Below are 51,903 nucleotides of genomic sequence, written 5' to 3'. Positions count from 1 at the left end.
TTTGAGACACATATGCAGATCATGTTTCACCGAGAGTATTTTTCTCTCTGATTAAAGAACGAATCCAACCCTTTCTGGGTAATTATGACACAGTCTCTCTTGGGAGGGGATTTAGGGGTGGATTCATTCCCCTGGAGAGACGCAACATCTTGCGTCTCTCCTTTGTGTACATGGTAAAGATTGATCAATACACGGGAGAGTATTTGGTTTACAAAACAATTCCAGGGTTGCCATCCCGTGCGCATGTATTCAGGCGGGGAGGCAAGGCTAAAGCCTTGCCCTACGCCATGCTGTTTTCTTATGAGCTGCTGCCCAGGGCAGTCTGGTTTATGGGTAAGGATAAGTTCCTAAAGGGAGACTTCTTTCTTTTCCCCCTTTTTTAAAACATTCACCATTTCCCCTTTTTTTAAAGGGGGATCAAGGGGGATTATGGGCATATGTGTCACCTTAATAAGTAAAATAAATCTTACCTTGTGACTATAACCGCATCTCTCAGGTTGAACACGGACAAACCATCCCTGTTCAAGATATACAGGGACAGGGTTTGTCCGTGCCTGTTTGAATACACACAGGGATAGGGAAGAGAAAACACTGACAAACAGAATTTGTCAGCGCCACCCAAAACGGACTGAGCAATTCTCGTTGTTCTTATAGGGTAAATACTGTATTATATTTTGTTTAGTTTAATCTTATTGATTGAACTACAAATTTCAGCTAGAATACGCCACGAGAGAAACCAGAAGCTCATGTTTTTGACTTTTAAAGAAAGGTACGAAGTCTCATGAGGACTTTGATGACCTTCAGATCACAAAGGTAGGAACCGTCTTCCTATGGCGACTGGCAATGTACAATGCTTTACTTTCATAATGTGTAGTGGCAAGGTACGCCTTGTTACTCCGGAATTGCTTTGAAATCTTTTCGTATTAAACCAGGCTGCCTTTAGCAGTAGAGATGTAAAAACTTACGGTCTCTCCTCATAAAAAACGGTGTCTGCGACGTAGGGCAAGGCTTTAGCCTTGCTTCCCTGCCAAAATACATGCGCCGGGATAGCAACTCTGAAGGGTTGCCCTGCAGAATTGAAATTCTTATCTCCCTGATAATTTCTTACAGTAAAAAAGGACTTATGAATCATATGTTACCTGATTTTCCAAGAATATTAATCGCCGGAACACACAGCGGGGTAGGAAAAACAACTATCACCCTTGGCCTGATGTCTGCACTCATGGAGAAGGGATATAAGGTGCAAGGTTTTAAGGCAGGACCTGACTATATTGATCCCTTACATCATATGGCTGTTACCGGACGTCCCTCCCGCAACCTTGATACATGGCTTATGAGCAGGGATGTTTGTTTGGAATTGTTCGGGCATGCTTTCATGGACTCGGATATAGCTGTGATCGAGGGGGTGATGGGTCTCTACGATGGCTGCCTGGATGGAACGGAGTTCGGAAGCACAGCGCATCTTGCCAGGATATTGAATATGCCCGTAATACTGGTAATGGACGCAAAAGGGATGTCAAGAAGCGCGGGCGCTGTTATCCTGGGATATAAACATTTTGACAGAGAGGTGAAAATCCAGGGTGTGATTTTAAATCGGGTGAGAAGTGAACGTCATTACACTTCTCTCAGGAAATCTATCGAAGAAAATTGCAATATTCCTGTGCTGGGATACCTGCCGTTTGATGAGGAGATAGCATTACCGGAACGTCACCTGGGTCTGGTGCCATCAGTAGAGCAGGAATTCTCAAAGTCAACGTACCGAAAAATTGGAAATATACTGTCGGCTACGGTTGATATTGATGTATTACTCAGTATTGCATCTGCGCCAAACAGCCTCCCTGCATTTGAGAGGACGGTATTCAGGGAAATAGATAAGAGGTTTCATTTCAGGATTGCTGTTGCCTCGGATGAGGCGTTTAATTTTTATTATCAGGATAATCTTGATCTCCTGGAATTGTACGGTGCGGAGCTTACGTACTTCAGTCCCTTGTATGATAAATATATACCCGCTGATATCAAAGGCTTATATATTGGCGGTGGATTTCCGGAACTTCATGCCGCATTGCTTGCTTCGAATACAACAATGAAGGAATCGATACGGAAGGCCCATAAGAAAGGCGCGATCATATATGGAGAATGCGGGGGGATGATGTATCTGCTTGAGCATTTGGTAGATTTTAAAGGGAAAACGCATGAGATGTGCGGGATACTGAAAGGCGCAACGAGGATGGAGAATAAGCGGCAGGGATTAGGCTACAGTAATGTTCAGGCAATGCATGATAATCTTTTGTGTCAAAAGGGCGATGTGTTCAGAGCGCATGAATTTCACTGGTCATCGCTGCATGTGCCCGAAGGTACATCATATGCATACAATGTTTCTAAATATGGTGATAAGACATCACATCCGGATGGCCTCTTTACTGACCGTGTGTTGGCCGCCTACACCCATGTCCACTTTGCAACCAATCCAAATTTAGCACGACATTTTTTGCAAACCATAGAAAGAGCTTAATTCAGGAGAACCAATACTAAAGAGTTGCCCTACAAAACTTAAGATATGCTATAGTTATGAGTAGGGTAGATTAAGGCGTTGGTTTTTACGCCGAATGCACCAGCACTATACTCAAGATGCTCATAAAATATGAATTTTTCCTTAATAACAGGGTGGCACGGACAAACTTTGTTTGTCCGTGTTGAACTAGCACAGCATTGGTTACGAATTGTCTATTTTGAATAGATAATACAAGTCTAATCATTACAAGTGAAAAAGCATGAAACGGTATACAAAAACACGGACAAGCATAGCTTGTCCGTGCCATCCCGTAAGATTATGGTTACCAGGTATCAAGTTTATAAATCACAAATTGTGAACCTCTTGAGTATATCTCTACCCTACCTCTTGCATCATATTCTGTTCTGTTTCATCTCCTGGATGCTATAATTCTTCAGCATCTTTTTCTGTATCAAACCCTGCAGGATTTTTTCGCAAAATTCAGTAAGGGTATAGTCTCTTGCTCCCATGACAAGGATACAATCACCCTCATGGGTCTGTCCTTCAATTATTGGTATAATATCGTCTCTTTTTTCAATAAAAAAGGCTTTTTTACCGGCTTTGCTTACCTGCTGAATAATATCAGCAGAAGAGATATTTTTGCTGGCAGTGCCGCCAGCATAATATATCTCCGGCATAAAGAGAATATCCTGAGAGGAGAGGGCGGTAACAAAGGCTTCTACGAGTTCTTCCTTCATAAAATTGGCAGGGCCGTAACCGTGAGGTTGAAAGATAGCGATAATACGCTTATAGTGTAATTTTACTGCCTGTATTGCTGCCTTAACTTTTTCCGGATTGTGGGCATAATCGTCTATCACCCTTATTCCATGAACCTCTCCGATACTATCCATCCTGCGCTGTATACCCCTGAATTGTTTGAGCGCTACAGATGTTTTACTATCGGGGATATTCAGACTTCTGGCAACGGCAATAGCTGCAAGTGCGTTTGATACGTTATAAGAACCGGGAAGATGTATCTCAAAAGACTGACCATTTACATCAAACAAGGTTTGGAATGGTTTATAAGTTATATTTTTTGCGCTTAGAGCAGCGCCATTATGTAACCCATAGGTAACGATGTTTTTATGCTTAAAATGTATCGTTCTCAAATGAGGACAATCGGCATTGAGAATGAGCAGTTTCCTGGTATTTTCCGAAAGGGTTACAAACATCTTCGATATCTCTTCGATAGTATTGTGGTCTTTAGACACATTCGTAATGACGGATGTTTGTGGTGTATAAGAGACGATACTGCCATCACTCTCATCGGCCTCTATGGCAATGATGTCTGATGTGCCCGTTTTTGCATTACCTAAATGGACTTTATCAACATAGTTTTTGATACATCCACCTATAATAATAGTAGGGGACAGGTTGGCATAATCAAGGATATAGCTGACCATAGAACTTACGGTAGTCTTTCCATTTGTTCCTCCGATAGCAATTCCATATTTATGGTTAAATATCTCAGCCAGGAGGTTAGCGCGTTTTATAATCTTTTTGTTAAGCAGCCGGGCTTTTTTAATATCCGGATTCTCTTCTTCGATGGCGGAAGAGATAACGATAAAATGTGTGTTTTCGTTAACACCCGAACCGTCCTGAGGGTGGAGTGAAATGCCTTGAGACAGGAGTTTGGAAAATACATAAGGGGTAATGTGTTTGTCATAATTTCTATCGGAACCACTAACCGTGTGGCCTTGTTCCTTCAGTACCTGAGCGATGGCGCTCATGCCAATGCCACCCACGCCAACAAAGTGATATGAGAATAACGCTAAATTCCTCCCCAAATCCTCACCATCTCCCTTTACTAATTCTCCTGGACACCCCTTTATTAATCCTTCAGTTCTCCCCTTTCTTAATCTCTCCATCTCTCCCTTTACAAACTCCTCCGTCCTCTCTTTTGCAAGCCTCTCCGTCTCTTCCTTTACAAATCTCTCGGTCTCCTTCTTTGCCAATCTCTCTATTCTCCCATTGTCTCATTACTTCATTGGTGTCAATGAAAACTTCTCTCTATTCTCCCCTTTGCTAATCTCTCTATTCCCCCCTTTGCTAAAGGGGGGTAGGGGGGATTAATAAGGGTGTGGATTCAGAAGTGACTGAAGGGTATTTTGACTGGCAGTATTCTTCATAATTTTTTAGCACTATACAGGATGAAATTTGAATTGTCAAAATATTTCTGCTCTGGATTCATTCTTGACAAGTCTAACAATTCATTCTAGAATCAAACCGTTTTTCCATCGGTACATTTTGATTTTGTGCAGCTTAATACGAGGAGAGAAGTAGTGGATACGTTGGGCAGACATATCGTTCTGGAGATGTGGGGATGTTGTAAGGATGTTATTGATGATGCCGATGGTATACAGGAGATCCTTACCAAAGCTACGGAGTCTATGAAGGCAACTCTGGTGAATGTGGTATGTCACCGGTTTAGTCCCTATGGTGTAACCGGTGTCGCCATACTTGCTGAATCGCATATCTCTATTCATACGTGGCCTGAATATGGATATGCCGCTGCCGACATCTTTATTTGCGGTAATACAATCGACCCGCAAAATGCTGCTTCTCATATAATACAGGCATTCCAGGCAAAAGAGATTTCAATCCTGGAACTAAAAAGGGGAAATTTTTTGACTAAAAAGATACAAGCGAATATATCAACGGAAACGAATCAGGAGCTTTAAAGCACAGGTAGGGCAAACCTTTCGGTTTGCATTTTTGCAAGGCTAAAGCCTTACCCTGCATGTCAGGAAAATATAAGATTATGGTGAATACAACTCTTTTTATACCCTACATGAAAGGGCTCTATGGAAAAAATATCAGGAAGCTGGATAGAAGATTATTTTAATGGTTACGAACTGCATAAGCATGCCTTCAAGGATGTTGTGTATCAGGTTCAATCCGGGATTCAAAAAATTATTATCGTAGATACGTATAATTATGGAAGATGTCTCATCCTGGAAAATGAACTTCAATCAGCAGAGGCGGATGAGTTTATCTATCATGAGGCGCTCGTGCATCCATCCCTTATTTTACATCCATGTCCGGAACGTGTGCTTATTTTAGGGGGGGGTGAAGGTGCAACTCTCAGAGAAACACTTCGTTACAGGGCGATAAAAAAAGCCGTGATGGTCGATATCGACAGGGAAATGATTGTATGCGCCAGGAAGCATCTTCCTTCATTCCATGCGGGCGCATTCGACGATAGCCGTACAGAGCTTATAATTGAAGACGGCAGAAAATATTTGGAACGGACACAGGAACGATTTGATGTCGTTATTATAGACGTGAATGATCCGTTGGAGGAAGGTCCTTCTTTTATGCTTTTTACCCTGGAATTTTATCAAATTATTGCTGAAAGACTTAATAAGGGTGGCATACTCCTTGTGCAGTCTGGAGCAGCCTCTCTTACCGAGAATGACGTGTTTACCAGTATCTGTAATACCCTTAATAAGGTATTTCCTCACGTATATCCCTATGTTACCTACATTCCTTCTTACGCATTGCAATGGGGGTTTACTATGGCAACGCATAATCCGGGCAACCTGGATATTACAGGTGATGAGATTGATACCAGGATTTCATCAAGGCTCACCACTACACTGCGTTTCTACGATAGTATTACCCATCACGCCCTCTTTAATCTGCCGAAGTATTTACGGGAAGACATCCGGAAACAAGACCGGATAATACGGGACAAAGAGCCACTGACAGACCACTATCCCGGCATTTCAATGGAGAGGTCTTAGCCTAACGAGTATTTGAGAAATAAAAAGATAAGAGAAAAGGACGAACGGTAGCGCCAAGAATTTTTAGACTCTCCTTATGTCCTTGTTTCTCAAATACTTAGTATTTTCAATTGTTAAAGATCATTTAAAATTAATCTTTCCCTATTGTTTCCTTTTCTACAGCCATTTGGATAAGTTTATTTAAGGTTATACCTAATGTCCTGGCTCTTTCCACTGCCTTCTTATGAAGCTCTGGAGATATGCGGACATTAAAACTACCCTTATACGATCTTAAAGGTTCTTTGCTTTGCTCCTTGCATAGTTTAATATAGTCGTCTACTTCTTCATGAAATGCTTTTATAAGTTCTTCTACGGTAGAGCCTTCAAACGTTACAAGGTCATCAATACCTTTTACCTTTCCATGAAAGACCTTATCCTCAGCGCTGAAATGGACGGACCCAATAAACCCCTTATATGTTAAAACATCTTTCATTTTTCATTCTATCACCCCTTTGTCTCGCAGTGTTTCCTCTATATAATCTAACTGGTATCGTTTAAGTTCAGGTCTTGGATGCGGCTTATGAAGTTTAATAATGTGTTTAGTTTCAGGATTCATAAAGGTCACTCTTGACCCAGCCGTCTTGCCTGTACTAATGTTTTCATATCCAAGCTTTATTGTAGTATTCAAAACAAAAGAATGCAACTAAATCATGGTTGCGTATTCTTTTCTAAAGATAGAATATCTAAGGTGGGAAATAGATTCTAGGATGCTCTTATAATACTTTTTCTATGGGTAAAGTTAAGAATATTTTTGTATGCATGGTAAAGCATATATATGCGATTTGGTGACGGCTTGGTAACGATTTTTTAGGGGGGGAAGTCATAATACGCTAATAAATAAAGGTTTAATGGCGGGAGCGTGTGGGAATCGAACCCACCTATCCCGCTAAAAGCGGGACAGACCGGATTTGAAGTCCGTCGCCGACACCAGCCGACATGCACTCCCGTGAAAAGAATTCATTTAACCTTTATTCTGAGTATCCGCTTTTCTAAATGCCGATGTTATGTCAGGAGGTGTCAGGACACCTCCTGAGAAGAGCGCTTTGAACGCCTCTTCTACGCTAAGGTTGGTATCGGTAACTAAGTCTTCCGTGGTATATATCAAAAATCCTGTTGTCGGATTTGGAGTCGTTGGAATAAACACGTTTATAAGTTTTTTCCCGTGGTTATATTCTGTAACACCGGTAACAAATCCGATTGATTTTGTACCTTCTTTCGGAAAATCTATAAGGACTACGCGTTTAAAGGCTTGTTTGCCAGGCAAGCTTATTGAGTGAATTATCTGTTTTACTGATGAATATATATTTCGAACGACAGGAGTTCTTGTTAACAGATTCTCAAAATAATTGATAATGGCTTTACCGACAAAATTAGCTGCAAAGATGCCGATAAAGTATAATGATATAAACGTAAGGATAAGCCCAAGAAATGTAATAATAAATTCATCGACAGAGCTTCTTGGCAAGGCAACACCGTAAAATTGTAATATTTTTTTTATGATCGGAGCAAGGGTGCCTCCTACAAAGCTGAAAAGAAATTTTACAACAAAGAAGGTAACATACACAGGCAGGATTAACAGTAATCCTGTTAACATCCTTTTCCTGACATCTTTCTTAAATTGAGCGAATATCCCTTGTGTTTTTTCTTCCATAATCTATTGATATGTTAAAGATAATTGGATTTCCATAGAAAAGCAATAATACCAGCTAAGATAAAGTTGAAATCTGCAATAGTCTCAAGGAGTAACCCTTCGAAAACAATACGTTTATAAAATAGATATTGATATCCGTAAGCGTAAGCAATACAGGGTAGTAAGTAATATCCCAGGCTGGTTGTCCATCCAAGAAGCGGGCTTGCGGATAACAAAATCGCTATTAATGCAGTAATGATGATGAGAATCGTCTTTGTTCGTTCCTTTCCGATTGCAATGGGAATCGTCTCTTTCCCCAGGATACGGTCACCCTGGATATCCCGTATATCAAGGACAACTGCTCTGATAAATGCGATGCTGAAGGTAAATGCGATAGCGATGGAAAGTGACGGCACAAAACTTTTTCTCGTCCCGAGAAACGGTATCAGGGCTGTGCTGACACCCCAGGCAATCCCGTAAAAAATCTCTTTTGAGCCAGGTATTTGTTCAAGACTTCTGTACCTGATAATACGGGATAGTTTCTTTGGTATTATTTCCAACCGGTAGAAAATGCCAAAGAGGCTGGCAAGGAAAATACAAAAAAAAATGGGTTTGCTGATGATGAATCCTAAAACAAAAGATGCCACTGCTCCGGCGATGCCAAGACCGATGAAAAGATTCTGCTTTTTTTCGTATAATTTCGCCCTTACCGGCTCATTCAGCGCCACGGCTTCTTTATTGGAGAAGTGATTGAGGACTTGCATGGAGAATATAAATAACGCTGCAATCAGACAAAAATGTAATCTGGGTTCAATTCCCAGTAAAGCAGCGCTTGCGTAACTGAGACTTGCAGCTCCAAGCCCTACAAAGATACAACTTCCAACAAAAAAACTGGCAATACTTTTTATGCCAAATAAGAATCTCTCATATCGGTTGACTTTATATGAATGCACCTTTTCAACGACTCTTTTGATCATCCAGTTAGGGGTTGAAGCGCCTGCCGTTACACCGACGGTATCATAATCTTTCAGCTTATCGAGGTCCAGCTCTGCATCAGTTTCCACATGAATTGTCGGAGTCCCCTGAGACTCGCATATTTTAACAAGCCGTGTGGTATTGGCGCTTCCTCTTCCGCCAACAACAATCATGGCATCCACAGATTTGGTAAGGTTGATAACCTCGTCTTGCCGTTTATACGTGGAACTGCAAATAGTCTCAAATGACTCACAATGAGAATAACGTTTCTTGAGCCTGTCTATCGCCTCTTTAAACATCCGTCTGTCCTGAGTTGTCTGGGCTACAATGCACACCTTGTCCATAGGCGGAAGATATTCAATTTCTTCTAATTCCTGTATAACGTATCCTTTCCCTTCTGCATACCCCAGTAAACCGATAACCTCTGCATGCCCCTTATCCCCTACGATTACCGTTGAATATCCCTGTGCAGCATATTTTTTAATGATTGATTGGACTCTCATTACATGAGGACACGTAGCATCACAGACCTTTGCGCCCGTCTGTTCGATCTCTTTTCTGCGGCCGGGTGTAATACCATGCGCCCTTATAATAACCGTACTCTTCGAGAGATCCGTCTGCCCATTAACAATTTGAATCCCTCTTTTTTCTAAATATTCGAGTACCTGCGGATTGTGGATGAGGGGTCCATCTGTGTAAACCTTACCATCACCGTTTTTTTCATTTGCAGCGTCTAAAAGGGTGTCCATCGCCCTCCGGACGCCCATACAAAACCCAGCAGTTTTAGCGACTTTTACTCTCAATTTTTTACCTCGGATAATTTGATTTTGGGAAAAGCATTAATTCTCTACCATAAACCGGGCCAACATATGTATGGAATAACCAGATTATTATGTATCGGGAGAAGGTATTTTTCACTCGTTAAAAATCCGGTTTTGGCTTGCACTGCTATCTATGAAAGGTGTGCCTCTCTATTAACTCCTCTTTGTAAAAGGAGAGGATAAATCCTCGTCATAATCGAGCGTAATTTTATCAGGTAAGGTTAGGGATGTCAATCTTTTAATATTACCAGAAGTATTATTCTCTGAGGGGGTTTTTCCTTGCTATACCATTGACTGTTCTTCTATAATAAAGTTGCAAAATACTTAAGATTTGCAGGAAAGAGAGAAGGGTTATTTAGAGAATATTCTATATGAAAAAGGGCGGCTATGTCGGCGAGAATCATTGATGGTGAATTTGTTGCTGAAAAGATTCGGGAACCGTTGATTGAAGAGATCAGCATGTTAAGGAAAAAAGGTATCTTTCCCCGGGTAAAAGCTGTTCAGGTGGGTGAAAATGCAGCATCACACCTGTATATCCAAAATCAGAAAAAACAGTGTGAAGCGATGGGCATTACCTACACCGTGGATGAACTGGCAGCCGATACGGGAGAAGATGCCCTCGTTGAACATATAAAAAAATTAAATAACGACCCTCATGTGACAGGAATTATCCTGCAAATACCAATGCCTGATGGCTTGGATGTAAAAAAGGTACTCAGGGTAATTGCCCCTCACAAAGACGTGGAGGGAGTAAATCCTGCCAATATAGGCGAACTTGTTTATGGCAATAAAAAAAGGATTGTACCGTGCACAGCTATGGCAGCCGTAGAACTTATTAAATCGATAGGCGTAGAGATCAGGGGAAAGGAAGCGACAATTGTCGGCCGTAGCGCCATGGTGGGAAAACCGGTTAGTCTACTCTTGTTGGATCTGTCCGCGACACCTACCATATGCCACTCAGGCACGAAAGATCTTTCTGTACAAACGAAAAAGGCTGATATTTTAGTTGCAGCCGTTGGAAAGGCAGAACTTATTAAAGGGGATATGATAAAACCAGGGGCAATTGTGATAGATGTTGGGATTAACCATGTAAAAGAGTTTGATGTACAGGGAAACTCTGTTATGAGTAAAAATGATAAACCGAAGATGAAGATTACCGGCGATGTTGAGTTCAAAACAGCGAAGGAAGTTGCCTCATATATAACACCTGTCCCAGGCGGAGTCGAACCAGTAACCATGGTTATATTATTAAGGAATACTGTGGAAGCATCGAAAATGAGTGTGAGTTATTAATGCATAGTACCTCTGGAATATTTATGCAGGCAAGCCCTTTCAGTTTAACTTTTGTGAACAAACGGTGAACCATTTATGGATGAAAACAGAGTCCTTGTAGCCATACCTGTCTTTAATGAAATTGATGTGTACGACATCATTCAAAAAATCAAGAACCTTTCTCTTGATATTGTAGTGATAGATGACGGTTCGTCTGATGAGTTCCGAGAAAACTTAATGCATATCGAAGATATACATATGATTATCCATGCAAGAAATCTCGGATATGGCAAGACGATCATAGATGCATTTACCTTTGCAATAAACAAGGGATATGATTATGTAGTAACGATTGACGGCGATGGACAACATGAACCAGAGCAGATACCACTATTTTTAAAGGAAATTCCCTTTTACGACTATGATATTTTATCCGGATCCCGATATTTTATCCCTGCAAAAATAGGAAAAGAGGTTCCCAAAGACCGATATCTCATTAACAAGGAGATTACAAAGATTTTAAATTGTATAACCCGTTTTCATATAACAGATGCATTCTGTGGTTTTAAAGCTTACAAAGTTAAAAAGTTGAAGGCATTGCATGTAACGGAGTATGGATACGGTATGCCATTACAGTTATGGATTCAGGCATGGAAGCTGGGCTTGCGGGTAAAAGAGATACCTGTTAAACTTATTTACAAAGATCCCAAAAGAAATTTTAAAGGTATTTTGGAAGACCCCAATACAAGGTTACGCTATTATAAAGATATTATAAAGAAAGAACTCGCCTGTCTTCAGCAACATAATGCAGCAACGCGGAGAGGAAGACAGAGGGTTCGCTTTTAATGCGCTTCTCGTTTTACATGATACGATGACATCTAAAAAACATATTCTTCCCACCGCCCTTTATATACATATCCCATTTTGCGCAAAAAAGTGTAACTACTGTGATTTTAATTCAATGGTATCGGAATCGCGCGTAGTTGACCGCTACCTTCACGCCCTTAGCAAGGAATTAGATACCTTAGCATCCCAATATACATTTACTACTATCTATATAGGGGGGGGGACACCAAGCCTCTTATCTGAAATCCAATTGGAAAGACTCCTTCGCAGCGTCATCCGTTATAATGCAACATCTCAAACACAGGAGTATACTGTTGAAGCTAACCCGGGTACACTGACGGCAAATAAGGTAAGATTGTTAAAGGAGTATACAGTGAACCGTATAAGTCTGGGTATACAGTCATTTCAGGATAGACAGTTACAATTCCTCGGCCGTATCCATTCAGGCGATGATGCCAGAAACGTCTTTACCTTGTTAAGAAGTGCAGGTTTTAAAAATATTAATATCGATTTAATATTTGGATGTCCGGAACAGACCCCTGATGACTGGAAGAAAGATTTAGAAATTGCAATTGCATTGAACCCCGAACATATATCGACGTATGCCCTTACCTATGAGGGGGAAACGCCACTTACCAGGGATTTAAAGAATGAGGTTATTCGTAAACTGGATGAATACACAGAGCTAGAGATGTACAAAACGGCCATAGAGTATTTAACCCTGAATGGTTATAACCACTATGAGATCTCAAACTTTGCAAAGAGCGGATATGAATGCTCTCACAATCATGTGTATTGGAGGAATACAAGCTATGTGGGTGTGGGGGCAGGGGCGCACTCTTTTATCGATGGCATGAGGATGTCGAACGAAAAAGATGTGTTTCGTTATATTCATGGAATGCATGAGAATAAAGAGGTAAAATCCTTTCGTGAATGTTTACCGCAAGATCATTTTGTATCTGAAACCGTTATTATGGCCTTACGATTACGGCAAGGCATAACAAATACAGATTTTTATGAGCGGTTTGGCTCTACGATACAGGATCAATTTGGAGATACTATAAGCATATTACGAAAGGCTGGATTGGTAAGTTATGATGATGAGAGATTAAAGCTTACAGAAAAAGGATTATTTGTCGCAGATACCGTAATGGCGGAATTTATATACATTTAGTTTATTCATTTTATTGAGGAGTTATTACATTGGTAAGCGCTACAGAAATTAAAAGGGGCACCGTGATTAAAATGGACGGTGAATTATACCTCGTAGTTGACTATCAGCACGTGACCCCTGGAAACTGGCGGGGTATGGTACAGGCCAAATTAAAGAGTCTAAAGCAGGGGAGTGTGGTTCAGAAGAGGTTTCGGTCTACCGATAAACTGGAAGATGTATTCCTGGAGCATCGCACGATGGAATATCTTTATAAAGATGGTGAAAATTATTGCTTTATGGATACAGAAAATTATGAGCAAATATTATTACCGAAAGAAGCAGTAGAAGATGCCATTCCTTATATGACCTTAAACAGCCAGGCAAAGATAGCTTTTTATGAGGGTAAAGCTATTTCCGTAGAATTGCCAACATCAGTTGTTTTAAAAATTACCGAAACAGATCCTGGTAAAAAAGGGGACACGGTAGTGAATGTCTATAAGCCTGCAAAGTTAGAGACGGGACTTGTCGTAAAGGTCCCGTTATTTATCAACAGTGGTGAGAGAATTAAAGTAGATACAAGGACGGGTGAATTTCTCGGACGGGAATAGGAATAGTATCTTTACTCTGTTGTTTAAACCGCTTAAATCGTTTCAACCGTTTAAGCGGTTTATTTTGTATCGTAGTTTTCTCAAATTTACTTCTGCAGTCTTGTCTTATTCTTAATCTTTTTATAGGCTTATGTGCTTTGGAAAAGGATCAGAGATGCCGATCGATGAATCAATTAAAACCTATGGTGCGAAAATAGACCAATTATTACAGGAGTTAATACCCCCTCATAAAAAAAATTATTTAAGCGAGCCTATATGGCATCACCTGTACACAGGAGGGAAAAGGGTGAGACCTGCCATATGCTTAATTACCTGTGAGGCATTGGGGGGAAATACAAAAGATGCAATACCCTTTGCTCTTGCCGTCGAGGCTATGCATAATATGTTTCTTATGCACGATGATATTGAAGACGGGGATACGATACGGCGCGATCAGCCTACCGTGTGGATGAAATACGGTATAGCTCATGCGATAAACGCAGGAGATTATCTTCTCGCCTGCGCGTATAAAAGCATCCTGGCGAGTTCCGTATCGTTGGAAAAAAAGATAAAATTATTACAGGTGCTCACGTTGACTTATGGGAAAACGGTCGAGGGCCAGGCAATAGATATTGGCGCAAGGGCATCGGAGGATTTTTCGGTCGATAACTACATGCAAATGGTCGAGCTTAAGACGGGGTATTATCTTGCTTGTGGTATGGTCGGCGGGGCTATAGTATCGGGTGCTTCAGAAGAGGTTGTTGAAAAGATATGGATGTTGGGGAAGACAATGGGACCAGCGTTTCAAATCCGTGATGATCTCATTGATATGACTCATGGAAAGGGACGGGGAGGGGTGATCGGCTCCGATGTGAAAGAAGGCAAGGCAAGCTTTTTATATTCCTATACATTGCAAGTTGCTTGTACGGATGATAAAAAATGCTTGCGCGATATTATGTTAAAACCCAGAGATGAAACAACCGATAACGATATAAAATGGGTGCTGGATATATACAAAAAATATCATGCTATACAATATGCTCAGGATTATGCGGAAGATCTCGTAAAACAGGCTTATAAGACTATTGATGAGATTCCTGTTGAAAACAAAACAGTATTTAAAGAAATTGCATCTTTCATGGCGCAGCGAATGTCCTAGTAATGTGTTTTCAAGGCCATTTTACTTATGGCTCAACAAGTAATTATTGTTTGGAGAATAAAATACGATGGGGATGATTGAAAGAAATTTACCTATAATAACAATTGCCGGTATAGTGTTCTGTATATCCATAACCGGATGTAGTAAAAAAGAGGCATCTGAAGGTATTAATGCAAATGAAGATGTCGTATCAGAAGGATCTTCAGATACTCAGGAAGTAAAAAAAGAGGTTAAGCTTCCGGAAAAAATGACGGCGGCAGAGTATTATAATTACGGATTAGAGCATATCAAAAAAGGCAGCTTTGACGCAGCGATTGCTGCATGGGAGAAAGCAATCGAGCTTGATCCGGCCATGGTTAATGCCTATGAAAAACTTGGAAAGGCATACTACACCTTAGGAAAATTTGATAAAGCCGGAGAGGTGTATAGAAAAGAACTGAAGTTAAAACCCGAAGATCCGATGATATACTTTAGCTTAGGTGTTGTTTATCGCATGAACGAGCAGTTTGAGGATGCAGTAAATATGCAGATGCGGGCTTTGGAATTACATCCTAAACTTGCCTCAGCCTATAATGAGCTTGGTTTAACATACTGTAAGCAAAAAAGACTGGATGAGGCTATTGCTGCTCATAAAAAAGCCCTTGAGCTGGATCCGAAACTGGGAACGGCGCATAACTATTTAGGTGTTGTTTACCTGTTAAAAGGGATGAGTGACGAGGCTGAAGAGGCATTCAACGAATTCAAAAAATACGAGGCAAGTAAAAGTATGTCTCCATCACACGGAGCTCATTCTTCACATTAAAAAGTTAAAAGGGCATTCAGATAAAAACATCATCTGTTTAAGGAATGTCAATATTCTTTTGTGCAGGGGCGAACCTTGTGTTCGCCCTTGCCCTCCCAATTCAAAACATTTCTGTTTGTCTCCCGTTTGGCGAACACAAGGTTCTTCCCTACCCCCGCAAGGATTGCTATTAAAAGTCTCCAAAGGCCTGGTTTAATGTATATGTATAGGAATTTCAATTGTAGGGTAAACCCTTCAGGGTTGCTCTTACCCAGGGTACATTCCAGCAGAGAAGCAAGGCTGAAGCCTTGCCCCCTACATTGCTCTGTTTTTTCAAATGTATACAATTGCCTACAGAGAGTATCTTTAAACAATCATATAAAGATGAATGTATATGCTTGTGTTGCAATCGTTTAAAACAAATGTTCGATACCTGCGTATGTATATACATACAGAAAAATAAGAGTAGTTCCTTCAAGGATAAAATTGGCCTTGATAAAATTTCTCTAGTATTTAGTTTAAATATCTATTCTTAAAAGAGTTACATAATAATTATATTTTTACAATAAATTCCCATAATAAAATTTCTATGGCAGATATATTGCGATATATCGCATTGCCTGTTAAACAGTAATATTCATTTTGTCTATAAGGTTTCCCCGTTGCAAATGCCCCTAATCTAATCTTGGTCCATGATATTTCTTGTAATAATCTGATCACCAGGAATAGTTACAGCGTTAGGTTATTCTTACGTAAATTTGTCCTTTATCCGGTTTGTTTACAATGAATATGTATCCTTAAACAGAATGAGTAAACAGTAATTTCGTTAATACTTTTACATGGGAAAATAGCTATGGAAATACATGAGATTAAAAAAATAGTTGATAATGTTGATGGTTGGTTAACAGATAAAGAGGGAGAATTGCTTTATACTTTAGCTAAAAATTGTACGAGTGAAAATGTGATTGTAGAAATTGGTTCATGGAAAGGAAAATCAACAATATGGTTAGGCATGGGCTCAAAACGGGGAAATAAATTGAAGATCTATGCAATCGATCCTCACAAAGGACATAAACACAGATCCGATAAGATTGAAACTTTTGAGGAGTTTCAAAGGAATATTAAGAATGCAAAAATTGATGATATAATAACTCCTATTGTGAAAACTTCAGAAGAAGCAGCTAAAAATTTTGATGAGCCTATTAAACTCATTTTCATAGACGGAAACCATGAATATGATCATGTAAAATTAGATGTTGAGCTATGGTTTCCAAAAGTAACAGAAGGCGGTATTTTAGCCTTTCATGATACGGCAAGCGGAAATAGATGGACGGGACCTAAAAGGGTTGTTAAAGAACTTGTCTATAAGTCAAAAAAGCTCAGGAATGTCAGATTTGTGAATTCTATTACCATCGTTGAAAAGGTGAAACGAACCTCTTTGAAAGACAGAATTATGAATAGATACACCTTTCTGTTAAAAGATCTTTATGAATATACAAATAAGCTGAATTTACCTAAGCCACTTCGGGTAATAGGAAAGATGCTTATAAGACAATAAGCAGATTCGTAATAATTATTTAGCGGCAATTATCTGGGTTCGTTCAGCTTACCAACGGCAGACCTATCAAAAATTACAAAACCAATCCTTTACAACAAATCAAAATAAATAAAAAAAATTTAATTTTTTTATTGCCATTTCAAATTAGCTATGTTATAAATATGAAACTTTAATTTGCTTTTTGAAAAGAAAAGTTTACCTCACTTTGCTATTTCCGGGAATAATGAGGTAATTTGTTTACAACTTGCTGTGTATTGGATTTTGAGTGTTAAAAGAAACGACTCAACTTCTTCACATATAAATATGATGATATTTATAAATCTCCTGGCAGGGGATGATAGAGGTGCAACGTATTTGTATAAAGGGTGAAGAAAACTTTAACACTTAAAACTGCGACATCGTTTGTGAAACCAGGAGGAATATGAGAACGGCAGCGATCTCTACATCACCGAAAGGGTAATGGTATATACTCCCGCCTTATATATCAATCATACAATAATCCCTCATCCTACCTTTAAGCACCCAAGGTGACGTATAGCCTGTAAGAGCAGAAATTCAATATCTTCAGATTTTAGATCTTGTATGTGCATTCGCAGAGACATAATGGAAATTTACCCTGTTTTTCGCCTCTTCGTATGCTCATCAATAATTACAAGGAATCACCATCTAAACCTTCCTGAAGATCTAAACATAGCAAGGAGAAAACTGGGCTTCAAAGTTGTTATTTACCATTTCAGTAATGCTCTTGAATTCCCAAAATCCCCTATATAGTCCAGAATCTCGTCCAGGAACGATCTGTGTGTTAATGTGCAGATCAGCGTTTATTCAAGTTTTTGACCATAGTTCTTTTGTTTCAAAAAAGTAGTTATACCTAAAATAACTGCCCTCAAAAATTCATTATCATAAAGCGTATATGTAGTGAAGATACAGGGCAAATGGAAGGGGAGGATAACCTACTAAGAACAAAATAGAGTTATGAATTTTTGGCCAAAAATTCTTTCGAATGAAAAAATACTCATAGAAAAACCATAGATGTAACCTCTATGTAACGTGGTTTGTCTGATCATTGTTTATTAAACAATAAACAGAGACAGAGACTCATTATTTTTATTGGAATTCGCATTTTTGCCAATACCATAACGATTCTCTGGTCTTTTGCAACTAGTTTACTTTAGTCTTTTAGTTTAATGCAGGGGTGAGACTTTAGCCTTGCCTCGCCGTCTGAATACGTGATCATAGGTAGCACCCCGGAAGGGTTGCCCTACGGAATTGAAATTCCTTGATACACGTTAAACTGTAACAAATATTATGCCATAAATACCGAAAGGTGCTAAATAATTTGCTCTTGTAGTAAAATCAAGGCATTTGGGGCGTATAAAAAGTATATGAGTTTTACCTGAGAACGAATAGACGTGTGACATGGCACAGAGATGTGTCGCTGTAAAATGTGACATGTCGCTTTTCCATGAAAATTTTTACAGAAAGGAGGCACCTTTACCAGTTGCAGGTTTATTTTGTAAAGTTTTGGTGCAACGATTTAAAAACTTTTGTTAGGAGACGGTTTGAATGAAATTTACTATTAGTCTTTTAGGATTTGCATTTTTGCTTTTTAGCCAAATATTTTCCTTAAGCGAAAATGCCTATGCAAATGCAGATATAAAAGGTTACAAGAATTTTTATGGCATTGCCTGGTGTGGTAAACCGGAAGAGGATATCAAATATGCAAAGCAAATGGGTTATGATTATATTGCCATACATCCATCTTCTGCTCTTAAAGACTATCAAAATAACCCTGATTGTTCAGGGCTCAAATTTTATCTCATTGACCCTTGCTGGTATCCGCAAGTCTTATCCGGATACAGTAGATACATAGATACCACGAAACCTATTTCCGAAAAGGCAAGGGATTTTTATAATCAACGCATGGTTTGGAAGAGTAATGATCCATTCCCTTCCAATTTAGCGACAGGGTATCACCCTTCCGGGGCCTCAACAAAGTTTTCCGTACTATGGGATTTTCAACAACAAGCTGTTATTGATGAGGTTGTCGAAGAAATTATCCGGACAGCGAAGATGTATGAGGACCCTAATTTACCGTTTACCTTTGGCGGGTATATTATTGATGAGCCAAAACTTGCTGGCGGATTTTACCGGCTCAATGAAAAGGGCGATAACGAGCCAGTTCCTTTATCCTATTGGACAGGTATGGATTCCGGTTTAGTGCATGGTGCCATCACTCATGATTATGCAACATATACCGAAGGAGTTGCCGCATTTTATAAGAAACTAAGAACGCGAATGGCGGAGGAATTTAAGAATTCCAAATGGATTGTTCGGCCAACCTGGCTCTATAATGAGGTGGATAACAATGAATGGATATACCAGATAAAGGACCGTGCAGATAAAGACGCATTAATCCCGGATATGTTAACCCAGGGAAGTCAGCAAAATGCGAATTTTGTGGACGATGGTAATAACTTTAATTCGGGGATACCTATTACGCACGATAAGGTTGGTAATTCCCAAATTGGTGATTTTAGCGAAGATAAAAATCGTCTTTTTGCTGCTAAAGCAGCTATCAATGGTGCATGGTATAACTGGTTTGGACAGTTTAGCAGTACGAAAGATACATCGGATCTTCAGAGTATCACCGAAGTGTCTCCAAAATTAAAACTTATCCGGTGTTTACCAAATTGGGACAATCTTAATAATGTTCCTCTTACCGACCGTTCATGGAATGGCGCTATGTACCAAAGCACGAAAAGCTACGCAAGTAGTGATGTTATATACTCCCGCCATCCAAAGACAGGAAACCTTTTTGCGGTATTTTTAACCACGAACGGGGCGATAAAGCTTGGTACCGATGAAAAGGTAACCTCTGTGTACCGCACCGATGATTTCTTTATTGAATCAGAAGATGGTACTGCAGACGTTAGTATTACCGGGAGTGAGATACGATTAAAGAACCGGAATACTGTCAACAAAGGCTACATTTTTACCGTAATATCAAATACTGATGAACCTGTGGCTGCGATTGGGCAGGGAACTGATGTTGTGGCAAATGGAACACCAACTACCCATGAGTTATCCAGCGCTGCAGAGTATAATACTACCGTTCGTGAATCATTGGATAACGGTGAATCAGTAGGAGAAAATACGGAAGACCCTTACTATGCCAATCTTTCTGCTGAGCAGCTAAAGCTTTCCCCTACGGAGTGGCAACAAGTGCCGATAAGAACTGCCGCACAGAAGGCAGCAGGGCTTATGGGTGGTGAGGGAACGCAGTTGATTTATACCATTGCTTATGCGCAATCTAATCCTAATATGGTATACCTGACGTCTGATACCTCACAAATATGGAAAAGTGAAGATGGTGGTACTACCTGGAAGATGAAGAAAAAGGGATTCCCGGCAAAAGGAGGTATTTCCCTGGTGGTAAGTCCCACAAACGATAAGGTCGTATTTGTGGCAGGCTCTGTTCACACGGTTAACCGCTCAACGAAATCGCCGTGCAGTGGTATTTACAGGACTATAGACGGAGGCGAGACCTGGAAACAAGTGAAACAAACACATTATCATAAACCATCAGCGGATGAGAAAGGCGGATCTCATTTTGCCTTTGGCGCCTCAAGTAGTATCGTTTATGCAGGTACCCACGACCAGGGTTTATTAAAATCAAAAGACGGAGGAAGTACATGGAGCTCCATGAATGTATTTAAATCTCAGGAGATCCTTGATGTCAAGGCGCATCCGACGAATCCTTCCACCTTGTATGTTTCGGCTAAATCAAGCTCTTCCAAGGGTCTCTACAGGGTGACGGATAATGGCAGTGTTACCGTGCAGAAAATCGGTTCCGGCCTGCCCACGTATCCACATACGGTTGTAATTAACCCGAAACAACCTCTTGTCATATACGCAGCGCTCAGGCAGTATGGAGTCTATATGTCGGTTGATGGCGGGAATAATTTTAGTCCCAGAAACAGCGGGATATCGGTGCTTGGCAATGGAAAGAAGGCGAGCTATCTGTCTATAAGTCAGGCAGATCCGAATTGCCTTTATGTGAGTTTTTATGCATCACAAAGTGTTTATTATACCCATAATGGAGGTTCTAAGTGGTATTCACCAAATAGTATGGATGAAAAAAATGCTTACGGATATGTCAGTGGTTCCATGGTGGATCCTGCTAGTCCCAGTTACATAGGTTTTCTTGCTGCGCCAACAGCTTTTCATCCGAACAATAAGAATGTAGCCCTTATTGCGGGAAATTCTTATCACATTAAGAGAACAACTGATGGTGGAGTTAACTGGAGATTTGTCTCATCAGGTTATACAGGAGCTGCGGTGGCTAAAGGTTCCAATTCTATGAGTTGGGATCCCCATAACCCTAACAGGTTTGCATTCTTTTTGACAGATTACGGCCCTTATCTTACCGAAGATGGTGGCTCGACATTCAGGACCTTAGACGTCCCGAAATATGGTGATAAATCAACCCCTGTAGGTGCGCTTGATCCTGCCAGGGATTCCAAGGTTATTGTAACTGCGGCAGGGGAATGGTATAGCCAGGTTATTGTCATTAGCCGTGATAATGGGAAAACATGGACGCAAATAAAGAAAGATTCCAATGGGAACAGCACCGAAAGTAGTTACCGTTTCATTGCTTTTCATCCGCAAAATACCAAGATAATCTATGCGGGTCAGTTCAAAAGCACTGATAAGGGCTACACATGGAAAAAACTTTCAAAAAAAATAGTCGCTATGTACCAGAAGGACGGTAATATTGTCTATTCAGCTTCGAACAACAACGGAACAAACGTTGTCTACAGGTCAACTGACGGCGGAAATACCTGGAGTGCTCCTTATGGAACATTTAAAGGTTCTAACGGCGCAGGGATTTACGAGCTTGCAGTTGATCCAACCAATCCGAACCGATTGTATGCGGCGGTTGATGCTAGTGGCCTGTTTGTCTGGAATGGTTCTAAATGGATAGAAAAAACATCGGCTGACGGTCTGAAGAATGATTGGTTTGGCAGAAAGCCGACGCAAACCGTAGCCGTTGATCCGAAGAGTCCGAATGTAGTTTATATAGGAAGAGCTGCACCCTCCTATGGACAGTCAAATGGTGTTTTCAGATCGACTGATTATGGAGCAACATGGCAAAGCGTTAGTCATAATATAGGTCCCGATATTAACATTAGCTCTCTGAGTGTTAACCCCAATAATGGTTATGTGTACGCCGGTTCTTACCATGGGACATTTAAACTGGCGCCGCCTTACTCGAGCGCTAAAGATGTTACTCCACCAGTTGCATCCATTACTGTGCCGACTTCAACGGATACGCATACTACTGATCAAAACACGATAAGTCTCAGTGGTACTGCATCTGACAATATATCCGTTACGAGTATAACCTGGGTTAACAACAGAGGCGGTAGTGGAACGGCTGAGGGTACAACAAACTGGTCGATACCTAAAATAGCCTTATTCAATGGTGAGAATATTATTACCATAACGGCTAAAGATCAGGCAGATAACAAAGGGGTAGATGCAGTTAAAGTAAACTTTGTAGCGCCAAATACAACGTTTGCGCACAAGGCCTTGAGTAGTCCAACCATAGACGGGAATCTTAAAGAATCTCTATGGAATATTACCACAAATGTAAACAAGGTCTTAACAGGTACCCCGGATAATGAGGTAAATTTTGGAGTATCGTGGGATAATAAAAATCTTTATGTAGGGGTGAAGGTTCTGGATACTACCTTACGTAATGATTCAGGAGATCCATGGCAAGATGATTCGATAGAGATCTATATTGATGCAAACCATAATCAGAAGACAACGTACGATACCTACGACAGGCAATATATTAAAGGCTATAACGATTCAGCCCTATTCTCCAGGCAGAACAAAACAGGAGTTTTGCATGCCTGGACGCCTGTATCAGGTGGATACAGCGTGGAAATGGCCATTCCGTGGAGTAATCTTGGTATTACTCCATCGGATGGGATGAGAATAGGCTTTGATATACAAAACAACGATGACGATAACGGTAACACAAGAGAGCATGTGCTCATGTGGAATGGGAAAAATGACAATTACCGCGATACATCGGCATTCGGTGATTTGATATTGTCTTCTGAGGTATCAGAACCTATTATCTAGAAGTATTTTTTATTCCCTGTGGGCTTACCGCCCGCAGGGAATTACATAAGCTCCGCTCCTGACTTCCTGTAAAATTAAAGGCAACAAAATTTGTTTCCCATTTTACAGGAAGTCTAATAATTTGGAAGAGATTTCCTGCCGGCGAAGCTATATCCAATTCCCTATTCTGCAATGATGCTCTTCATCAACATATCTTCATTTTTCATGTTCTATTCAATCTTAGGTAATTATTCAAAATGAGGCACAATATTGTCTGTAGATTCGAAGAAAGACACATATTTCTCTGTTGACATCGTTTGTATACCCTATTGAAAAACCAGCCTTTGTTTACCTGTTTATGCAGGAATATGCATACAACAGACATGTGTTTTTCTGCATCCAACCGGAGTTTTTAGATAATAAACCCTTATATTGTATGTTTTTCGATACAAGAATGTGACATGTCACGCTTTTGTATTGACACAGTTTTGTGACATGCCACACTTTTGTGCCGGTATATCTTTTTTTATTTACCCCATATCTTCCTCTTTTTGTTTCATAATTTGTTCCGATTTTTTCTCATGAGAATGTCATATTTTAACCTCTTCGCTGCAATTAAATTCTTTTTTCTCCTTCGATGGTATATTTTTTGATACCTGATACGTATAGAGCAGGGAAGAAACTTATATGCATCAAGATAATTTACCATAAGAGGTTCTGGAGTATTTGTCATTGCGAGGGGTTTTTTTCCCGAAGCAATCTTTTCTCAACTATGCAAGAGATTGCTTCGGACAATAGACAATACCCTCGCAATGACAAGGTAAACCCTACACGGACAAACCATGTCCCTGTAGGGATCGTTTGTCCGTGCCACCCTGAAAACCGCTTACATACAATGAAAATTCCTCTGCAATCAAGCTATGGATAGAAGTGAAAACATCAGGACTTTTCCTCGAGGAAGAAGCCCAGATTTAACGAGAGTAATTTGATATTTAACGATATGAAGGGAATCAGATAAATTTCAATGATAACAAATACAGAAAACAGATGCCGTTTTTGTAAATCTCATTTGAATCATACCTTTGTGGATTTAGGGATGTCGCCCCTGGCAAATTCTTATTTAAAAACTGAACAACTTCAACACATGGAACCCTTTTATCCACTGCATGTATACGTATGCAAAGCGTGTCTTTTAGTTCAGTTACCATTGTTTGAATCTCCCGATAATATCTTCAGTGATTATGCCTATTTCTCATCATACTCTGATTCCTGGCTGAAACATGCACGGGATTATACGAAACTCATGGTTGAACGTTTTGGATTTGATCTCCGGAGTATTGTAGTTGAGATTGCGAGCAATGATGGTTATCTTCTTCAATATTTTAAAGAAAGAGGGATACCGGTATTGGGTATTGAGCCTGCAAAAAATGTGGCAAAAGCAGCAGAGAAAGCAGGGATTCCAACCATCGTTACATTTTTTGGAACTCAGACAGCCCTGAAGTTGCTCAATGAGGGTAAACAGGCCGATCTTTTGATAGGAAACAACGTTCTGGCCCATGTGCCAGACGTAAATGATTTTGTGAAAGGAATGAAGATATTTTTAAAACCAAAAGGTGTTATTACCATGGTTCGACACTATCTATCATGAACATTTTTCATATTTTTCCTTTATCACGGTAGAGAAAATTTTTGCGCATCATGGTTTAACTATTTTTGATGTGGATGAGCTGCCTACCCATGGTGGCTCTTTAAGGATTTACGCCAGGCATGCAGAAGATGCTTCTCAACCGGTAAGCCAAAGGGTAACGGATTTAAGAACCAGGGAAGAGGCTGCTGGCTTTGGGGGGCTGGAACATCATCTTTCATTTACCGAAAAGGTAAAGAAGACAAAAAGAAATATCTTAACCTTCCTGATTGAAACAAAGCAAAAAGGTAAATCTATCGTTGGATATGGCGCTCCGGCGAAAGGGAATACCCTTCTTAATTACTGCAGTATTCGCTCAGATTTTATTGATTACACGGTAGATCGCAGCCCCCATAAACAAGGCCATTACTTGCCGGGAACTCATATACCTATTCATAGTCCCGACACAATCAGAGAGACAAAGCCTGATTACCTCTTAATCCTCCCGTGGAATATCAGAGAAGAGGTCATGGAGCAAATGTCTTATATACGGGAATGGGGTGGTCAGTTCATTGTATTCATTCCTGAGGTTAAGATATATCCATGATATTTACCGAGACCAAACTCAAGGACGCCTATTGTATAGGACTTGAGAAATTAGAAGATGACCGGGGGTTTTTTGCCCGAACATGGTGTCGTCGTGAGTTCAGGGAAAAAGGGATTTCCTTCAACCTGGTACAAGGGAATGTTTCTTTCAACAAAAAAAGAGGCACCCTTCGGGGTATGCATTATCAGGCCGCTCCTTATGAGGAGGCGAAACTGGTTTGGTGTATCAGGGGAGCAATGTACGATGTCATTATCGATCTGCGGCCATATTCAGAAACCTTTAAACAATGGATATCCGTAGATTTAACTGCCGAAAATAAGAAATTGCTCTATATTCCGGAGGGCTTTGCTCATGGGTTCTTAACCCTTACGGACAATACGGAAGTTTTTTATTTAATGTCGGAGTTCTATGTGCCTGGATCAGCACGGGGTGTCCGGTGGAATGATCCTTCGTTTCAAATACATTGGCCGGCAGAGGTAACAGTGATCTCAGAAAAAGACAGGCAATATCCGGATTTTTAACATTTTTCATACTTCAGGTATATGGTACTTCAGACTTTGCATAAGGGAAACGACACAGAGTAAACCAATGAATACTCTAACGAAAACCGGCCTTGATATGTTCAATCTCATATCTGAACTTTACCCGATATGCCGCAGCATAACCGGCAACGGAGTTCGCGATACTCTTACGATACTCCAAAAACATATTCCCCTCATAACCCATGAAGTCCCAACGGGAACGAAGGTATTTGATTGGACTGTGCCAAAGGAATGGAATATACAGGACGCATATGTCAAAAATTCAAAAGGTGAAAAAATAATCGATTTCAGGAAAAATACACTCCATGTTCTCAACTATAGTGTGCCAGTAAGGAAAAGTGTTTCCCTGGATGAATTAAAAGCGCATCTTTTTACGGTACCTGAATACCCTGAGTGGATACCTTACAGAACATCATATTACCAGGAAAATTGGGGATTTTGTATCAGTTATCATCAATTGATAAATCTGGGAGAGGACGAATATGAGGTAGTTATTGATTCATCGCTCGAAGATGGTTATTTAACATACGGCGAATATTACATCAAAGGGAAAAGGGCAGAAGAGATATTAATTTCATGTCATACGTGTCATCCTTCCCTGTGTAATGATAATCTTTCGGGAATCGTTCTCGCAGTCTTTCTTGCAAAACATCTTACCAGTATGTCTCTTGATTACTCGTACCGGTTTCTCTTCGTTCCGGGAACGATTGGCTCGATAACCTGGCTTTGTCTGAATGAACCGTATGTTTCAAGGATCAAACATGGCCTCGTTGCTGCATGCTTAGGCGATTCCGGAAGGTTTACCTATAAGAGAAGCCGCCGGGGAAACGCAGAAATAGACAGGGTGGTTATGAACGTCTTAAAAAATTCAGGAAATGCTTATGAAACAATCGATTTCATTCCTTACGGGTATGATGAGCGACAGTACTGTTCTCCCGAATTTAATCTTCCTGTTGGATGCCTCATGAGAACGCCGTACGGCCATTATCCTCAATACCACACATCGGCAGACAATTTGGAATTTGTTCAACCTAAATCTCTCACTGATTCGCTTTCTCTCTATCTGTCCATTTTCAATGTTCTTGAGAATAATAAGACGTATTCAAACAGGAATCCAAAATGTGAACCGCAGCTTGGAAGGAGAGGGTTATACCAAATGACAGGCGGTCAGAAAGATAAAAAATTAAAGGAGCTTGCCATGTTGTGGGTTTTGAATTTATCTGACGGAAGTAATACCTTATTAGATATATCCGATAGATCAGGGCTTGAATTCACCTTAATTCATGAAGCAGCAGATATGTTGCTGAAACACGATTTATTACAAGAATGTCCGCATTAAGTGATCAAATTGCAGTGGTAACAGGGGCAAGTAGTGGTATCGGCAAGGCCGTTGCTTTGAGTCTTGCAGCACAAGGCGCTACCGTTTGCCTTGTAGGAAGAAATATATCTTCCCTTGAGGCTATGATGAAAGACACCCGGGGAACGCCATCCTGCATCAGGGGTTATCAGACTGATTTAACCGTAGACGATGATATTCAGAAGTTAAAGACATCTCTGCAACAGGATTTTGGACATATTGACATGCTCATTCACAGCGCCGGTATTTTTTCAATGGGTATGCTTGAGTCTGCTCCGGTTAAAGACCTTGATAAACAATATCAGACCAATGTTCGTGCTCCTTACCTGCTTACTCAAGTACTCTTACCTATGATTATTTCCCGATGCGGACAGATCGTATTTGTAAATTCCAGCTCCGGATTGAATATAAAGCAAAATTTGAGTCAGTACGCAGCAACAAAACATGCACTCAAGGCTATTGCAGATACGTTAAGAACCGAAGTGAATGCGTATGGTATTCGTGTTTTAAGCATTTATCCAGGGCGAACCGCCACTCCTATGCAGGAGGTTGTTCATAAGATGGAAGGAAAAACATACTATCCGGAACGGTTTATGCAAACGAAAGATATTGCATCGGTAATTATCCATGCACTCACCTTACCCCGAAGCGCTGAAGTTACTGATATTAATATAAGACCTTTTATTAAGTTTGATTAGAGGGAACTACTACCTATGAACACACAGAATAAACCTACTCGTCGTGAATTTATGAAGTGGACAGCACTCATTGGCGGAGCAATAAGCACGGTGGCGATTTTTGGTTTTACCGGAAAAACTCTCCTGGATAAACAGAAACGCGCAAAAAGGTTGATGAAAAGCACAAAAGAACGCCCACATGACAAGAATCAATGGTTTACTCAAAAAGAGAATGCTTTGATTGGCGCACTTGCAGCCCTTATTATACCCTCTGATGAGACAGGGCCAGGGGCGTTAGATGCCCATGTCGCTACTACCCTTGATGGTATAGTGTTACAATCGCGCGCAAAACAGCTTCTCTATAAAAAAGGTTTGGATGCATTTGATGAGATAGCTCAACGTGAATATGGCCCTCTGTTTTCTGAATTAGCTCATGATCAACAGATCGATATACTGCGCCTGGTAGATATACCATCGGGAAAGTCTTATGCCCCTGATCGTTCCTTATTTGACAAGATACGTCGTAAGGTTACCTGGAAGACTAAATATCTTTACTATAAACACTGTAAAATGGGAGGGCTTGGAGCAGCCGTAGACCTGTTTCCGGTACTTACAAAAGATGTAATGCAAGCCTTCTATACAAGCCCTGCCGCATGGAACTGGCTTGGCTATGATGGCCCGCCCCAGCCTCAGGGGTATCTTGGACGATTATCTCCCTGTAGTACGAGTATACTATTTAATACCGCACATAATGTAAAGTAGGTTGGGTTTTTAAAAGGCAAAATCCAAGACTTTTTACCCACCCTTCAATTCCCTCCCGGGAAGGGACATTTATACTCCCTTCCTGGGAGGGGTTAGGGGTATGTACATCAAGCTGATTTACCATAAGAGGCTCTAGAGTATTTGTCATTGCGAGGGGTTTTTCCCGAAGCAATCTTTTCTCAACTATTCAAGAGATTGCTTCGGACACTACCCTAGCAATGACACGTTAAACACAACACGGACAAACTCCGTTTGTCCGTGTTACCGTATGTATTGTAGGGGCGAAGCATTTGCCGTTATTGGCCTAAAATACTATGTATACGCTGAACGGCAAATGCTTCGCCCCTACGGCCTGACCGCAAAACAAAAGTCGCCGAAGGCCTAATGTAATTGTAGAGGAATTTTCATTTTATGTAAGCGGCTTCCAGGGTGGCACGGACAAACCATGTCCCTGCATGTCTTAAGCAGGGATCGTTTGTCCATGCTTGCTTCAAATGCCAACGTGGATAGGGAATATAACACACTGACAAACAGAGTTTGTCAGTGCCACCCTTGACTAAACGATAGCTTGATGCATATAGGGGTTAGGGGCAGGTTCATTCCCCTAGAGAGACGCAACATCTTGCGTCTCTCTGTAGCTCATGAAAAAACGGCGCCGATTTTGTAGGGCAAGGCTTCAGCCTTGCCTCTCCGCCTGAATATGCGCACGGTGGATGGCAACCCTGAAGGGTTGCCCTACGGAATTGAATATACATTACATAAATAGTTCACGAAAAAAGGAGCAATACTGTGTCTATGCCTAATTTACAACCAAAGAAACAAACCACAGATATAGTAGTTATAGGCTGCGGTAGCGGTGGAGGGGTTATCGCTAAGGAATTGTCTGAGGCAGGCCTGTCGGTTGTTGTTTTGGAGTCCGGCAAACGATTTAATCCTCTTCTTCACTATAAGACATATGAGCAGAATTTTGAGGTTACAGCCTCTGAGATATTTCAGCCAGATAACCCGCAGAGAGACCTCTATACCTGTGAAGGTAAATGGTTTGGTTATAATCGTGTCAAAGGAGTTGGTGGCTCAACATTACGATACATAGGAGTTGTGCCGCGTTTTCACGAATCAGACTTTCGTGTCCGTAGTGAAGACGGGGTATCGGATGACTGGCCAATCAGTTACGCTGAACTTGAACCCTACTACACGAAAGTCGAATATGAATTGGGTGTTTCCGGACTTGACGATACACTGGCTAACCCATTTGATCCTCCGCGGAGTAAACCTTACCCCACACCTCCCCATGAATTTAATTGTGCGAGTAAGGCGGTGAAGAGGGGGGCTGATAAACTTGGGCTGCATCTTACACCCGCGCCCCTTGCTTCTCCCACAAGACCATGGAATGGAAGACCCTCATGTATAGAATGCGGCGGTTGTATGTTCGGATGCTTCGTTACTGCCAAATCCAGTATTGATGTAACGTATGTTCGTAAGGCTGAAGCTACCGGGCTTGTGGATATTCGGACGCAATCTATGGCACGTGAAATTACGGTCAGACCAGACGGTAAAGCACACAGTGTGATTTATTTCGATGCCGGAGGTAATGAACAGGAAATATGCGCATCTGCAATTGTTGTGGCTGGTAACGCAGTAGAGACACCCCGCTTGCTCTTACTCAGTAAATCAGGACTATTCCCGGAAGGTCTGGCCAATTCAAGCGGCCTTGTCGGCAAGTATTTTACCGAGCACCTGGCCCTCTTTTGTGATGGATTGTTTTCTGAGCGTTTAGACACATGGCGGGGTAACCCTGCAGGCGGAATAATACAAGATTTCTATGAGACAAATAAACGTAACAATTTTGTGCGTGGCTGGACAATTGAGGTAAATAACGGCGGGAAATGGCCATTATCAGTAGCATCAAAGGTTAACGGTTGGGGCAAAGAACACAAAGTGCGTATGAAAGAGGTTTTTGGCTACCTTGTTGGCCTTGCTTCCATCGGTGAACAGTTGCCTGATATCCGTAACCAGGTGACATTGGACCATGATGTGAAAGATCATGTGGGGATACCCGTACCGAAATTGACCAATGAGCCGCGTGAAAACGATCGTAAAATGATGAAAGCAATCCTTCGGAGTTTTAAAGCTGTCTTTGAAGCATCAGGTGCCAGAGAGATGTGGGAACCCAAGATGGGAGCTTCGGCACATTATCTGGGTACTTGCCGGATGGGTAAAAATCCCGATACATCCGTTGTCGACCCCTGGTGCCGTACACACGATGTCCCTAATCTTTTTATTGCAGATAGCAGCGTCTTTGTAACGGGCGCCGCAGTCAATCCTGCACTTACTATTATGGCGTTGGCTACACGTACAGCCAAGGGTATTATAGCCGGATTTAAACAAGGAGTATTATGATACTATCGGTAAAATACAAATTGGTTACCTTTATTATTCTCATGATCATGGTGGGGGTATATCATGCCGGATGCTCATCTGGTAGTAGTAATGATGCTCCAGTGACTGTAAAGGCTGAGAAAAATAAAAAAAAGACCAGGAAAAAGTATGTATCCGGAACCAATCGCCTGATCAACGGTTCCCTCAAGGTACATCCCTCTAATCCCCGTTATTTTACTGATGAAAGCGGAAAGGTGATTTATCTGACAGGATCACATACGTGGAACAATTTTAAAGACATAGGAACAACGAATCCCCCGCAGCCCTTTGACTATGAGGCCTACCTGGATTTCCTTCAACAACATAACCATAATTTCATACGGCTTTGGACCTGGGAATTGGCGAAACATAAGTATAAAAGTGAAGGAATACGGAAACGGTCGGCTCCTTTCCCCTGGTTGCGGATAAGACCGGAAATGGCGTTAGACGGTATGCCGAAATTTAATTTGGATACCTTTAACAAGGCATATTTTGACCGGTTACGCTCGCGGGTCATTGCCGCAAGAGATCGTGGAATCTACGTCTCGATTATGTTATTCGAGGGGCATTCCATACAGTTTTCGCTGCCACCCTGGCGCTGGGATGGGCACCCTTTTCATAAAGATAACAATGTGAATGGAATTAATGGAGATCCCAATGGGGATGGGTATGGTCTGGAATCTCATACCCTTAAGATACCCGCAATTACTGCCCTGCAGGAGGCATATGTCCGGAGGGTTATTGATACGGTGAATGATCTTGATAACGTGTTGTATGAAATATCCAATGAAGATCATGCGGATTCAGTTGATTGGCAATATCATATGATCAATTTTATCCATAATTATGAGAAGACAAAATGGAAGCAGCATCCGGTAGGAATGACTACACACAGGAAACTTGGGAATCAGGTTCTTTTTGAGAGCAAAGCCGATTGGATATCACCGTCAAAATTCAGACGGGAAAATGACCCTTACGAGGTTAATCCGCCGGTAGCCCATGGAGATCATGTTTCGATTCTCGATTCAGATCACATACCTATATTGAGAAACGATCATGCCAGAGATCAGAGAAGTTGGGTATGGAAAAGTTTTACAAGGGGACATAACGTTCTTTTTATGGACCCGTATCTTGAATATATGAAGGACCGCAATTATCCAAAAGGCTCAAAGCCAGACTCCTTTTATAATCCGATTCGCCGGAATATGGGGTATACCATGAGGTATGCAAACCGAATGAATCTGGCAGCTATGATACCCCATAATGAGTTATCTTCCATGAAATACTGTTTGGCTAATCCAGGCTCTGAATACCTGATTTATGCGCCATCTGGCGGTACGGTGGATGTAGATCTTTCATCAACTTTTGAGATATTTCATGTGGAATGGTTCAATCCAAGAACCGATAAGACTATTCCACAACAGAAAACGGCCGGCGGTGACATACGGTCTTTCACTGCCCCGTTCCGGGGTGATGCAGTTCTTTATCTCTACAGGTAAGAGAGATTAAGAGAAGGAGAGGTCTGCAGGGCAACCCTTTAGGGTTGCTATTCCCGTGCGCATATTCAGGCGGGGAGGCAAGGCTGAAGCCTTGCCCTACATGCGATAAGAGAGAAAAATAGCCAAAGACATAATTGAACGTTTAGGGAATTCCAATGTTCTGTTGTAGGGGCAGGTTTAAAACCTGCCCCTACCTGTGTTCACTTTTGTCTTGTAGATTCAAAAATGTTTGTATGTATTTTCCGTTTGGTCGAACACAAGGTTCACCCCTACGCCGGTGTTATAAAAAATTCGCCGAACGGACTATTTTACCATTTGGAAATTTCGAACTAACAATAACACTAATTACTGATACTCAAAAGTCGCCGAAGTCCTCGTTGAAGGGTGAACCATTACGATACTATTCAAACTCTTTAAACAGTATTGGGTTCGTTTTTGGATGCGCTATGCCGGATTGAGCACCATGGGCCGGATTGCCACTATTCTTGCTGCCTGGTTTTCCCCTCCGTATAAAGGCCGCCGCTATCTTGCTAAGTTTAATAAAAATGGATACATCTCACCAAGTGCGTCAGTCTATTGTGACAATCTGAAACTGGGTAATAATATTTTTATCGGTGACCGGGTTATCATATATAAAAATAAAAGTGGGGGGGGTGTAACTATTGGTAAGAACGTTAGTATTTATAACGATAGTATTATTGAAGTTGGCGGCGGCGGTAGTTTTATCATAGGCGATAATACCCATATTCAACCTCATTGCCAGTTTTCTGCATACAAGGGTACGATAGAGATCGGGTGTAATGTACAGATAGCTCCAAAATGTGCCTTTTATCCCTATAATCATGGAGTTACTCCTGGTGAGCTTATCATGAAACAACCCATAGAGACGAAAGGCGGTATCGTTATTGCGGATAATGTCTGGCTGGGTTTTGGTGTAATCGTGTTGGATGGTGTACGAATTGGGAATGGCGCTGTTATTGGGGCAGGCGCAGTAGTCAATCACGATATCCCGGATAATGCTATTGCTGTTGGAGTGCCTGCCCGGATTATTAAAATGAGAGATGGTATCGATATGAATATTCAATTATTGAAATTACCAATATTCAACAAGCGAGAAATTTCATGAGGAAAGGTTTTTACTCACTCTTGGGGAGTTAATGTATGAATTTAACTTCACAGCCTTTAGTCAGTATCGTGACACCTGTGTATAATGGTGAAAGATATTTGGCGGAATGTATAGAAAGTGTATTGGCACAAACGTACCGGAACTGGAAATATAGTATTGTAAACAATTGTAGTACCGACCGTACCGGAGAAATTGCAAAAGCGTATGCAAAGAAGGATACACGGATCAGTATCCATACGAATGACCGTTTTTTACCTGTCATTCAGAATCATAATCGTGCGTTTCGCCTGGTATCTCAGGAAAGCAGATATTGTAAGGTAGTGCATGCTGATGATTGGTTGTATCCGGAATGTCTGACAAAGATGGTAGAAGTGGCTGAAAAGTACCCGTCTGTTGGTATTGTAGGGTCTTACCGCCTCGACGGCGTCAAGGTAAACAGTGATGGATTTCCCTATACCGGTACGGTTATACCAGGCCGTGAGGCCTGCCGCTCTGTTATGCTTGGCGGAAAATATATTTTCGGTTCACCAACGACTCTCTTATTACGGTCTGATTGTATCAGAAGTCATCAGTCTTTTTACAATGAAAGAAATTTTCATGCTGATAAAGAAGCCTGCTTCGATGTTCTCCGGAATTCCGATTTTGGTTTTGTATATCAAGTCCTTTCCTTTACAAGAAGGCACAATAAAACAGGGACAACATTTGCCAGGAAACTGAACACATTTTTCCTCGGAGAACTCATTATACTAAAAAAATACGGTCCTCTTTATTTAGACGAACAAGAATATAAAAAAGTCCTCAGGGAGTGGACAAAAAGATATTATAGGTTTTTTATAAAAAACATCTTTCTTCGGAGAGGGAAGAGAAAAGAATTCTGGGATTATTATAAAACCGGCCTCCAGGAGCTTGGCTTTCCAATCAGTTCTGCAGAATTATTAAAGGCATTAGTAGTCTGCCAGTTCACGAAAAACTAGTGCACTATCAACTTAATTTATCATAATAGACTCTCTCGTATTTGTCATTGCGAGGGGTTTTTTCCCGAAGCAATCTTTTCCAAACTATTCAAGAGATTGCTTCGGACAATAACCCTCGCAATGACAAGTTAAACACAACACGAGCAAACCAGTTTGTCAGTGCTACCCTTGACTAAACGACAACTTGATGCACATGGGGCATTGCACTGGGTTTGCCTCAACTATCAGCTTCCAACCCTATTTTTTACCTGATGTTTTTTCATAAAATATCCTGTATCACGTACTGCGACATGTCACAGGTGTGTGCCTGCACAGTCGTGTGACATGTCACATCTGTACTGTTGGTGCTTCGATAATCTATCTCGCTTTTTCCCCCTGTACAGTATTTTGTTTCTTGTCAAAACGCTTTAAACTATTTTTTTTCTTTTCATGGTATATTTTTTGATGTTGATCTTATATCAATGATACAGACCAAAGGTAGAATACTTTTTAAAGATGTTATGATTAAGAATACGCCTCAGGTGAGTATTGGAATGCCCGTGTATAACGGTGATAAATTTCTCGAAGAGACATTGGATTCCATTTTAGCCCAGACCTTTCAGGATTTTGAATTAATAATATCTGATAATGCATCTACTGACCGCACAGAACAAATTTGCCAGGCTTACATGGCTAAGGATCATCGTATACGCTATTACAGAAATGAGAAGAACCTGGGCGCTGCCTGGAATTATAACCGTGTTTTTGAATTATCCGTTGGTAAATACTTTAAATGGGCTGCTGCCGACGATCTCTGTGCGCCAAAATTTCTTCATTTATGTGTTGATATATTAGACCGGTATCCTCAGGTAGTTGTTTGCTATTCCAAGACCAAAATTATCAATGAATACGGGGCCATTATAAAAGATTACCATGATGGTCTGAATTTACAGGATGAAAAGCCAAGGGAACGTTTTATTAAGCTTATTCATTCAATCAGGATGTGCAATGCGGTTTTTGGATTGATGAGATCCAGCGTTTTGGAAAAAACTCCTCTTATAGGGAATTATATTTCATCTGATAGTTGCTTAATGGCAGAACTGTGCCTGTATGGAAAGTTTTTTGAGATTCCGGAGAAGATATTCTTTAGAAGATCGCATCCCGGCGCCTCGAGTTACGACAGGAGTACCGACCGGCAACTGGAATTCTTCGATCCTAAAATGAAAGGTAAGATTGTTCTTCCGTGGTGCAGACGCAGGTTTGAAAATTTTCTCTCTGTTAAGCGGGCGCAGATAAGGATGCGGGAAAAAATATTTTTATTCGGATTTCTTATGATAAAAACACTTCATTGGTACAAGCTCTATGCAAGTGAATTAATGGCAGCAACGAAACAACTTCTCTGTCGATACCGGATTTTTTAGTATTCGATCTTCTGAAAAGTTTATTCTCAAATGCATTAAGTTAGGCATTCGGCGACTTTTTCCCCTCCCTTGATGGGAGGGGTCAGGGGAGGGTGGTTGTCCTTTTCCTTCACCCCCACCTAACCTCCCCCATCAAGGGGGAGGAACTCTTTATTTGAATTTCCTAAGCATCAAGCTAAGAATAGAAGAACAGTGTTCCATAAAAAAGGAGGTATCCCCTTAGTACACTGTCAACTTAATTTATCATAATAGACTCTCTCGTATGTGTCATTGCAAGGGGTATTTTCCCGAAGCAATCTCTTTTGGAATGTCCAGGGGATTGCTTCGGACAATACCCTCGCAATGACACAGCCCCATGCAGTTGAACCGATGCAAATCGTATTATCATGAATTCTATTGACCGTGTACGGGAAAAAGAGCAAGGTGTGTCCATGTTCCCCCTAACCCACCTTTAAAAAGGGGGAAAGAAGGATAAGTTTAGAAAAGAGGGAACAAGGGATTTCCCCCTTTTGCAGGGGCGGGTTTCAAACCCGCCCCTACGGAGGAGTAAGGGGGGATTACGGGTGGTTTGTTATTCTCCACCGTTTCCACATGTTAGCTTGATGCATATGGGCTTTAGCCTTGCCCTGCAGAATTAAAATTTTTACCTGTTTCATTACGTATATGGATTTCCCGATATTTGTAGGAAAGGAGGAATATGAAAGTAGCAATCCTTGCAGGAGGGGTAGGCACCCGTCTTGTTGAAGAAACAGAAATAAAGCCAAAGCCGATGGTAGAGATCGGTGGCCGTCCGATTCTCTGGCATATTATGATGCACTATTCATGGTATGGATTCAACCATTTTGTGGTTGCCCTTGGATATAAGGGCGAGGTAATTAAAAAGTATATTGTGGATTATTGTTCATTGAACAGCAATCTGACCGTCAATTTAAAAGATGGCAATGTAAGAATCCATAATAATGTTAAAACAGAATGGATAGTCGATTTAGTGGATACCGGGGTTACGACACTTACCGGAGGACGCATTAAGCGCCTTGCTCCGTTTTTAGGAAATGAGACATTTATGATGACATGGGGGGATGGTGTTTCTGATGTAAATTTACATGAATTATTACAATTCCATCGTTCTCATGGTAAATATGCCACATTAACTGCCGTTCGGCCTGCCGCGCGTTTTGGGCACCTTTCCCTGCAGGGTGACGAGGTAGTTGAGTTTTCTGAAAAACCCCAAACGAGCGAGGGGTGGATTAACGGGGCGTTTTTCGTTCTCGAACCGGAAATATTTAATTACATCGACGGCGATGATAGCCAGTGGGAGAGAAAACCGATGGAGACACTGGCAAAAGATGGTCAATTGATAGCATACCGCCATACATCTTTCTGGCAATGTATGGATACCCTGCGTGACAAGAGATTATTGGAAAGTCTCTGGCAGGGTGGTAATGCGCCATGGAAAATTTGGGAGGAATAATATGCGCATATTAGTCACAGGGCATAAGGGTTATATAGGCGTTATCGTGGTGCCTATGTTACAGGCAGAAGGTCATGAGGTAGTGGGATTGGATAGCGATCTCTACGAGGAATGCACGTTTGGAGATGGAATTCACGAGATATCGGAAATAAAAAAGGATATACGGGATGTTGAGCTATCAGATCTTGAAGGGTTTGATGCTGTATTTCATCTTGCCGGTCTTTCTAATGATCCGCTGGGGGATTTAAATCCGACGTTAACGTACGAGATTAATCATCTCGCCTCGGTGCATATAGCCAAATTAGCAAAAGAAGCAGGAATTACCCGATTTCTCTTCTCATCATCGTGCAGTACCTATGGTGTTGCAGGTGAAAAAATGGTGAAAGAGGATGCAGATTTTAATCCCGTCACCCCCTACGGTTTTTCAAAAGTACTGGTTGAACAAGAAGTGGCAAAGCTGGCCGATACAAATTTTAGTCCGACGTTTCTCCGCAATGCAACAGCCTACGGGTTATCACCCCGCCTGCGTTTTGATCTTGTGCTCAACAACCTGGTAGCATGGGCTTTTACTACCGGCCGTGTCCATATAAAAAGTGACGGTACTCCCTGGCGTCCTATTGTCCATATAGAAGATATATCACGCGCATTTATAGCGATACTTAATGCGCCACGGGATATTGTACATAATCAGGCGTTCAACGTTGGTGTTACAGAAGAGAATTATCAGATTCGCGACCTGGCTAAGATCGTTGAAGATATTGTACCGGGATGTCACATTGATTTTGCCGAGGATGCAGGACCAGATAAACGGTGCTATCGGGTTGATTTCAGTAAGCTGATGCAAACGCTGCCTGCATTTAAACCGAAATGGAATGCCCGTCTGGGCGCAGAACAACTCTATACCGCTTATAAAAGAATAGGATTAACCCTGGAAGATTTTGAGGGGCCAAGATATAAACGCATTGCTCACATTAAAAAATTGTTAGGCAACGGCCGGTTGGATGAAACCCTGCGCTGGAGAAATGCCAAACGGGCAGAAACGAAAACAGAAATGGAGATTAATTACGCACTATGAATGACTTAGCATTAACATGCCGATCTTGTGGACATATTGATCTTCAATCAATTTTATCTCTCGGCCAAACACCGATGGCAGATGCGTTGTTAACCGGAGAACAACTGGGGCAAGAGGAGCTTACCGCTTCTCTTGATCTGGTCTTTTGCCCGAATTGTACGCTCGTGCAGATTACAAAGTCGATATCTCCGGAGATCCTTTTTGGTAAAGATTATCCTTATTTTTCCTCTATATCGGGATCGCTGCTTCAACACTTTCGGGAAAGCGCCCTGGCGCTCATCCAATCAAGAAATTTAAACCCGAACAGCCTTGTTGTTGAAGCTGCAAGTAATGATGGCTATATGCTGAAAAATTTTGCAGAAAAGGGGATTCCCGTTATGGGAATAGACCCGGCGAAAGGACCGTCTGAGGCAGCAAAAGAAGCAGGTATTCAAACGCTGTGTACTTTTTTTAACCTGGATCTTGCCCGTCAGCTTCGGGAAGAGGAAGGGTTAGTGGCCGACGTCTTTCTCGCTAATAACGTCTTAGCTCATGTGCCTGATCTGAATGGCTTTGTGGAAGGTATCCGGGTTCTCCTGGCAGATACTGGTATAGCGGTTATCGAAGTGCCTTATGTCGTTGATTTGATAGACCATTGTGAATTCGACACGATTTATCATCAGCATCTCTGCTACTTTTCAGTGACGGCATTATACAATGTGTTTAAAAGACATGCTCTTTATCTGAATGAGATACAACATGTTTCTCTCCATGGCGGGTCATTGCGGCTCTTTATTGAACCGAATGAATCTCCTGGTGAATCGCTTTATTCATTCCTGAAAGAAGAGGAAAAAAGAGGGGTTGATCGCCTGTCGTATTATATCCATTTTGCCGACCGGGTAATGGAAATAAAAAATTCCTTATTTGGTCTGTTAGGGGAGTTGAGACAAAAAAGGAAGAGGATTGCCGCCTACGGAGCTGCAGCTAAGGCAACAACCTTAATGAGCTATTGTGGCATTGATAAAAACGTTGTAGATTACGTGGTGGACATGAACACCTTTAAACACGGCCGTTATATGGGCGGCAATCATTTGCCTATTTTTTCACCATCGAAGCTTCTGGAAGAAATGCCGGATTATGTCTTGCTCCTTGCATGGAATTTTTCAGAAGAGATTTTAAAACAACAAGATGAATACCGGCGCCGGGGTGGAAAATTTATCATTCCAATACCTTATCCCACTATTGTATAAGGGGGCAGATCTCTCATGGGGTATTGGTTCAGAAGTAAAAACTTGTCCGTAGCTTTCACGAGAAAAATTAAACACGTTATTTAGTATCTACATGGAATACGAAAGGAGAAACACAAATGAAGGTGGTCTTATTTTGTGGCGGTTTAGGAACGAGACTGAGAGATTATTCGGAAACTATTCCCAAGCCTCTCGTGAATGTTGGATACCGGCCCATAATATGGCATGTAATGAAGTATTATGCTTACTACGGGCATAAAGATTTTATCCTGTGTCTCGGTTATAAGGCAGATGTGATAAAGAATTACTTCCTGAACTATAATGAATGTGTCTCTAATGATTTTGTCTTATCAGAAGGCGGTAAAAAACTACAATTATTAAACAACGATGATATTAAAGACTGGAGAATTACTTTTGCAGATACCGGATTAGAATCAAATGTTGGCCAGCGACTAAAGGCGGTAGAGAAATACCTGGCAGGAGAAGAGGTATTTTTAGCTAACTATAGTGACGGTTTAACGGATTTGGAACTTCCTAAGTTGATAGATAATTTTTTTCGCCACAAAACAATAGGGAGCCTTCTCTGTATAAAACCCACGCAAAGCTTCCATGTTATCTCAATGAGAAACGACAGCATGGTGAGTGAAATACAGGAAATCGCCCGATCTGGTATTTGGATTAACGGAGGATATTTCATTTTTAGAAGGGAAATTTTCAACTATATAAAAGAAGGTGAAGATTTAAACCATAAGCCTTTCCATAGATTAATACAAGAAGAAGAGCTTCTTGCCTATAAATATGAGGGGTTTTGGGCTTGTATGGATACCTTTAAAGATAAACAACGGCTTGATGATATTTATGCGCGTGGTGAGGCTCCCTGGGAAGTGTGGAAATCGCAAATAACAAGAAAAGCCTTTTTTTTACCCATTGAAGAGCCAGTCGGCACAGCAGCTTTTGGGTAATCCCGTTTCTTCAAAGATGATGGTGAATGTTTTAGAAAAAGTGAAAAAAAGGAAGTCTTCCTTTAGAAAATGAGGAAATCCATCGTTCCCCTCTTTTCTAAATCACTTACCCATTTCCCCCTTTTTTAAAGGGGGGTCAGGGGGGATTAACGGAATTGAAATTCCTGTACGGAAATATTTAACGAGGTAACTATTCGCTAATAAACTTAGCGTACAATACTAGCAATTGATAACTATCAGGTAATGAAAAATCACATAAAACGATTAGGTAAGGACTCTATTATTTATGGAGTGGGAGATGCCTTAAAACGTATGGTAGTTTTTTTGTTATTACCCGTTTATACGAGGTATCTTACTCCTACAGATTATGGTCGGCTTGAATTATTAATGGTTACTCTCAATATCTTATTTATCATAGGCTCTCAGGGAATGGGGACGGCTTTTTCCCGGTTTTATGGAGCTTCAAGGACTGAAATACAAAATTCAGAATTGAAAAGATCTGAGTTAATAAGAACGTCTCAATATTACCTGATATTTTCAAGTATGATCATATGCGGCCTTCTCCATATATTCTCAGAGCAATTTAGTAAGCTTTTATTTGACCAGAGTGACCCGCATCTGACGTCTTTTATAAAGATAATCGCATTCACCAGCTTATTTCAAATAATGTCGGTAATTCCTTTTATGTTGTATAGAGTCAGAATGCAGCCGATGAAGTTCATTACGGTATCGTTAATAGGTTTTTTCTTACAGGCTGCGCTGAATGTATACTTTGTTGTAGTAGTAAAAACAGGAGTCAAAGGAATTTTACTGGGAAATGCTATAAGCGCCCTTGTTGTAGTTATCATAAATCTTGTTTCAACGAAAAATGTTCTCTTTCACACCTTTTCATTTTTAAAATTGAAACATTTATTAAAATTCGGTCTTCCCTTAATTCCTGTAGGAATTTTCTCATGGATAATGCATTTTTCAGATAAATTCTTACTTCAGAAGTTTGCTACAACACATGAACTTGGACTCTATTCAATCGGAAGCAGGTTTTCCAATATCGTAACGTTATTAATTATTGGCCCCTTTATGATGTCGTGGGGTGCATATTGTTTTCAGATTGCAACTACGGAGCATGCGAAACAAACTTTCAAAATAATTACAACATATTTCCTGTTTATTTTATGTTCGATAAGCATGGGGCTGGTTGTTTTAACTCCTCTTGTCATTAAATTAATGGCCGGCAAGCAATTTTGGGGCGCCTATATCGTCGTGTTACCTTTGGTATGCGCAAATATTACGTATGGTATGTTCTATATGTTTTCTTTAGGGATAAATATAACAAAAAAAACCCATTATTTTTTGTATATCATGTCTTTCGGAGCAACTTTAAACATTATCTTGAATGTTATCTTTATCCCGAAATTCGGAATGATAGGGGCAGGTTTTGTATCGTTTACCTCTAATTTAGTAATTACCATTGCAACGTACTCTATAAGCCAGAGGTTGTATTACATTCCGTTTGAGAAGGCAAGGTTTTTAAAAATATGTTCTGTTTTTATCGTAATTACAGGATGTTCCTGGGCGTTTCAAATGTCAAATATGCTCTTTGATGTACTTTTCAGGATTCTATTAATCGTGGTATTTTTTTTGAGTCTCTATTTAGTAAAGTTCCTTCAAAACAATGAAATAAATTACATAAAGAGGGCTTATAACAATCTGCTGCAACAGAAGGGTATTTATAATAAAATCAAATTTGGTTATGGGCTTATAAGAGTGCAATAAATAACTAGTATACCTTCACACAATTCCATAAGTGGTATTCTTATGGAGAATACAGGAGACTCAGTATGAAACCGAATTTCCTTGTTATTGGTGCTATGAAAAGTGCAACTACCAGTCTTTGTGAGTTATTAGGAGATCATCCGGAGGTCTTTATTTGTAAACCGAAAGAACCGGAATTTTTTTGTAAAGATACTGTCTACAAGCGGGGTTGGAAATGGTATGAATCGTTGTTTTCTTCTGCTCTTCATAAGATTGCCATCGGAGAGGGTACTGCGTCATACACCAAGCGGCTTGTTTTCCCGCAGACCGCTATTCGTATAGCCCATGATATACCGGATGCAAAACTTATTTATATAGTCCGTCATCCCCTGGAACGGATTGAATCTCATTGGACCCATACAATCCTTTCCGGAGTTAATCCTAATCTACGGTTTTGTGATGCGCTCCGGCAATTTCCCTACTATATTGATACGAGTCTCTATTCTCACCAGATCAGCGCCTACCGCGAATATTTCTCAGACGACCGCATCCTCGTCTTATTCTTTGAGGATTTCAAAGCTAGTCCAAATAAGGTGCTCGAACAGTGTTTCCGGTTTCTTGGTGTTGACCCAACCTTTCAATCATCGAACGCTGAGAAGCCGCGTAATGTATCCGGCAATCTCGCTGATACACAAATGATTCGCACCATGAAACAACTTCCTCAACTGCGATCGGCAGTAAAATTGCTGCCCAAAAGTATGAAGCACCCGATGAAGCGAATCTTTCAACGGCAGATAAATAAACGCCCGGCATGGGATAAAGACACCCTGCAGTGGGTAATTGATATGGTAGCTCCGGATGCAATTGCATTTCTCAAGCACTATGGTAAACCTGAAGATTATTGGAAATTGGGAAATTATCGGGAATCGGAATACCCTACACCTCCGGTTAAGCTTGCAAGCTGATGGTGAAAAGATCCAGGGTATTTCAGGGATGTTCGTATAAAAATAAGGAGGAAACAAAGGAGAAAAGATGAAAATTGCCTTTGTCAGTCAACCGTGGAATCAATGTCCACCTGTTAAAGGTGGCTCTATATCAATTTGGATTACCGAAGTCGCACGCCGTTTGAGTAAGGCGTGTGATGTCGTCGTCTATGCGAACAGCAGTAAATTACAGAAAAAAAAAGAACTCGAAGGGGGGGTATACTATCGGCGCATTTCAACATCTTTTGAAAATAGGTTTCTCAGGTATTTAAAACGTTTTTCACAATTCTATACGGTTAAACGTCCTCTTTTTGCCTCCCGCGCCTATTATTTAGGGTATATTATAAAAGTGGCAAGGGATATCAGAAAACAGAAATGTGATATTGTCCACGTCCATAATTTTTCCCAATTTATTCCTGTTATACGGGCTTACAATCCAGGAGTAAAAATTATCCTGCATATGCATTGTGATTGGCTTGTGGAGCTTGACCGTTCAATGATCAAACAGAGGCTTGACCTGGCAGATCTGATTGTAGGATGCAGTGAATATATCACAGAAAAGATACGCAGACATTTTCCTGAATACGCCCACCGTTGTCAGACTATTTATAACGGAGTAGATATTGAACACTTTGCCCCGGAGAAGGACTCAGGGAAGAAAAATAACGATGCGAAACACTTGCTGTTTGTTGGAAGAATAACACCGGAAAAAGGATTACATACTTTATTAGAGGCGTTTCAAATACTTGTAACACAGTGCCCTCAGGTGCGGATGGAGATTGTCGGCCCCCATGATCAGACCCCCCGGTCGTTTATTGTTGATTTGCACAATAACAATAAGGTGGCCAATTTAAAATGGTTTTATGACAAAAATTATCTCTCACAATTGAAGGCCATGCTTTGTTCAGATACAGCAAGCAAGGTAACCTTTTCCGGCCATATCCAGCAGGCGTATTTACATAACAATTATCGTAATGCAGATGTGCTCGTCAATCCTTCGTTTAGTGAGAGCTTTGGAATGAGTCTTGTTGAGGCTATGGCTACAGAGGTGCCGGTAGTTGCAACACGGGTTGGTGGTATGACAGAAGTTATAGAAGAAGATAAAACAGGTATATTAGTTGAGCCTGGAGACGCGCCTGCATTAGCCGCAGCCATTCTCCGCCTCCTGGCAAATGAAGAGGTGAGAAAATCAATGGGAAGCGCTGCGCGTAAACGGGCGGTTGAACTCTTCTCCTGGGACCGTATTTCTGAAAAATTATTGTGCCAATATAAGAATATCGATAAACATGCATAAAACATCCTCAAAATCACTGATACACGGTTTATACAGACATGTTATGAACAGCGTTATAACTGAACAGGATGAACATGAGCTGAAACGCCCCGCCGTTGTCTTCTCACCGCATCCTGACGATGAAACGTTGGGCTGCGGTGGTACTATTATCAGGAAAAAGAAGGCAGGGGCAGATGTGCATATTGTTTTCATGACTAATGGATCTCAATCGCATCGGCAGTTTATTTCAGAGAGCGCATTGAAGTCTATACGGAGAAGAGAAGCGATTGAGGCAACCCGTATGCTGGGAGTAGGGCAGGATAATATTACCTTTCTTGAATTCGATGATAAAAAGTTATGGGAAAACCGGACGATAGCGATTAACAAAGTGATAGACATCCTCCTTCACCATAAACCCGATAAGGTCTTCATTCCTTATTACCGGGAAACCCCTCCGGATCATTGGGCAACGAATAAAATTGTGGCAGCAGCGCTTCAAAAGATCAGGAAGGAGACTATGATATATGAATATCCCATCTGGTTCTGGAATCATTGGCCATGGGTCACCGTACCGATGAGTTTTCGTCTTAAAACCATCAGGACGTTAAGAAGTATTCCTTTTGCAAATGTGCGTTTACTCTTAGACTTCAGGTCTTCTGTTGATATAGAAGACATTTTAGAGGTAAAGCGGGCTGCGTTACATGAATATAAATCACAGATGACAAGGCTCATTCCCGATAAGAAATGGCCTACGCTTAATGATGTATCACAGGGAAAATTTCTGAATTGTTTTTTTCAACCGCGGGAAATTTTTTACCGGTACTGCATTCGAGGATGATACGAAAGGCTTCGTAGCTCATTGATAAATTATGCCTTCGGCTACTTTAGCGACGTGTAGCCGGGTAGGGTGGGCATTGCCCACCCTGTATAGCTTTGAAATTCCTAAATATTACAATAATAGTTTTCTTTTATACTACAGGCATTTATAAAAAGCGTTTATACGTTACGTAAGGAGTGGAAACGAACAATGTCAGCAGACTATATTTGTTCTACATGTGGTGCACACGATATATCAATATTTTGCGAGATGAAGAATGTTCCTGTTCATAGTGTTCTTCTTATGCCAAGCCGGGAAATAGCGGTAAATTATCCTAAAGGAGATATTGCACTGGGGTTTTGTCAAAACTGCGGGTTTATTTCTAACGTCGTATTTGATCCCCGTATGCATGAGTATTCGTCCAGATATGAGGAGACTCAGGGGTTTTCGCCTACATTCAACACGTTTCACCGGAACCTGGCAAATCAATTGATACACCGGCACAATCTCCATAATAAAGATATAATCGAAATAGGGTGCGGGAAAGGTGAATTTTTAACCATGCTGTGCGAATTAGGTGAAAACCGGGGAGTTGGATTTGATCCGAGTTATATCAGTGAACGGAATCAAAGTGAAGTGAGAGACCGGATCACCTTTATACGGGATTTCTACTCGGAGAAATATGCCAGCTACCACGGTGATTTCATTTGTTGTAAGATGACTTTGGAACATATTCATCTTACCGCCGATTTCGTACGAACCGTTCGGCGTTCATTGGAGAATCAGCAAGATACCGTAGTTTTTTTTCAGGTCCCCGATGTCATTCCTATCCTTCGGGGACTGGGGTTTTGGGATATTTATTATGAGCACTGCTCCTATTTCAGCCGGGGATCACTTGCCCGTCTCTTCCGTATGTGTGGCTTTGATGTTATCAATCTTGCCAGGGACTATAATGATCAATATTTAATGATAGAGGCTCGACCCGGCAACGGAGCGAATGGAACTCTTTTCAGGGATGAAGATGATTTTGAGGAACTATCAAAAGACGTGCTATACTTTTCTCAAAATTACCGGAAACGGTTGGATAGGTGGAGGTATAAATTCAAAGAGATAAAACAAAGCGGGAAACGCGCTGTTATATGGGGATCAGGATCTAAAGGTGTTACGTTTTTAACTTCCCTCAATATTACTGATGAAATTGAGTTTGTCGTAGATATAAATCCATATAAACACGGAATGTATATGCCAGGGACAGGACATAAAATCGTAGGCCCTGTTTTTTTACAAGAATATAAACCGGATATTGCTATTGTAATGAATCCGATTTACTGTGAAGAAATACAGCACGATCTTCAGAGGAGAGGTCTCGCTACAGAGCTTATCACGGTAGAATCTGAATGAACACACCCCTGATCTCAATGGTAGAAACGCAAGATGTTGCGTCTCTCCCAGGGGAATAAACCCACCCCTAACCCCTCCCAGGAGGGGAATAAAAGCCAGTCCTCGACCCGATCGGCGAAAGTCCCCTCCCGGGAGGGGATTAAGGGGTGGGTAAAAATAACAGTCATTAAGATATTATAGAAAACCTCTGCTCTTTCTATAAAAGATATAACAGAATGTACTGAGCATTCGATCTCAGTCTTACAGGTATCTGTATTTTTAAGGAAACAAAAACATGAAGGTCGTTATTCTTGCCGGAGGTTTAGGTACCCGGCTCGCTGAAGAGACAGAGATAAAACCGAAACCGATGGTAGAAATTGGAGGTCAACCAATCCTCTGGCATATTATGATGCATTACTCTTATTATGGTTTTAATCATTTTATCATTGCCCTCGGTTATAAAGGCGAAGTAATTAAAAAGTATATCGTGGATTATTGCTCGCTGAACAGTAATTTAACCGTAAATTTGAAAAATGGAGATGTAAAAGCTCATGGCATTGGCAAACCTGATTGGGTAATTGATTTGGTTGATACGGGAATTTCAACACTTACAGGCGGTCGTATCAAGCGACTTGCCCCTTATATAGGAAATGAAACGTTTATGCTAACCTATGGAGATGGGGTATCTAATGTAGATTTGCGTAAATTGTTACTGTTTCATCACACTCATCAGAGGTATGCCACATTAACTGCCGTCCGGCCAAATGCACGCTTTGGCTACCTTGATTTAGAGGGAGATTATGTGAAAAAATTTTCTGAAAAACCAGAGAAGAATGAGGTATGGATAAACGGCGGCTTCTTTGTCCTGGAACCTGAAGTACTTAACTACATTGATGGCGATACTACGCAATGGGAGAGAAAACCTATGGAATCATTGGAGAGAGATGGACAACTGGCGGCATACCGCCATGTATCCTTTTGGCAATGCATGGATACATTACGCGATAAGCGATTATTAGAAGATCTTTGGCAAAATGGTAACGCCCCATGGAAAATCTGGAGCTAATGACATGCATATAACCTTCAAATACATGCAAAGGATTGCTTCGGACAATACCCTTGCAATGACTGGCGGGATAGTCTTTCCTCTGTTGAGGATATGTTCAATTTCATCCCTGGAATACTATATCATATGAAAGGAATTATTTCTCAATGTCACTACAGTCTGTACAAAGGATAACTCAATGTCCTGTCTGTTTATCATCTCAATTTTCAACTTTTTATACAATATCCCATGCTCCGGCTCATGTTGGTATTTTATGGAGAAGTAAAGAAGAAGCCCTTCATTGCCTCAGGGGAGATATAGAGCTGGCATGTTGCAGCGATTGTGGATTTATTTCCAACATTGCCTTTGATTCTTCATTGATGGAATATACTGAAGAGTACGATAACTCTCTCCATTTTTCAAAATATTATCAGAATTATGCTGAATCCGTCGCCAAAAGGCTTGTAGAAGATTACCAATTATATGACAAAAAAATAATTGAAATCGGTTCGGGTAAAGGCGACTTTTTATCTTTCATCTGTAAAATAGGAAAAAATTACGGAACGGGTTTTGATCCAAGCTATCGGGGAAATCTTTCTCCTGTACAATCATCAGATCGAATAACTTTTATCAGAGATTATTATTCAGCGAACTATTCTCATTATCAGGGAGATTTAATATGTAGTCGCCATGTATTTGAGCATATTCCAAATCCTTTTGAATTTCTGACCGCACTACGTTCAACTATCAATGGGCAAGGCAATCATCCCATTTTATATTTTGAAGTCCCCAATATATTACTCATTCTCAAAGATCTTTCAGTATGGGATATAATTTATGAGCATTGTTCTTACTTCGGAGCAGCTTCGCTTGAGAGGGTATTTAATCTCTCAAAATTCGATACAATTAAGCTATTTGAGAGTTTTGGGAATCAATGTATAGGCATCGAAGCAACTCCTGCAAGAGATGTTGGAAAGTCATTAGCAAGGAATTCGGATAAGATAACAGAATTGCTAACCCTCGTCCGTGATTTTTCTCATAAATGCAAAATAAAATTAGAAGAGTGGGAAAACACCCTGCAACACATTGAGCAAAATAATGAAGGTACGGTTATATGGGGCGCAGGAAGCAAAAGTGTGAGCTTTTTAAATATATTAAATATTAAGGATCAAATTACCTATGTTGTTGATATCAATCCCCGGAAGAGAGGATGCTATATACCAGGAACCGGTCAAAAGATAATCTTACCGGAAGAGTTAAAAAATCATATACCTGATAACGTTATTGTTATGAATCCTCTCTATAAGCAGGAAATCCAACAGCAGCTAAATTCATTAGGTTTAAATCCTAAGCTGCTATTTGCTATTTAATACCATACAAAAGCTCAACATTGAATCCCTATACATCAAATTAAACTTTTATAATTGGCTTTTTCAAACTTTTCGTAATCCTTATTCTCATAATCCTTATATTGAAAAGCAGGGTAGATACCCTGTTGATTGTAATCTTCTTCAATCCATTTACTTATCTTATTTTCTGCCTCTTCAAGGTTTGAAAATTCATTAAATAAGAATATTTTATCTTTTTTATTCTCCATTATGTATCTGCCTTTCGTTATTTCTGTAAATTTCTGTGAGATTTCTGATCATAGTTGTTTCTACCACGATATTGCGCACAAGCCATGCCTTTACCTGTCAATATTCCAATAAATATTCAATCTTTTTTGATTTCCCTCTTCAGGATACTAATACTAACTAATACTAATGGTATACGAATAACTGCTTGCTTTATGATACATACATACACTTTCGTACAATGAGCCTTTCTGTGCTATGTTTTCTAATTTCACATACTGTGACTGTCACAATAGTGTGACAACACACTGTTGTGACAGTTACAGCGTTATGGGCCTTAGTTTTATGATTTGTTGTTACTTTTCTTCCCGGAAAACCTCTATTTTCATAGTCAGAAATACAATAAAACTATATTTTTTATCTATGGTATATTTTTTGATAGTTGAAGGATGAATATGTGTCGAATTTTTGCAGGCAAACAATGGTATAAAAATATTTTTCAGTCTGTTTCCGGGAATGTTCTATAACGTGTTTTCCACATTAATTCAGAAAGGAGCGGAAGTGGGGAGTTGTTTGGTTTATCGATAAAACACAGGATACAAATAGACAACATCGTACTTAGATAAAGTTGATTATTTATATGTGGGTACACAGTTTCTCCAGGTGTAGTGGGCAATAAGTATGAGCGCTCAGTGATTTTGCAGGAAAGACTCTTACAGATTTAAGATTTTGGAGGAATAAAATATGAAAAAAAATGTAATGGTATGGTTTTCGATACTTTTATTACATGGTGTACTATTGAGTAGTAGTATTTTTGCAGGTCATGGTGCTACCGATGGAGCGCCTCCGAATGCTCCGGAACCACTGAGTTATTTACTCCTTCTGGCAGGCGGAGCTACTCTGGCGGTTTTTCGCCGATGGAGGGCTAAGAGAGGTTCAAAGAATTTAGATAAGCAATCTTAATAAACCGCTCCTGGTTTGTAGTGGTAATTTTATATTGCCTTCTCCGATATGGAAATTGCCACTACAAACAAAACAATAAAAACCCAAAATTTTATGCTTATATAATCCTCTGAATACCCGATTCGGATATACGTTTTCTATGGTTCATTATCTTGTTTGGATACTAACAGCATCCCTGTATACTACCGTTATATATGTGCTGTACCGGTCAAAGTGGATGGCTTCCGATTATACCCATGCTTACTTTATTCTGCCAATATTCTTTTGGCTTGTATGGCGTAAACGTACGAGCCTGAGGGAACATCTTAAAAAGATTAAACCTGCTAATAATTTTCTTGGTCTTTTCATTTTTTTAATAGGTATCCTCATGTTTATTTTTGGGAAGCGCCAAAATTATCTATTCATTACAACACTTTCATTACTTCCTGTATTATACGGGTTAATTCACTATCTTTACGGATTGAGTATAACAAGAATAGTATCTTTTCCCATTTTTTATCTTATCCTTATTGTTCCTCTTCCTCTCGGCATTGTGGATAGCATTACCTTACCTATGCGTTACGGAATTACTATTGCTACGGAAGTAATCTTAAGGCTTTTTGATTATCCCATTACCAGGGAAGGGCTTTTATTATCCATTGGCAGTAATGAGCTGTTTATGGGCCAGCCTTGTAGTGGTTTTCGTTCTCTTATTACTATGTTCTCACTGGCTTTGGTTTATGTATATCTCAGCAAAACAAGTTTACCCAAAAAAACCTTGCTGATCTCTTTCATTATTCCTCTTTCATTATGTGGGAATCTTATCCGCGTAATAACATTATGTATCATAACCTATTATTTTGGTGAAGCGGCAGGACAAGGATTTTTTCATAATTTTAGTGGAATTGTTATCTTTATGATTATTCTGTCAGGATTAATTGGCCTGGAATGTCTTTTCAAAAAGAATTTATACCTTACAAACTAAGATTGAACAGAAAAATACTAGAAAAAGAGTATCCAAACTATAAGAAGCACATCAAAAACACCTTTGAGGCAAAGCAACAGCACGTCTTCACATGGTGGGATGAAATATCATCCGGGGAAAAAGAACTTCTCCTGGCACAGGTCGCCTCAATAGATTTTCAGCTCATAGAGAAACTC

39 protein-coding genes, 1 tRNA gene and 2 pseudogenes are annotated in these 51,903 nt (G+C 40.6%); 35 read left to right on the top strand and 7 right to left on the bottom strand.

Features of this window, described 5'->3' with window-relative positions:
* Positions 1 to 1,123 precede the first annotated feature (1,123 nt).
* Positions 1,124 to 2,512 (top strand): cobyrinic acid a,c-diamide synthase CobB, encoded by a 1,389-nt coding sequence (locus FBQ94_RS12765; RefSeq protein WP_285442174.1) that lies wholly within the window; start codon positions 1,124 to 1,126, stop codon positions 2,510 to 2,512.
* Between the two features lie 392 nt (positions 2,513 to 2,904).
* Here the strand turns inward: FBQ94_RS12765 and murC are convergent, their stop codons facing one another.
* Positions 2,905 to 4,506 carry a UDP-N-acetylmuramate--L-alanine ligase gene (gene murC, locus FBQ94_RS12760; RefSeq protein ID WP_007219919.1) on the bottom strand — a complete coding sequence of 534 codons (1,602 nt, stop codon included), beginning with the start codon at positions 4,504 to 4,506 and terminating at the stop codon, positions 2,905 to 2,907.
* 327 nt (positions 4,507 to 4,833) lie between these two features.
* Between murC and speD the strand changes: the two genes are divergently transcribed.
* A complete protein-coding gene (speD, locus tag FBQ94_RS12755; protein ID WP_007219918.1) occupies positions 4,834 to 5,232 on the top strand; it encodes an adenosylmethionine decarboxylase in 399 nt (132 codons plus the stop codon).
* Positions 5,233 to 5,355: 123 nt separating this feature from the next.
* Complete coding sequence (speE, locus tag FBQ94_RS12750) at positions 5,356 to 6,297, top strand: polyamine aminopropyltransferase (protein ID WP_007219917.1); 942 nt, start codon at positions 5,356 to 5,358, stop codon at positions 6,295 to 6,297.
* Positions 6,298 to 6,427: 130 nt separating this feature from the next.
* On the opposite strand, the gene FBQ94_RS12745 is transcribed toward speE, so the two are convergent.
* From FBQ94_RS12745 to ispH, 5 genes are all read right to left on the bottom strand, one after another.
* Positions 6,428 to 6,769, bottom strand: a complete 342-nt coding sequence (locus FBQ94_RS12745; RefSeq protein ID WP_007219916.1) for a type II toxin-antitoxin system HicB family antitoxin — start codon at positions 6,767 to 6,769, stop codon at positions 6,428 to 6,430.
* A gap of 3 nt (positions 6,770 to 6,772) precedes the next feature.
* Positions 6,773 to 6,964, bottom strand: coding sequence for a type II toxin-antitoxin system HicA family toxin (locus FBQ94_RS12740; RefSeq protein ID WP_040543051.1), 192 nt, complete (start codon positions 6,962 to 6,964; stop codon positions 6,773 to 6,775).
* Between the two features lie 221 nt (positions 6,965 to 7,185).
* Positions 7,186 to 7,282, bottom strand: a tRNA-Sec gene (locus FBQ94_RS12735).
* Positions 7,283 to 7,297: 15 nt separating this feature from the next.
* Entirely contained in the window at positions 7,298 to 7,987 is a 690-nt protein-coding gene (locus FBQ94_RS12730; RefSeq protein ID WP_007219915.1) for a DUF502 domain-containing protein, read from the bottom strand.
* 14 nt (positions 7,988 to 8,001) lie between these two features.
* Entirely contained in the window at positions 8,002 to 9,744 is a 1,743-nt protein-coding gene (gene ispH / locus FBQ94_RS12725; protein WP_285442173.1) for a 4-hydroxy-3-methylbut-2-enyl diphosphate reductase, read from the bottom strand.
* A 405-nt stretch (positions 9,745 to 10,149) separates the two neighbouring features.
* On the opposite strand from ispH, the gene FBQ94_RS12720 reads away from it, so the two are divergent.
* The 29 genes and pseudogenes from FBQ94_RS12720 (at position 10,150) to FBQ94_RS12575 (ending at position 49,596) form a co-directional block, all read left to right on the top strand.
* Positions 10,150 to 11,055, top strand: a complete 906-nt coding sequence (locus tag FBQ94_RS12720) for a bifunctional 5,10-methylenetetrahydrofolate dehydrogenase/5,10-methenyltetrahydrofolate cyclohydrolase (RefSeq protein WP_007219912.1) — start codon at positions 10,150 to 10,152, stop codon at positions 11,053 to 11,055.
* A 75-nt stretch (positions 11,056 to 11,130) separates the two neighbouring features.
* Positions 11,131 to 11,880, top strand: a complete 750-nt coding sequence (locus FBQ94_RS12715; protein WP_007219911.1) for a glycosyltransferase family 2 protein — start codon at positions 11,131 to 11,133, stop codon at positions 11,878 to 11,880.
* A complete protein-coding gene (hemW, locus tag FBQ94_RS12710; protein ID WP_007219910.1) occupies positions 11,840 to 13,054 on the top strand; it encodes a radical SAM family heme chaperone HemW in 1,215 nt (404 codons plus the stop codon). Before FBQ94_RS12715 ends, hemW begins: the two co-directional genes overlap by 41 nt.
* A gap of 29 nt (positions 13,055 to 13,083) precedes the next feature.
* Positions 13,084 to 13,641, top strand: coding sequence for an elongation factor P (gene efp, locus FBQ94_RS12705; RefSeq protein WP_007219909.1), 558 nt, complete (start codon positions 13,084 to 13,086; stop codon positions 13,639 to 13,641).
* A gap of 154 nt (positions 13,642 to 13,795) precedes the next feature.
* Positions 13,796 to 14,779 (top strand): polyprenyl synthetase family protein, encoded by a 984-nt coding sequence (locus tag FBQ94_RS12700; RefSeq protein ID WP_007219908.1) that lies wholly within the window; start codon positions 13,796 to 13,798, stop codon positions 14,777 to 14,779.
* Positions 14,780 to 14,846: 67 nt separating this feature from the next.
* Complete coding sequence (locus tag FBQ94_RS12695) at positions 14,847 to 15,581, top strand: tetratricopeptide repeat protein (protein ID WP_007219907.1); 735 nt, start codon at positions 14,847 to 14,849, stop codon at positions 15,579 to 15,581.
* An 832-nt stretch (positions 15,582 to 16,413) separates the two neighbouring features.
* Positions 16,414 to 17,118 (top strand): class I SAM-dependent methyltransferase, encoded by a 705-nt coding sequence (locus FBQ94_RS12690; protein WP_007219904.1) that lies wholly within the window; start codon positions 16,414 to 16,416, stop codon positions 17,116 to 17,118.
* Between the two features lie 1,566 nt (positions 17,119 to 18,684).
* Entirely contained in the window at positions 18,685 to 23,277 is a 4,593-nt protein-coding gene (locus tag FBQ94_RS12685) for a sugar-binding protein (protein WP_007219902.1), read from the top strand.
* A 1,003-nt stretch (positions 23,278 to 24,280) separates the two neighbouring features.
* Positions 24,281 to 25,487: pseudogene (locus FBQ94_RS17505) on the top strand (methyltransferase domain-containing protein).
* Positions 25,484 to 26,008: a dTDP-4-dehydrorhamnose 3,5-epimerase gene (gene rfbC, locus FBQ94_RS12670; protein WP_007219899.1), complete on the top strand. Its 525-nt coding sequence runs from the start codon at positions 25,484 to 25,486 to the stop codon at positions 26,006 to 26,008. Before FBQ94_RS17505 ends, rfbC begins: the two are co-directional and overlap by 4 nt.
* A gap of 67 nt (positions 26,009 to 26,075) precedes the next feature.
* Entirely contained in the window at positions 26,076 to 27,368 is a 1,293-nt protein-coding gene (locus tag FBQ94_RS12665) for a DUF4910 domain-containing protein (protein ID WP_007219898.1), read from the top strand.
* On the top strand, positions 27,356 to 28,084 hold the full coding sequence (locus FBQ94_RS12660; protein WP_051006112.1) for an SDR family oxidoreductase: 729 nt from the start codon (positions 27,356 to 27,358) through the stop codon (positions 28,082 to 28,084). The genes FBQ94_RS12665 and FBQ94_RS12660 overlap by 13 nt, the downstream gene beginning before the upstream one ends.
* A 15-nt stretch (positions 28,085 to 28,099) precedes the next feature.
* On the top strand, positions 28,100 to 28,825 hold the full coding sequence (locus FBQ94_RS12655; protein WP_007219896.1) for a gluconate 2-dehydrogenase subunit 3 family protein: 726 nt from the start codon (positions 28,100 to 28,102) through the stop codon (positions 28,823 to 28,825).
* A 795-nt stretch (positions 28,826 to 29,620) separates the two neighbouring features.
* Positions 29,621 to 31,225, top strand: a complete 1,605-nt coding sequence (locus FBQ94_RS12650; protein ID WP_007222399.1) for a GMC family oxidoreductase — start codon at positions 29,621 to 29,623, stop codon at positions 31,223 to 31,225.
* Positions 31,222 to 32,742, top strand: a complete 1,521-nt coding sequence (locus tag FBQ94_RS12645; protein WP_007222398.1) for a putative collagen-binding domain-containing protein — start codon at positions 31,222 to 31,224, stop codon at positions 32,740 to 32,742. Before FBQ94_RS12650 ends, FBQ94_RS12645 begins: the two co-directional genes overlap by 4 nt.
* A 439-nt stretch (positions 32,743 to 33,181) precedes the next feature.
* Positions 33,182 to 33,868, top strand: coding sequence for an acyltransferase (locus FBQ94_RS12640; RefSeq protein WP_051006192.1), 687 nt, complete (start codon positions 33,182 to 33,184; stop codon positions 33,866 to 33,868).
* 35 nt (positions 33,869 to 33,903) lie between these two features.
* Complete coding sequence (locus FBQ94_RS12635) at positions 33,904 to 34,842, top strand: glycosyltransferase family 2 protein (RefSeq protein ID WP_007222396.1); 939 nt, start codon at positions 33,904 to 33,906, stop codon at positions 34,840 to 34,842.
* A gap of 500 nt (positions 34,843 to 35,342) precedes the next feature.
* Positions 35,343 to 36,242, top strand: a complete 900-nt coding sequence (locus FBQ94_RS12630; protein ID WP_040544302.1) for a glycosyltransferase family 2 protein — start codon at positions 35,343 to 35,345, stop codon at positions 36,240 to 36,242.
* A 697-nt stretch (positions 36,243 to 36,939) separates the two neighbouring features.
* A complete protein-coding gene (rfbF, locus tag FBQ94_RS12625) occupies positions 36,940 to 37,713 on the top strand; it encodes a glucose-1-phosphate cytidylyltransferase (RefSeq protein ID WP_007222394.1) in 774 nt (257 codons plus the stop codon).
* A gap of 1 nt (position 37,714) precedes the next feature.
* Positions 37,715 to 38,788 carry an NAD-dependent epimerase/dehydratase family protein gene (locus FBQ94_RS12620; protein ID WP_007222393.1) on the top strand — a complete coding sequence of 358 codons (1,074 nt, stop codon included), beginning with the start codon at positions 37,715 to 37,717 and terminating at the stop codon, positions 38,786 to 38,788.
* Positions 38,785 to 40,017: a class I SAM-dependent methyltransferase gene (locus FBQ94_RS12615; protein WP_007222392.1), complete on the top strand. Its 1,233-nt coding sequence runs from the start codon at positions 38,785 to 38,787 to the stop codon at positions 40,015 to 40,017. The genes FBQ94_RS12620 and FBQ94_RS12615 overlap by 4 nt, the downstream gene beginning before the upstream one ends.
* Positions 40,018 to 40,133: 116 nt before the next feature.
* Complete coding sequence (locus FBQ94_RS12610; protein ID WP_007222391.1) at positions 40,134 to 40,976, top strand: glucose-1-phosphate cytidylyltransferase; 843 nt, start codon at positions 40,134 to 40,136, stop codon at positions 40,974 to 40,976.
* Between the two features lie 243 nt (positions 40,977 to 41,219).
* The gene (locus tag FBQ94_RS12605) at positions 41,220 to 42,749 is read left to right on the top strand and encodes a lipopolysaccharide biosynthesis protein (RefSeq protein ID WP_007222390.1); all 1,530 of its coding nucleotides are present in this window, start codon (positions 41,220 to 41,222) and stop codon (positions 42,747 to 42,749) included.
* Between the two features lie 65 nt (positions 42,750 to 42,814).
* Complete coding sequence (locus FBQ94_RS12600) at positions 42,815 to 43,693, top strand: sulfotransferase family protein (RefSeq protein WP_007222389.1); 879 nt, start codon at positions 42,815 to 42,817, stop codon at positions 43,691 to 43,693.
* Between the two features lie 67 nt (positions 43,694 to 43,760).
* Positions 43,761 to 45,005: a glycosyltransferase family 4 protein gene (locus FBQ94_RS12595; RefSeq protein WP_007222388.1), complete on the top strand. Its 1,245-nt coding sequence runs from the start codon at positions 43,761 to 43,763 to the stop codon at positions 45,003 to 45,005.
* Positions 44,998 to 45,822, top strand: coding sequence for a PIG-L deacetylase family protein (locus FBQ94_RS12590; RefSeq protein WP_007222387.1), 825 nt, complete (start codon positions 44,998 to 45,000; stop codon positions 45,820 to 45,822). Before FBQ94_RS12595 ends, FBQ94_RS12590 begins: the two co-directional genes overlap by 8 nt.
* 189 nt (positions 45,823 to 46,011) lie before the next feature.
* Positions 46,012 to 47,202 carry a class I SAM-dependent methyltransferase gene (locus FBQ94_RS12585; protein WP_007222386.1) on the top strand — a complete coding sequence of 397 codons (1,191 nt, stop codon included), beginning with the start codon at positions 46,012 to 46,014 and terminating at the stop codon, positions 47,200 to 47,202.
* Positions 47,203 to 47,476: 274 nt separating this feature from the next.
* The gene (rfbF, locus tag FBQ94_RS12580; protein ID WP_007222385.1) at positions 47,477 to 48,247 is read left to right on the top strand and encodes a glucose-1-phosphate cytidylyltransferase; all 771 of its coding nucleotides are present in this window, start codon (positions 47,477 to 47,479) and stop codon (positions 48,245 to 48,247) included.
* A gap of 146 nt (positions 48,248 to 48,393) precedes the next feature.
* Positions 48,394 to 49,596, top strand: coding sequence for a class I SAM-dependent methyltransferase (locus FBQ94_RS12575; RefSeq protein WP_007222384.1), 1,203 nt, complete (start codon positions 48,394 to 48,396; stop codon positions 49,594 to 49,596).
* Between the two features lie 35 nt (positions 49,597 to 49,631).
* Here FBQ94_RS12575 and FBQ94_RS12570 read toward each other — a convergent pair whose 3' ends face one another.
* On the bottom strand, positions 49,632 to 49,823 hold the full coding sequence (locus FBQ94_RS12570; protein WP_007222383.1) for a hypothetical protein: 192 nt from the start codon (positions 49,821 to 49,823) through the stop codon (positions 49,632 to 49,634).
* Positions 49,824 to 50,544: 721 nt separating this feature from the next.
* On the opposite strand from FBQ94_RS12570, the gene FBQ94_RS12565 reads away from it, so the two are divergent.
* The 3 genes and pseudogenes from FBQ94_RS12565 to FBQ94_RS12555 form a co-directional block, all read left to right on the top strand.
* Positions 50,545 to 50,763, top strand: a complete 219-nt coding sequence (locus FBQ94_RS12565) for a PEP-CTERM sorting domain-containing protein (RefSeq protein WP_007222382.1) — start codon at positions 50,545 to 50,547, stop codon at positions 50,761 to 50,763.
* A 139-nt stretch (positions 50,764 to 50,902) separates the two neighbouring features.
* On the top strand, positions 50,903 to 51,727 hold the full coding sequence (gene xrt / locus FBQ94_RS12560; protein ID WP_007222381.1) for an exosortase: 825 nt from the start codon (positions 50,903 to 50,905) through the stop codon (positions 51,725 to 51,727).
* A pseudogene (locus FBQ94_RS12555) lies at positions 51,691 to 51,903 on the top strand (UTP--glucose-1-phosphate uridylyltransferase); the annotation flags it as partial. The gene xrt and the pseudogene FBQ94_RS12555, both read left to right, overlap by 37 nt.

It is taken from the genome of Candidatus Jettenia sp. AMX1 (assembly GCF_030263775.1).
Classification (GTDB): Bacteria; Planctomycetota; Brocadiia; order Brocadiales; family Brocadiaceae; genus Jettenia; species Jettenia caeni.
The sequence above is the reverse complement of the archived record's forward strand: the minus strand, read 5'-3'. Positions and strand labels throughout refer to the sequence as shown.

What these genes read in the sequence shown, in the direction of transcription:
- FBQ94_RS12720 (WP_007219912.1), top strand. Translation starts at nt 10,150, where the DNA reads ATGTCGGCGAGAATCATTGATGGTGAATTTGTTGCTGAAAAGATTCGG.
- FBQ94_RS12570 (WP_007222383.1), bottom strand. Translation starts at nt 49,823, where the DNA reads ATGGAGAATAAAAAAGATAAAATATTCTTATTTAATGAATTTTCAAAC.
- FBQ94_RS12575 (WP_007222384.1), top strand. Translation starts at nt 48,394, where the DNA reads ATGTCACTACAGTCTGTACAAAGGATAACTCAATGTCCTGTCTGTTTA.
- FBQ94_RS12595 (WP_007222388.1), top strand. Translation starts at nt 43,761, where the DNA reads ATGAAAATTGCCTTTGTCAGTCAACCGTGGAATCAATGTCCACCTGTT.
- speE (WP_007219917.1), top strand. Translation starts at nt 5,356, where the DNA reads ATGGAAAAAATATCAGGAAGCTGGATAGAAGATTATTTTAATGGTTAC.
- FBQ94_RS12590 (WP_007222387.1), top strand. Translation starts at nt 44,998, where the DNA reads ATGCATAAAACATCCTCAAAATCACTGATACACGGTTTATACAGACAT.
- FBQ94_RS12665 (WP_007219898.1), top strand. Translation starts at nt 26,076, where the DNA reads ATGAATACTCTAACGAAAACCGGCCTTGATATGTTCAATCTCATATCT.
- rfbF (WP_007222385.1), top strand. Translation starts at nt 47,477, where the DNA reads ATGAAGGTCGTTATTCTTGCCGGAGGTTTAGGTACCCGGCTCGCTGAA.
- rfbC (WP_007219899.1), top strand. Translation starts at nt 25,484, where the DNA reads ATGATATTTACCGAGACCAAACTCAAGGACGCCTATTGTATAGGACTT.
- FBQ94_RS12650 (WP_007222399.1), top strand. Translation starts at nt 29,621, where the DNA reads ATGCCTAATTTACAACCAAAGAAACAAACCACAGATATAGTAGTTATA.
- FBQ94_RS12765 (WP_285442174.1), top strand. Translation starts at nt 1,124, where the DNA reads ATGAATCATATGTTACCTGATTTTCCAAGAATATTAATCGCCGGAACA.
- xrt (WP_007222381.1), top strand. Translation starts at nt 50,903, where the DNA reads ATGGTTCATTATCTTGTTTGGATACTAACAGCATCCCTGTATACTACC.
- FBQ94_RS12655 (WP_007219896.1), top strand. Translation starts at nt 28,100, where the DNA reads ATGAACACACAGAATAAACCTACTCGTCGTGAATTTATGAAGTGGACA.
- FBQ94_RS12745 (WP_007219916.1), bottom strand. Translation starts at nt 6,769, where the DNA reads ATGAAAGATGTTTTAACATATAAGGGGTTTATTGGGTCCGTCCATTTC.
- FBQ94_RS12700 (WP_007219908.1), top strand. Translation starts at nt 13,796, where the DNA reads ATGCCGATCGATGAATCAATTAAAACCTATGGTGCGAAAATAGACCAA.
- FBQ94_RS12605 (WP_007222390.1), top strand. Translation starts at nt 41,220, where the DNA reads ATGAAAAATCACATAAAACGATTAGGTAAGGACTCTATTATTTATGGA.
- FBQ94_RS12695 (WP_007219907.1), top strand. Translation starts at nt 14,847, where the DNA reads ATGGGGATGATTGAAAGAAATTTACCTATAATAACAATTGCCGGTATA.
- hemW (WP_007219910.1), top strand. Translation starts at nt 11,840, where the DNA reads ATGCAGCAACGCGGAGAGGAAGACAGAGGGTTCGCTTTTAATGCGCTT.
- FBQ94_RS12685 (WP_007219902.1), top strand. Translation starts at nt 18,685, where the DNA reads ATGAAATTTACTATTAGTCTTTTAGGATTTGCATTTTTGCTTTTTAGC.
- FBQ94_RS12620 (WP_007222393.1), top strand. Translation starts at nt 37,715, where the DNA reads ATGCGCATATTAGTCACAGGGCATAAGGGTTATATAGGCGTTATCGTG.
- FBQ94_RS12600 (WP_007222389.1), top strand. Translation starts at nt 42,815, where the DNA reads ATGAAACCGAATTTCCTTGTTATTGGTGCTATGAAAAGTGCAACTACC.
- FBQ94_RS12645 (WP_007222398.1), top strand. Translation starts at nt 31,222, where the DNA reads ATGATACTATCGGTAAAATACAAATTGGTTACCTTTATTATTCTCATG.
- FBQ94_RS12715 (WP_007219911.1), top strand. Translation starts at nt 11,131, where the DNA reads ATGGATGAAAACAGAGTCCTTGTAGCCATACCTGTCTTTAATGAAATT.
- FBQ94_RS12630 (WP_040544302.1), top strand. Translation starts at nt 35,343, where the DNA reads ATGATTAAGAATACGCCTCAGGTGAGTATTGGAATGCCCGTGTATAAC.
- FBQ94_RS12730 (WP_007219915.1), bottom strand. Translation starts at nt 7,987, where the DNA reads ATGGAAGAAAAAACACAAGGGATATTCGCTCAATTTAAGAAAGATGTC.
- FBQ94_RS12690 (WP_007219904.1), top strand. Translation starts at nt 16,414, where the DNA reads ATGGAAATACATGAGATTAAAAAAATAGTTGATAATGTTGATGGTTGG.
- FBQ94_RS12615 (WP_007222392.1), top strand. Translation starts at nt 38,785, where the DNA reads ATGAATGACTTAGCATTAACATGCCGATCTTGTGGACATATTGATCTT.
- FBQ94_RS12635 (WP_007222396.1), top strand. Translation starts at nt 33,904, where the DNA reads ATGAATTTAACTTCACAGCCTTTAGTCAGTATCGTGACACCTGTGTAT.
- FBQ94_RS12610 (WP_007222391.1), top strand. Translation starts at nt 40,134, where the DNA reads ATGAAGGTGGTCTTATTTTGTGGCGGTTTAGGAACGAGACTGAGAGAT.
- rfbF (WP_007222394.1), top strand. Translation starts at nt 36,940, where the DNA reads ATGAAAGTAGCAATCCTTGCAGGAGGGGTAGGCACCCGTCTTGTTGAA.
- FBQ94_RS12565 (WP_007222382.1), top strand. Translation starts at nt 50,545, where the DNA reads ATGAAAAAAAATGTAATGGTATGGTTTTCGATACTTTTATTACATGGT.
- FBQ94_RS12585 (WP_007222386.1), top strand. Translation starts at nt 46,012, where the DNA reads ATGTCAGCAGACTATATTTGTTCTACATGTGGTGCACACGATATATCA.
- FBQ94_RS12640 (WP_051006192.1), top strand. Translation starts at nt 33,182, where the DNA reads ATGCGCTATGCCGGATTGAGCACCATGGGCCGGATTGCCACTATTCTT.
- FBQ94_RS12660 (WP_051006112.1), top strand. Translation starts at nt 27,356, where the DNA reads ATGTCCGCATTAAGTGATCAAATTGCAGTGGTAACAGGGGCAAGTAGT.